Origin of the sequence: Geothrix fuzhouensis, from assembly GCF_024609325.1 — a bacterium.
Classification (GTDB): Bacteria; Acidobacteriota; Holophagae; order Holophagales; family Holophagaceae; genus Geothrix; species Geothrix fuzhouensis.
The window spans coordinates 1-57671 of the sequence record NZ_JANHMQ010000003.1; the positions used below are offsets into that span (position 1 = coordinate 1).

The following is a 57671-nucleotide window of genomic DNA, read 5'->3' on the forward strand; positions in this document are numbered from 1 at the left end:
GCCCCACAGGGAGCGAATCAGGCCTGGATGCGCTCCACCCTAAGCCTTACCGGCCGCCACCAACTCCGCCACCAACAGGTCCCCATCCAGCCGCTGGGGCAGTTCCTTGTGGTAGCCCCGGACCCAGCGCCTCCCGTTCACCAGCACGAACGGAATGGCCCGCTTCCCAGTCTCGGCCTCCAGCTTTTCCGCCGCCCCCGGTTCAGCCTCGAGATCCACTTTGTGATGGGCGACACCATGGTCGGTCAGCCAGGCCTCCAGGCGGCGGCAATCCGGGCACCAGGTGGCGCTGTAGACCGCCAGATCCAGGCCTTCGAGGGCAGCAATTCGGCTCATGAGATCCTCCTGGACCTGTCATTCTGGATCCTTTGATGCTTTGTTGGGGGGTTTCATGTCCAAGATGACCATCCAGGCCGGGCTCGTCGCAGCGCCGGCCCTCTTTCTGGCGCTCGCCCTGGGTTGCGGCAAGAACGTCACACCCGACTCCAGCCGCGTCATCGCCAATATCGGCGGCAGCAAGCTCACCGAGGCCGAGTTCCAGGACATCGTGAAGAGCCTGTCGCCGGATCCCAAGGAGGCCCAGGCCTTCCTCACCGACGCGGGCGCCCGGAACGACCGTGCCCAGCTCGCCCAGCGCATTGCCATGTCCAGGGCTGTCACCACCTATGCCGCGCAGACCGGGCTCGACAAGGACCCGTCCGTGAAGCGTCAGCTGGAGCAGCAGCAGGCCAACATCTACTTCCAGGCCCTCATGAAGAAGCGCATGGCGGGGCTCACCCCCACCGACGAGCAGCTCCAGACCTTCTACAAAGAGCGGGTCGAAGCCCTCAAGACCCAGGGTCATGCCCAGGGCATCCCCCCCTTCGAGACCGTCAAGGCCCAGCTGCCTGAGCTCTGGCGGCAGCAGCACATGCAGACCCTCAGCGACCAGATCCAGAACGAGGTCAAGCAGAAGGTCCCCGTCACCCTGGCTGACGACTACCGGCCGGCGGGAGCGGAATAGGCACCTTTTCGCGCGTTCACAGACCAAGGCCCCCGGTTGGGGGCCTTGGTGTTGGTGCCTGGAGACGGAATCCTCCGGGGCTGCGCTCGCGCACATCCCCTCCGCCGCACGCAGTCTATGGGCGCCTCCAGCCTCCAGACGCGATGCGTCTTCCGCCCTCCGAAACGCGCCCCGAGACTGCTGTGATTTCGATCCCGTCTCTCCACAAGAACACAGCCCCCATGCCGGGGGCTGTGTTCTTGTGGTGCCTGGAGACGGAATCGAACCGCCGACACATGGATTTTCAATCCATTGCTCTACCAACTGAGCTACCCAGGCAGGAAGGGTAAGGATATCAGGCGGTGACGCATTTTCAAGTGCCGGAAACGAGTGGATTGGTGCATCCTCAATGGTTTGAGTGCTGCTCCGTCAGAGAGGTTTGTCATGGCCCAGACCCCCAAGAATCGTGAAATCCAGGTTCAGAAACCCGCGCAGAGTCTCGCCCACTTCCAGACCAAGCTGAGCAAGGGCGAAGAAGAGGATGGCGGGCTGTTGAAATCCATCCTCATCGGGGTCGCGGCCCTGGTGCTCGTGGGCGTGGCCTACGGCGCCTGGGGTGCCTACCAGACCCAGGCCACGGAAAAGCACGAGGCGGCTCTTTCCGCCCTCCAGATGGAAGTGGAAGGCGACGGCGTGACGCCCGTGCCACCGGCCGACATGGAGAAGCGCATGCGCGAACGGCTGGGGCGCCTGGAGGCCCTGGTGGCCGAGGCACCCTCGTCCCGCAAGGCCGCCACCGCCGGGCTGCTGGCCAGCTGGCGCTTGGCCTTGGATGGCAAAGAGCAGGCTCCCGCCGAAGCCAAGGATGCTTGGGGCAAGATCCGTCTTGCCCAGCGGGCCTTGGCTCTGGGCCAGGCCCAGGCCGCCCGCGCGCAACTTGACGGCTTGCGGGCCAAGGCCACCCCCGGGGTGTCCTGGGCCGAGGCTTTTTGGGCCAGCCAGATGGACACCGACCGCCTGGCCGGGGATCGCGCCCAGGCCTTGAAGGACCTGGCTGAGTACAAGGCCCGTTTCAAGGGCCGCAGCGACACCAGCGCCTTCGAAGGCCTGATCCAGAGCATCTGAGCGACTTCAGGCAAGGAGTCATCCCATGCGGATGTACGACCTGATCTATACGAAAAAACTGGGCGGCGCCCTGTCGCCCGAGCAGATCGCCTTCTGGGTCAAGGGGGCCGCCGACGGCAGCGTTCCCGATGAGCAGAGCGCCTCCCTGCTGATGGCCATCTGCTGGCGCGGCATGACCACCGAGGAAACCCTCGCCCTCACGCTGGCCATGCGGGATTCCGGCAAGCGGATGGATCTCTCCGCCGTGCCGGGCATCAAGGTCGACAAGCACAGCACCGGCGGCGTGGGCGACAAGACGACCCTCATCCTCGGCCCCATCGTGGCGGCCTGTGGCGTGCCCTGCCCCATGTTCAGCGGCCGCGGCCTGGGCCACACCGGCGGCACCGTGGACAAGTTCGCCGCCATTCCGGGGCTCAAAGTCGAGCTCACGGACGCTGAGTTCATCCGCAGTCTCAAGGAGACCCGCTTCGCCAACTCGGCGCCCACCGGCGACATCGCTCCGGCGGACAAGAAGCTCTACGCGCTGCGCGACATCACGGCCACGGTCGAGAGCATCCCCCTCATCACCGCCAGCATCATGTCCAAGAAACTGGCCGGTGGCGCCGACGCCCTGGTGCTGGACGTGAAATGCGGGCCTTCGGCGTTCATGAAGACTCCGGAAGATGCCCGCACCCTGGCTCAGAGCATGGTGGACGTGGGCACAGCCCATGGCATGCAGATCCGGGCGCTCATCACCCGCATGGACGCCCCCCTGGGCTGGGCCATCGGCAACGCCCTGGAAGTCATGGAGTCCGTCGAGATCCTCCGCGGCGAGCATGGCGATTCCGAGCTGGCCCAGATGAGCTTCCGCCTCGCCGCGGAAATGCTGATCATGGGCGGCGCCGCGCAGACCCTCCCCGAGGCCGAGACCAAGGTGCAGAGCGCCATCCAGGACGGCTCGGCCCTGGAGACCCTGCGGCGCTTCACGGCCCTCAACGGCGGGGACGCCAAGGCCCTGGACGACTTCAGCCGCCTGCCCCAGGCCGGGCAGAAGGTCGACATCCTGGCCGATCAGCCCGGCTACGTCACCGCCATCGACGGCCGGGCCCTCGGCCTGCTGGCCATGGACCTGGGCGCCGGCCGCAAGGACCGAAACGATGTGCTCGACCTGGGCGTGGGGATCCGCGTGCACACGCGCGTCGGGCAAAGGATCGAGAAGGGGGACGTGGTGTTCACGGCCCACACCAAGGGCGGGTACCAGCTGAAGAAAGATGCCTACCTAGCCACCCTGGAGCTCAAGGCAGGCCGGCCCGGGCAGGAACCCTGGCTGTTGGATTCCATCGGCTGCTGAGTCTCAATAAGTCCAGAACATGCGCCCTTATTACCAAGGGTTCCCGATCTAGTCCAAAAAATTCCCTTTTTTTTGGACTTCAACTACAATGCGACCCGAGACCCTCGATCTTTTCTAAGCAGATGTCTCAGAGGTCATGAATGCGAGCCCAGGCGGGCTCGAAGAATGCGGCTTCTGAGGGAGGACCCGTACTCACCCTCGGGACCTGGTGTGCATGGCCCCGATTTCTTTCGGAGGTTGTATGCAGGGAACCATTTCTTCCATCGGCCGTCTGACGGCCCTCATCGCCCTGGGCGGGGTGATGCTATGTGCCCAGGATTCCACCACGGGGGCCATTTCTGGCACCGTGACCGGTCCGAATGGCGCCCTGATCGCCGGGGCGAAGGTCATCCTCGACGGCGGCCGCGGGCAGGTGGTGCGCGTGACCGATGCCAACGGATCCTTCAAGGCCTCGGCCCTCATCCCCGGCCAGTACCTCCTCACGGTGACAGCGGCTGGCTTCGAGACCGCGACCAAACTCACCGCAACCGCCTCCATCAACACCCTGACCCCCGTCCGACTTGTCATGACACGGGCGGCCGGGGCCGTCGTCGAAGTGGTGGCCGCCTCCCAGACCCTGGACACCACAACCCAGACCTCGGGCTCCACCTACAACGCCGAGACGATCTCCGCCCTTCCCCTGGGCCGGTCATTCTCCTCCGTGGTGAACCTCGCGCCTGGCGTGTCCAGCAGCGGCATCGATGCCAACAATCCCTCCGTGGGTGGCTCCTCCGGCTTGGAGAACCAGTACATCATCGACGGCGTCAACACCACCGGCGCCGGCTACGGGGCCAGCGGGTCGTATTCCATCGTCTACGGCTCCCTCGGCACTGGCATCAACACCGACTTCATCAGCGAGGTGCAGATCAAGAGCTTCGGCATGGACGCGGAGTTCGGCGGCGCCACCGGCGGTATGGTCAACGCCGTCACCAAGACGGGTGACAACTCGCTGCACGCCCAGGTGTTCGCCTACTTCGACATCGACAGTCTCCAGGCCAAGGACAAGGTTCCGCCCCGCATCGACCCGAGCCTGCGCATTCCCCTGTCTTTCGATAGCAGGAACCGGTACGAGATCGGGTTCACGGTCGCCGGCCCGATCATCAAGGACCGCCTTTTCTACTTCATCGGTTACAACCCGATCCGCACGTCAATCAAGCGGACGCAGGTGGATCCTGATCAGCCCTTCTACGGGCGCCAGGTCGAGCAGAAGACCGAGACGAACACTTACTACGGAAAGTTGAACTGGATGATCACCACCACCCAGTCCTTGGAGTTCAGCGTTTTCGGGGATCCCGGCAAGCTGCCCTTCGGCCCCAACCTTAACAACGCGCTATATGATCCTCCCGACTCCTGGGAAGAGGTGGAATTCGGCGGCCGCAATTGGACCTTGAAGTACAACGGCGTGTTCTTCAACGACTTCCTCGTGGAGGCCCGGGTTTCCCAGGCCAACAACAAGTTCCGGCGGAAGCTGGGGCCCACTACCCAGTCCCACTTCCAGGTTTTGGATGTCTACACCGGATTCGGCTATGCCCCAGGTCCCGGTTTTGTGGATGGCACCGATGACCGTAACCGCCAGTACGACCTGAAGCTGACCAAGACCTTTGGTCCGTTCGAATTGAAGGCTGGTTACTTCAAGGAGGACATTGAGCACAAGGGCGGCAACATCTACCAGGGCCCTCCCGGCTTCCTGGATCCTCACACAACCGCCACCGGCCAGCCGTATTCCAGCGGCGCGCAGGTCCGCCAGCGGTACTACATGCTCGATCCCAATCTCGTGGATGCCGACGGGCACACACCCCTGAGCAACATTGCCCCCTACTACCGCATTGTCCGTGCACGCACCTCACCGCCGCTCCTCACCACGAAGGCACCCTGGGAGGGCTACTTCATCCAGGGGAAATATTCCTGGAACAACCGCCTGTTCGTGAAGGCCGGGTTCCGCTGGGAAGAGGAGAATATGCAGGGCGCGCAGGAGACCTACAAGTTCAAGGCCGCCGATTCCATGGCCCCGCGCCTGTCCATCACCTGGGATCCGGAAGGCGATGGCCGGAACAAGATCTACGCCTTCTACGGCAAGTACTTCGAAAAGGTCCCACTGGATTTGGCGGTCCGTTCCCTCAGCCGGGAGATTGGTGTCAGCCGCTCCGATTTCTACACCATCAACAGCGCCTATAATTCCCTCTCCAATCCCATCGAGAATGGTGTCTCCATTCGGGACGTCCGGCCATCCGGCGCCTATGGCGTGGCCGGTTCCACCACCGATCTTCACTTCGTCGGCAGTGCGGGCTTCCTGACTCCGGTGTTGCCCAACACTAAACTGCCCTACACCACGGAATATGTGCTCGGATGGGACATGCGCCCAGCCGAGGGCCTTACGATCAGCAACCGGATCATCTACCGTTCCGTGGGCCGCGTCCTTGAGGACCTCGGCGTTGACGGCGGCAACAACCTGCCCTACTTCATCGGCAATCCTGGTGAGAATACGGACGTGATCACCGCCATGGCGGCCGCGATTGATCCCACCTTGGGGAACAGCGTGACCCCCACGGCCTCTTGGCCAAAACCAAAGCGGGATTACTGGGCCTTCGAATTCGAGGCCACGAAGAATGCCAAGAATTGGATGGCCTTCTTCAACCTCAGACTCTCCAGGCTTGAGGGGAACTACGAAGGCTTGTTCCGCAACGACAACGGCCAGAGTGATCCGAACATCACATCGCTCTTTGATTTCTCGCTGGAATACATGAAGAAGTATGAGGATCCGAACAACCCGGACTACCACCCCCGCGGGCTGACCGGTGAGGAGGCCTTTGCCTCCGGACCGCTCCCCAATGACCGCACCGTCGTGGCCAACGGCGGCGTGACCTACCAGTGGGACTTCGGGTTCTCGCTCACCACCCTGGTGAAGTTCCAGACGGGCACCCCCCTGAACAAGTTTTACGGCCTGATCGACTACGACAACAACGGCGAGCTTGCCGCCGGAGGCCGCGGATCCATGGGGCGCACCCCCAACACCCTGAACTTCGACCTGAGCGGCCAGTACGTCTGGAAGCTGGCCAACAAGCACCAGATCTCCCTCCGCGCCGACATCTTCAACCTGTGGAACGTCCACAAGCCGGTCACCTATGACCAGGACTTCGAGCAGGCCGTGGATGCCCCGAACGCCAACTTCATGAACGTGCTGACCTACCAGACGGCCCGCCGGGTACGGCTGGGCTTGAAGTACCAGTTCTGATCCGCAGTCGGTCACCCATAAGAGCGGGCCCTTCGGGGCCCGTGCTTATGTCCGTCGCAGTAGGTCAAAGTTTCCTTGTTAGGCCTGGTCCACCCATCCGCTGGGACTTACTTGGATAAAATCGCCCACAATAGATTACACTCCAGAAATCACCCGGCATCGTAAGCCGATACACGCTGTTCGAAATTCAAGTTGTGATGCCGTCTCGACCGATTCGGTTCCCATCTTTCCGCAAGAATTCACAAAAATTAACACCCCTCGCAATACAATGGCTCCATCATCAATCTCGGATCTTTCTCTTTCTACTGCCTTCTGTCACACCCTCTGCCCGGGCAAATCCCCGTGCTCCACGAGGGGTCACAGATGCTTTTTTCACCACGGGGCCGCACCTGTCCGGCTCTGGTTTCCTGGAGGATGCTATGCATCTCTTGAACAACCGCCTGGGCCGCATTACGGCCCTCATCGCCCTGGGCGGGGCTGCTCTGTATTCACAGGGCACGCAGACCGCGAACATCACCGGCACAGTCGTCGATGCCGCTGGCGCCCCCCTCGCCGGCGTGGTTGTGCGCCTCACTTCCCCCGCCCTGCAGGGCGTCCGCACCTACACCACGGATGCCACTGGCAAGTTCATCGCCCGCCTGCTGCCTCCCGGCTTCTACACCATCCAGTACACCAAGGATGGCCTGGAGACCCGCAAGATCACCGAGCAGCTCGGCATCGACCAGACCTACAGCCCCAGGGTCACCCTGGGTAAGGTCGGTGGCGCGGTCGTTGAAGTGGTCGCCGCGGCACCCGCCGTCGACAAGACCGACGTGAAGACCGCCAGCAACTACCGCAACGACACCGTCGACCTCCTGCCCACCGCCCGCTCCATGGAAGGCGTCGCCCTCCTCACCCCCGGCGTCACCGTCGGCGTGGGTGGCCGCGTGCAGATCCGCGGCGCCATGACCTCCGGCAACCTCTTCCTGCTGGACGGCCAGAACATCTCCGACAACGCCTACAACAACCGTGGCGTCCGCACCATTGATGATGCCATCGAAGAAACCCAGGTCGTCACGGGCGCCATGTCCGCCGAGTACGGCGATGTGGATGGCGGCGTCGTCAACTCCATCACCCGCTCCGGTGGCAACGAGTTCAGCGGCTCTCTGCGCTGGGAACTTAAGGATGCCGCCTGGAATGCCATGCAGCCCCTGCAGGACCGCACCAAGGTCAACAACGTCATGAACGAGGAGAAGACCCTCTACTTGAGCGGCCCCATCCTCAAGGACAAGCTCTGGTTCGCAGCCTCCTACTTCTTCACGGATCAGAACACCGCGGGCGCCATCGGCATCAACCAGTCGGACGTCTATAGACTCTGGCCCGCCGGCACCAATCTGAACGGGCCCGAAGGCCTGAACGCCGGTTACATGGCCCGGAACAAGGAAATCCGCCGCCAGGCCAAGCTGACCTGGGCCATCAATCAGGATCACACCCTGATCGCCTCGTTCATGAACGCGCGCATGGACCAGATCAACCGCAACTACTCCGCGGCTGAGCTGCGCTCGCTGGTCCCGCAGATCAACACCTCCGAGTTCGCCAACGTGACCTGGCGCGCCGCCTGGGCCACCAATTTCACCACTGAGTTCCGCGCCGGCAACAAGAAGCAGAACCTCTCCGCCGGCGGCCTCGCCAACGGCCAGAGCCCCTTCTACACCTACGGGGTCGGCGGCTACAGCAACAACGGCATCTTCAACAGCACGGATGGCGGCGACGAGCGCGACAACCAGACCCTGAACCTCAAGGCCAGCCTCTTCTGGGATGCCGCCGGCAGCCACCAGACGGATTTCGGCATCGACTACTACCAGGGCAAGCGCCAGGCCAAGAACGAGCAGACGCCCACCGGTTACATCTTCGGCGTCTATGGCCTGAACCTGGCCACCCGCGAGGCCTATGGTGCCGACGTGTGGGTCTACCAGAGTGGTTCCGGCTCCGCCAAGAACTACTCCTACGGCCTCTACGTCAACGACAAGTGGAGCCTCAACCAACACTGGAACTTCCAGCTGGGCGTGCGCTTCGACAAGTACGACGCCAAGAACGAAGGCGGCACCTCCACGGCCGGTGCCAACGGCATCTCCCCCCGCGTCGGCGTCAAGTACGACCTCTTCGGCGACAGCAAGCATATCTTTGGCCTGAGTGCCGCCCGCTACAACGCCAAGGTGCTGGAGGGCATCACCAACTCCGTCACCAGCCAGGGCAACCCCACCGAGATCGACTACGCCTACATCGGGCCTTTCCAGCCCATGAGCCTGACGGCCTTGCAGGACCTGTCCCTCTACGATATCGGCGGCGTTCCCACCTACTACAACGACCCCAAGCTGAACGTGAAGCTGAGCAACGACCTCAAGGCCCCCACGGTGGATGAGCTGCAGGCGAGCTATGCCTACTCCTTCAACTTCGGGAGCTTCGGCGACGGCTACGTGAAGCTGACCGGCGTCTACAAGAAGTGGGAAAACCTCATCGATTACAGCGTCGGCAACGTGGGCACAGTCACCGATCCCACGGGATCCGTGATCTACGTGCGCCAGTGGGACAACAACCCCAATGCCGAGCGCAAATATAAGGGCCTGGAACTCGAATCCCAGTTCAACCACAACCAGTGGAGCTTCCTCGGCAACATCAGCTGGAGCCAGCTGAAGGGCAACTACGAGGGTGAAGGCACCAGCAGCCCTGGTCGCGGTGAGGGCCTCAACAACTTCAATGTCCAGGACGGCGTGGCTCTCTACGATAACCAGTGGACGACCCCCAATGGCTACCTGGCCGGCCACCAGCCCATCCGCATGCGCATCACCGGCAACCGCACCATGACCAATGTCTTCGGCAAGACTTCCGTCGGCCTGGTCTACAGCTTCGATTCCGGCTCGCACTACAGCCAGACCCGGAGCATCACCCGGGCCCGACTGGGTGGCCCCACCATCTCAAGCCAGTTCGGAACCTCCGGCGTCCAGTACATGGACCAGACGCGCGGTGCCGGCGTCTTCAACGCCGCCTCCTACCTGGATCTGGCCATCACCCACGACTTCCCGCTCTTCAAGATTGTGAGCAAGGATGTAACGGCCTTCGCCAAGGTGATGATCACCAACGTCTTCAACCACCAGCAGCAGATCAGCTGGAACACCGCCTGGAACGCCGCGACGGGAACCTACGGCACGGCCACGGGGGGCGTCAATTCTCCCTGGGTCCGGAACGCCAACTACGGGACGTACCCTTCGTCCACGTACTACGGTGCCGCCCGCGGCATCGCAATTTCTGCCGGCTTCCGCTTCTAGGAACTGCCGCTCCAAAGAAAGAGGCCCGCAAGGGCCTCTTTCTTTATGTACTAAGAAATATCGATCGAAAGGACTACCCCTGTTTATGCCTCGCAACTTGAGGGCCTGTCTCAGCTCCAGAATCAAAATTGTTTGTAATGTTCTTGGAACCTGGCCTATGCTTTCGACACTCGTCCCCCCGATCTTTGGCTGTCCTCCGATGTCGCACCGCCACCGCCGCAGATTCTGCGGCGGGTTTGCTTTCCCCTTCCTGTACTCACATCTTGTCGATTTTACACTAGCACCCTGCGGCTCTGCCGCCTTCCCCCCAAAAGGAGTTTCTATGAATCGAATCTTGACCCGGCTCGGCTTCACGGCCGCAGCCATCGTCGCTGGGAGCGGCATCGTCGCGCACGCGCAGACGGCCACCACTGGTGCCGTCAGCGGCTCCGTGACGGATGCCAAGGGCGCCCCGGTCGCTGGTGCGACCGTCCGCCTGACCTCCACCCAGACGACGCGTCAGGCGGTCACCGGCGCCGATGGCAACTTCCGCCTCGGCCTCATGAACCCCGGTGCCTGGACGGTTGAAGTCACCAAGAGCGGCTTCCAGAAGATCACCCAGAACATCACCGTGCTGGTGAACCAGACCCAGCCCGTGAACTTCAAGCTGGCTGGCGAGGCCGCCACCGTGGTCGAGGTGCTCGGCACCACCGCCACCGTGGACACCACCACCACCCAGACGGGTCTCGTGACCTCCATGGACAACCTCTCGGCCATTCCCAAGGGCCGCGACATGAGCACCATCGCCATGCTGGCCCCCGGCGTGGTCACCGGCGGCATGCCCGGCACCAACGATCCCTCCATCGGTGGCGGTTCCGCCGCTGAGAACAGCTACGTCGTGGACGGCCTGTCCACCACCAACACGGCCCGCGGCTACCAGGGCGCCTCCCTCGTCACCGATTTCATCGATCAGGTGGAAATCCAGACCGGCGGCTTCAAGCCCGAGTTCAGCGCCCTCGGCGGCGTGATCAACGCCATCACCAAGTCCGGCACCAACGCCTTCAAGGGTTCGGCCTGGGCCACCTGGGACGCCATCGGCATCCAGGCCGTGCCCAAGAGGAACGAGTACTTCAAGCAGGATCCCCCGAACAGCCGCTACGACCTCGGCGCCGAAGTGAGCGGTCCCATCATCAAGGACAAGCTCTTCTTCTTCCTGGGCGTCGACGGTGCCAAGACCGAAACCAACGAGAGCAACAACCTGCCCAACCTCAGCGGCCTCCGCAATGGCAAGCAGACGATCGACAACGTCCAGGTCATCGGCAAGATCAACTGGTACCTCACCCAGGACCAGCAGATCACCTTCTCGGCCAACATCAACGACGGGAAAGACGACTTCCCGAACCAGTACCCCGGCACCCTGGGCAACGCGCAACTGGGCCGCAATCGCAAGGATACCGTCCAGAACTTCGTGCTGAACTACGACTGGAACATCAATCCCAGCCTGTTCCTCAGCGCCAAGGTCGGCACCACCGAGTACAAGACCACCATTGACCCCACGGATACCACGGATGTCCGCGTGACGGACTACCAGTGGGAGCAGAACGGCCCCGGCTTCAACAGCGGCGATCCCAATGCCCTCAGCGGCCTGCCCTTCGTCCGTGGCGGCGCGGGCTACTACGTGAGCGAGGACAAGACGAAGACCACCCAGGCCAAGGTTGACCTGAGCTGGTTCGTGGGCAACCACAACATGAAGTTCGGCCTGTCCCAGCTCGTGTCCAAGTATTCCGAGATCGCCGCCACCTCCGGCGGTGAGCGCGTGTCGATCAACTCTGGCGCGTCCTTCAGGGGACTGAACCGCCAGTTCCTCCACACCAACGCCACCGTGAAGGCCATCATCAACGCTGTCTACGCCCAGGACACCTGGGATGTGGGCGCCGGCGTCAAGCTCATGTATGGTTTCCGCTTCGAGACCCAGGACCAGCGGGATCTTCACGACCGGTCCTTCATGAAGTTCGACAAGTTCAGCGACTACGTGCAGCCCCGCCTGGGCTTCACCTGGGACGTGAACCAGGACGGCAAGACCAAGATCAGCGGCAACTACGCCACCTATTTCGAGCAGATCCCCCAGCGCATGGCCATCCGCGTCTACGCGAATGAGACCTACCTGCGCTACAACTACAGCGCCTCCAACTCCTCTTACAACAACACCACGGGCGCCTACACCTATGGCGCGACCCCGAGCAGCATCGTGGACTACGGCACGCCCTTCAGCTTCGATCCCATTGCCGAGGGCACCAAGCTCCCCAAGCGCTCCGAGTACATCCTGGGCGTGGACCACACCTTCGCCAGCGGCTGGACCGCGGGCGTGCACGCCAAGTACCGCGAGTTGAAGGACCCCATGGAAGACATGGTCTTCACCGACCAGTACGGCAACCCCTATGATGAGGGTCCGGCCATCGTGCTCGATGCCGCGGGGAACCCCCAGTACGGCGCGGGCGCCGCTGTCATCGGCAACCCCGGGGCCTTCCAGCAGTGGCGTCCCAACTCCAGGAGCATGACCAACGTCCTGCTGGGCCAGGGCATCACCACCAACAACTACGGCATCAACATCCTGGACTACTACAACCCAGCCACCGGCCTCTTCACCGTCCAGAACACCGGGTACGAGAAGGCCGGCAACAAGTACTCCAGCGTGGACTTCACCCTGGACAAGAAGACCGACCGCGAAACCTTCAGCTTCAGCTACACCTGGAGCCGCCTGGAAGGCAACTACGAGGGCGTGGTGTCCAGCTCCAATGGCCAGGCGGACGGCAACATCACCGCCAGCTTCGACTACTTCCCCTACGTGGGCTACGGCCTGCTGCCCAACGACCGCACCCACGTGGTCAAGCTCTTCGCCAGCCACCGCTTCGACTTCTTCGGCGGCGATCTGAACGTGGGCTTCAACTGGACCTACCAGAGCGGCACCCCCAACAGCCTGTGGGATGACGGCTCCACCACCAACGGCTACGCGCCCGGCTACGACACGGCTCACCAGTACTACGATGCCGCCGGGCATCCCGTTGTCGCCAACAGCGACACGGCGTTCAACACAGATTCCAACTGGTCCGGTGGATCGGTCGGCAGTGGTGACTTCAACGGCGCGGGCGGTTCACACAAGTTCCTGGACATCGGCTTCTACGGCGACGCCGTGGCCGCCAACGGGAAGCAGGGCGACGCCGGCCGTTCGCCCGCCCTCAACAACGTGGACATGCACCTCGACTGGGTTTACAAGATCGGCAAGCGCTACCGGCTGGTCCCCAGCGTGGACGTGTTCAACCTCTTCAACGCACGCTACGCCACCAACCAGTACCAGCAGGCCACGGACCAGGGCGCCAATCCCGACGTCCGCTACGGGGCTGCCAGTGCCTGGCAGGTCGGCCGCCGCTACCGGTTCGGCGTGAAGTTCCAGTTCTAATCGGAACCCACGACCGCAAAAAGAACGGGCCCGCAAGGGCCCGTTCTTTTGTGTCTGAAGAAGAATGAAGTAGGGGGCGTTCAGTCCTTCGGCATCCACTGGATGTCGGCCACACCGGCGGTGGCGTTCTCGGCGCGGGCGAGGGCGAAGAGCCAGTCGCTGAGGCGATTCAGATAGGCCAGGACGGCGGGGTTCAGCGGTTCCTCGTGGGTGAGGGCCACCACCTCGCGCTCGGCCCGGCGGCAGACCGTGCGGGCCAGGTGCGCGTGGGCGGAGGCGGACGTGCCGCCCGGTAGCACGAAGGCGGTCATGGGCGGCGCCAGCGCCGTGAGGCGGTCGATGTCCGCCTCCATGTCCGCCAGGGTCCAGGTGGGAGCGCTCATGCGGGCCCCCAGCAACTCTTGGCGGTTGGCGGGCGTGGCGAGGATGGCCCCCAGCACGAAGAGGTCGTGCTGGACGCGCTGCAGGGTCTCCTGCGTGGCGCAGGGAGCCGTGGCGTAGAGCAGCAGCAGGCCCATGACGCTGTTCAGCTCGTCCAGCGTGCCATAGGCCACCAGACGCAGGTGGGACTTGCTGACCCGGTCCCCGCCAAAGAGGCCCGAGGAACCGTCGTCACCGGTACGCGTGTAGAGCTTCATGATCGGACCTCGAAAAACAGGGACAGCATTAACAGGATTCTGAAGGATGAACAGGATTCAAAAACAAATGCCGAAAGCAAAATCAGAACTATTTTTCTTCTTTAATCCTGTTAATCCATCTTTTCATCCTGTTAATCCTGTCCACGCCTTCCGCCGGTGTGGGTCGGCGCCTACGCCCCGCCGCGGGCGCGGCTCCAGGCGACGGTGTCGGTGCGCCAGTCTGCCAGGGCGGCCAGGCCGGCGGCGTCCAGGATGCCGCGATGGCCGGCCTCCTCGGCCAGCACCTGGAACGAGCCCAGCACCTCGAACGGGATGTGCGCCGAGGCAAAGGCCTTTTCCGCTTGGGGCAGTCCGTAGCTGAAGAGGGCCAGCACCGCCGGCACCTCGGCACCCTCGGCCCGGAGCGCATCCGCGCACTTGAGGCTGGACATGCCCGTGGAGATCAAGTCCTCGATGAGCACCGCGCGGTGCCCCTTGGCCAGGGGACCCTCCACCTGGCGGCCCATGCCGTGGTTCTTGGGGGTGGGCCGCACGTAGGCCATGGGCAGGCCCAGGCGGTCGGCCACCATGGCCGCCCAGGGCACGCCCGCCGTGGCCGCCCCGGCGATGAGGGTGGGGGCGAAGGTGGCCGTCCGGGCCACCAGCGCTTCTACGATCAGGCCACGGGCCTCGGGGAAGCCCAGCAGCTGCCGGTTGTCGCAGTAGATGGGCGCCTTCAGGCCGCTGGCCCAGGTGAAGGGGTCCAGGGGCTGGAGGCGCACGGCGCCGGCGTCCAGCAGGCAGGCGGCGAGATCCCGGGGCGAGAGGGGCATCAGATCTCCAGGTCGGCCACGGGCTGCTTGGACATGTAGCGCTCGGCCCCGTCGGGGAAGAGCGTCACCACCCGGGAACCGGCGGGCAGGGTCTTCGCGAACTCGCGGGCGGCCCAGGCGTTGGCGCCCGCGGAGGCCCCCACCAGGCAGCCCTCGGTGGCAATGAGCTCCCGGGCCGTGGCCAGGCTGTCGGCATCGGCCACGTCCATGATGCGGTCCGCCAGGGAGAGGTCGAGGCTGGCGGGGATGAAGCCGTTGCCCACACCCTCCACCACCCATTCCTTCAGTGGGGCGCCGCAGTAGACAGACCCCACGGGCTGCACCACGACGGCCTTGAGGGCGGGGTTCTTCTCCTTCAGGTAGCGGGCGATGCCCGTGAAGGTGCCGCCGCTGCCCGCGCCCAGCACCACGGCATCTACGCGGCCTTCCATCTGCTGCCAGATCTCGGGGCCCGTGGTGGCGTAGTGGCTGTCGGGATTGCTGGGATTGTCGAACTGCTGGGGCACGAAGGCATGGGGGATGCTCGTCGCCAGCTCCTGGCACTTGGCGATGGCGCCCTTCATGCCCTGCTCCTTGGGGATGAGCACCAGCTCGGCCCCCAGGGCCTTCATGAGCATCATCTTCTCCCGGCTGTACTTCGTCGGCACGCAGAGGATGCAGCGGTAGCCCAGGGCCTTGGCGGCGATGGCGAGGCCCACGCCCGTGTTGCCGGCCGTGGGCTCGATGATGGTGCTCACGCCGGGCTTGATCTGGCCCAGGGCCTCGGCGACCTTGATCATGCCCACCCCGATGCGGTCCTTCACGCTGCCGCCGGGATTCAGGTACTCAAGCTTGGAGAAGAGCTGGAAGCCCGGCGCGAAGCGAGTCAAGCGCAGCAGGGGTGTGTTCCCCACCAGGTCCAGGACCGAATCGACGACAGGGGGCATGGGCTTCGTCATGTCATCAGCCTTTCACCACGATGCTCACCAGCTTGCCGCCGGGAGGCAGGACCACTTTCACGATCTCCTTGCCCGCCAGGTGGGGCTGGGCTTCGGCGCAGGCCAGGGCCGCCTCGCGGCGCTGTTCCTCGCCGGCGTGGACAGGCAGGGTGACACGGCCGCGGACCTTGCCGTTCACCTGCACCACCACCAGCACCTCGTCGGCCTCCAGGAAGGCGGGATCCGCTTCGGGCCACGCGGCCTGCATGCAGAGGCCCCGATCCTCAAGCTGGTTCCCGAGCTGGCTCCAAAGCTGCTCGGCCAGGTGGGGCGCCACGGGCGACATCATGCGCACAAAGGCGTCGAGCGCGTGCTGCAGCACCGCCCCGCGATGCGGCGCGTCCGCCGGCAGGTCGCCCAGCGCGTTGGAGAGCTCCATGAGGCCCGAGACCACGGTGTTGAACTGGTAGCGGCGCTCCAGGTCGTCCGTGAGCCGGGCGATGGTCTGGTTGAGCTTGATGAGGAGGGTCTTCTCCGCAGGCGTCAGCTGGTCCTTGGCGGGCAGCGCCTCGCCCGTGACCCCGTGATCTTCGACCATGCGGGTGACGCGCTTGAGGAAGCGGCTGGCGCCTTCGATGCCCTCGAAGCCCGTCCAGTCGATCTCCTTCTCGATGGGCGCGGCGAAGATCATGAAGAGTCGCAGCGCGTCGGCCCCGTATTTCGAGATCACCGCGTCGGGGTCCACGATGTTGCCCTTGGACTTGCTCATCTTCGAGCCGTCCTTCAGCACCATGCCCTGGCAGATGAGCTTCTGGAAAGGCTCGGGGCCGCTGGCTAGGCCCAGGTCGCGCAGCACCTTATAGAAGAAGCGCGCGTAGATGAGGTGCATGGTGGCGTGCTCGATGCCGCCCACATAAAGATCCACGGGCATCCAGGCGTCGCTTTCGGCCTTGGCGAAGGGCAGCTCGGTGTTCTTGGGATCCAGGTAGCGCAGCCAGTACCAACTGCTGTCCACGAAGGTGTCCATGGTGTCGGTCTCGCGCCGGGCGGGCTGGCCGCAGACGGGGCAGGCACAGTCCAGGAAGGATCTGGACGTGGTGAGGGGCGAGGGGCCCACGCCCGTGAAGGCCACATCCTCGGGCAGGCGCACGGGGAGGTGCTCGGGCTTCTCGGGGACGACCCCGCAGGCCTCGCAATGCACGGTGGGAATGGGCGTGCCCCAGTAGCGCTGGCGGCTGAGACCCCAGTCCTTGAGCTTGTAGGTCGTGGTCTTTTCGGCGCGGCCATTCAGTTTCGCCACCATGGCCGTGACGGCGTCTTCGCTCTTCAGGCCCGTGAATTCGCCGCTGTTCACCAGGGTGCCGAGATCCCACTCGCTTTCGGATTCAATCACCTTGGGGATGGGCAGACCGTACTTCAGGGCGAACTCATGGTCGCGCTCGTCGTGGGCGGGCACGCCCATGACCGCGCCCGTGCCGTAGTCCATGAGCACGTAGTTGGCGGCAAAGACCGGCACCTTCTCGCCCGTGAAGGGGTGGATCACGTGGAGCGCGGTGCGGTGGCCCAGCTTCACGTCGCTGGTGAGGCGCTCCTCACGGCTCACCGAGGCCACCTGGTCGCAGAAAGCCTTCAGCGCGGCATCCGTTTCCGCGGCCTTCTCGATGGCCGGATGCTCCGTGCTGAGGGCCATGAACGTGACGCCGAAGAGGGTGTCCAGGCGCGTGGTGAAGACCTCGATCTGGCCATCACCCTCAAGGTCGAAGGCCAGGCGCGCGCCCTCGGAGCGGCCGATCCAGTTGCGCTGCATGGTCTTCACGTTCTCGGGCCAGTCCAGGCCGTCGAGGCACTCCAGCAGCTCGTCGGCATACTTCGTGGTCTTGAAGAAATACTGCTCCAACGGCTTCTGGGTGACCGGGAAGCCCGTGCGCTCGTCCTTGCCGTCCACCACCTGCTCGTTGGCCAGCACCGTACCCAGCGCCTCGCACCAGTTCACGGTGCGCATGGCGCGGAACACGTCGCCCTGCTCCCACATCTTGAGGAAGAGCCACTGGTTCCAGCGGTAGTAGTCGTCCTGGAAGCTGGCAATCTCGCGGTCCCAGTCATAGCTGATGCCCATCTTCTGGATCTGGCCCTTCATCTCCTCGATGTTCTGGCGGGTCCAGATGGCGGGGTGGATGCCGTTCTTGATGGCGGCATTTTCGGCTGGCAGCCCAAAGCTGTCCCAGCCCAGCGGGTGCATCACCTCGTAGCCCTTCATGCGGCGGAAGCGGGCCGTGACATCGCCCAGGGTGTAGTTGCGCACATGCCCCATGTGGATGCGCCCGCTGGGGTAGGGCAGCATCACCAGCATGTAGAAGGTCTTCGACCCGGGCAGCAGCTCCGAGGCCCGCTTGGCGTGGAAGGCGCCGGACTCGAGCCAGCGGCGCTGGATCTCGGGTTCCTGGGTCAGGGGCTGGAAGGGCATGGCGAAACTCCGGTAGAACCCTTGATTCTACAAGGAAACCGCCTTGCCTCCAGCCTCCGCATGGCGCCAGAAGCACTCATACGGCTCACCCCATGGAATTCCCACCCTGGCCTGGAATCAGCGCAAGATATCTGCCCACGGAGGACCCATGGACCGGCTGGCCAAGGCGCTCGATCCCCACCTGGACGTCCTCCTGCCGGAGCTGGAGGCGATCTACAAGGACCTCCACAGCCACCCGGAGCTGTCCATGCAAGAAGTGCGCACCGCGAAGCTCGCGGCGGATCACCTGGCCCGGCACGGGTTCGAGGTGACGTCCGGCGTGGGCGGCACAGGCGTGGTGGGGCTCCTGCGCAACGGACCCGGACCCACGGTCATGCTGCGGGCGGACATGGACGCCCTGCCCGTCACGGAAGCCACCGGCCTGCCCTATGCGAGCACGACCCTGGCCACGAACGACGAGGGCGTGGAGGTGGGCGTGTCCCATGCCTGTGGCCACGACCTGCACGTGACCTGGCTCATGGGCGCGGCCCGGGTGTTGAGTGAGCACCGGGACCTCTGGAAGGGCACCCTCCTGGCCGTGTTCCAGCCGGGCGAGGAGGTCGCCCAGGGTGCCCAGGCCATGGTGGACGACGGTATGACCACGCGCTTCCCCCGCCCTGACGTCATCCTAGGCCAGCACGTGATGGTGGGGGCGGCGGGCACGGTGGGCACCCGCAGCGGCACCATCCTGTCGGCCGGGGACAGCCTCAAGATCCGGCTCTTCGGGCGCGGCTCCCACGGCTCCCAGCCCCAGACTTCCATCGATCCCGTGGTGATGGCGGCCTCGACCGTCCTGCGGCTCCAGACCATCGTCTCCCGCGAGGTCGACCCCCTGGACAGCGCCGTGCTGACCATCGGCTCGCTCCAGGCCGGCACCAAGGAGAACATCATCCCCGAGGACGCCACCCTCAAGCTGAACATCCGCACCTATGACGAGGGTGTGCGCGACCACGTCCTGGCCGCGGTGAAGCGGATCTGCCGCGCCGAGTGCGCGGCCTCGAACGCCCCGCGGGAGCCCGAGTTCACGCCCCTGAACAGCTACCCCATGACCGTGAACGACACGGAAGCCACGGCGCGGGTGGCGGAGGCTTTCCGGGCCCAGTTCGGCGAGGGGGCCTACGAAACGGCACCCGCCGCGGCCAGTGAGGACTTCAGCCTCTTCGGCCGCGCCTGGAAGACGCCCTACGTGTTCTGGATCGTGGGGGGAACCGAGCCTGATGTCTTCGCCAAGGCCAAGGCCGACGGACAGATAAACCGCCTCCCCAGCAACCACTCGTCGAGGTTCGCCCCCGTGCTGCATCCCACCCTGAAGACCGGCCTCCAAGCCATGCTGGCCGCGGCCGGGGCCTGGCTCTGCAACGAGGGGTCCACCGGCCATGCCTGAGCACGCGCTCTTCGAGTTCCTCGACCTAGCGGGCATCTTCGTCTTCGCCATCAGCGGCGCCGCGGCCGCCCGGGAGCGGGACCTGGACCTGTTCGGCATCGTGGCCCTGGCCTTCGTCACCGCCTGCGGCGGCGGCATCGTGCGCGACCTCTGCCTGGGCGCCCTGCCCCCCGTGGGCCTGGCGGACTGGCGCTACCTGGCCTGCGCCACCCTGGGCGCCCTGGCCACCCTCGGCGCCTACGGGTGGGTGCGGCGCCTGCGCTACCCGGTGCTCCTCTTCGACGCGGTGGGGATGGCCATGTTCGCCGTGGCCGGCACCCAGAAGGCGCTGGGACTGGGCCGCAACGCCGAGACCGCCGTCCTCCTGGGGATGATGACCGCCGTGGGCGGCGGCATTCTCCGCGACATGCTGCTCAGCCGGGTGGCGGTGGTACTGGAGCGGGAGATCTACGCCTCCGCGGCCCTGCTGGGGTCGCTGCTGGTGGTGGTGGGCGATCGCTTCCATTGGGGCCCGGCCGGGACCACCTGGCCCGGTCTCCTGGCCTGCTTCGGGCTGCGCTACCTGTCGCTGCGGTTCGGCTGGAACATGCCCCGATTCGGGCGGCGCGAGGCAGGCTCCGGGAGCTGAACAGCTACTGCTTCGCCGTGCGCCCCATGAGGTTCAGCGCCGAACCAGCCTTGAACCAGGCGATCTGGCCCGCGTTGAAGGTGTGGTTCAGGGTGATCCGGTCCTCGCGGCCATCCGCGTGCCTCGCCACCAGCGCGAGGGGCACGCCGGGTGCGAAGGCGGTCAACCCGAGGATGGAGAGGTGGTCGTCCTCCAGGAGCTTGTCGTAGTCCTTGGGGTCCGCGAAGGTGAGGGGCAGCATGCCCTGCTTCTTGAGGTTGGTCTCGTGGATGCGGGCGAAACTCTTCACGATGATGGCGCGGCCGCCCAGGTGCCGGGGCTCCATAGCGGCATGCTCGCGGCTGGAGCCTTCGCCGTAGTTCTCGTCGCCGATGACCACCCAGTCGATGCCCGCGGCCTTGTAGGCCCGGGCCACCTTGGGCACCTCCTCATAGTCGCCCGTGAGCTGGTTCTTCACGCGGTTGACGGCGCCGTTGAAGGCGTTGGTGGCGCCGATGAGGAGGTTGTTGCTGATGTTGTCCAGGTGCCCGCGGAACCGCAGCCAGGGCCCGGCGGCGGAGATGTGGTCGGTGGTGCACTTGCCCTGGGCCTTGATGAGCAAGTACAGATCCGTGAGGTCCGTGCCCTCCCAGGCCTTGAAGGGCTCCAGCTTCTGGAGGCGCTGGCTGGCGGGATCGATCTTCACGTCGATGCGATGGCGGTCCTGGGGCGGGGCCTGGTAGGTGGCCTGGCCAGGGTCGTAGCCCTTCTTCGGCAGGCTGTCGCCGCTGGGTGGCACCAGCTTGAAGGGCTTGCCGTCGGCCCCCATGAGCGAATCCGTCTCGGGGTTGAAGGTGAGGCGGCCCGCCAGCACGAAGGCCGTGACGATCTCCGGCGAGGCCACGAAGGCGCAGGTCTCGGGGTTGGCGTCGTTCCGCGCGGCGAAGTTGCGGTTGAAGCTCGTGATGATGGAGTTCCGGTCGCCCTTCTGGATGTCGTGGCGCTTCCACTGCCCGATGCAGGGGCCGCAGGCGTTGGCGAGCACCATGCCACCCACCGCGGTGAAGGTCGCCATCTGCCCATCGCGCTCGATGGTGGCGCGGATTTGCTCGCTGCCCGGCGTGATGGTGAAGGTGGACTTGGCCTTCACGCCGTGGTCCAGGGCCTGCCTCGCCACGCTGGCGGCCCGCTCCATGTCCTCGTAGCTGGAGTTGGTGCAGCTGCCGATGAGGCCCACCTTCAGCTCCTCCGGATAGCCCTTCTCCCTCACGGCCGCGGCGAACTTTGAGAGGGGCCAGGCCAGGTCCGGCGTGAAGGGACCGTTGATGTGGGGTTCCAGCGTGCTGAGGTCGATCTCCACCACCTGGTCGTACGCGCAGCCCTCATCGGCCTTCAGCTGCTCGGCGAAGCCTTCGGCCAGCGCCGCGATCTCGCCGCGGCCCGTGGCCCGCAGGTAGTCCGCCATGCGGTGGTTGAAGGGGAAGAGGCTCGTGGTGGCGCCGATCTCCGCACCCATGTTGCAGATGGTGCCCATGCCCGTGCAGGAGATGGCGTCCACGCCGGGGCCGAAGTACTCCGCGATGGCGCCGGTGCCGCCCTTCACCGTGAGGATGCCCGCCAGCTTGAGGATGACGTCCTTGGGGGAGGTCCAGCCCCGGAAGGCGCCGGTGAGCTTCACGCCGATGAGCTTCGGCGCCTTCAGCTCCCAGGGCAGGCCCGCCATGACATCCACGGCGTCCGCCCCGCCCACGCCGATGGCCACCATGCCCAGGCCGCCCGCGTTGGGCGTGTGCGAGTCCGTGCCGATCATGAGGCCGCCGGGGAAGGCGTAGGTCTCCAGCACCACCTGGTGGATGATGCCGCTGCCGGGCCGCCAGAAGCCGAGGCCGTACTTGTCACACACGGATGAAAGGAAGTCGTAGACCTCCTTGTTCTCGGTGTTGGCGCGGGCCAGGTCCGGGCTGGAGCCCACCTCGGCCTGGATGAGGTGGTCGCAGTGGACCGTGGAGGGCACGGCCACCTCGGGCAGGCCCGAGGTCATGAACTGGAGCAGGGCCATCTGGGCCGTGGCGTCCTGCATGGCCACGCGGTCCGGCCGCAGCTCCAGGTAGCTCTTCCCCCGCAGGAGCTCGGCCCGATCCGGGTGGTCCAGGTGGCCGTAGACGATCTTCTCGGCCAGGGAGAGGGGCCGGTTCAGGCGCGGGCGCACTACCTTTAGGTTGGCGGCCATGCGGTCGTAGACCGCTTTCACAAACGAGGGAGTGGATTCGATCTGCGCCATGGCGGAACCCTCCTGATTCCTGGGAGTGTAGTCCTGTTTTGCGGAGCCCTGGGTTTCCTGGGCCGCCTAGCCTGCTCGATTTTTTCCCATCAAAACCCCTGGCTTGTGAGACGTTTCGAGCGCAGGATCAAGGGAGGGATGTCCCGGTCAGGCGCGCGGGAACCTATGGCACACCCACCCTCATCCCAGCCCGGGAAATACCTGGGCTAGCTTCATGAATATCCATGTCAGGCCAGTCCGGGCGACGGTTCCTCCGTTTCCCTGAGAGAGATCGAGATGCCGTCACCCTTGCCAGATCGCATCGCCTTCCTGGGCGGTTACCTGCCGCGGCTCTGCGGCATCGCGACCTTCACCCATGATCTGTGTGAAGCCGTGGCTCAGGCGGCCCCCGAGTCCCAGTGCTTCGCCGGGGCGGTGAATGACCGCATCGAAGGCTACGAGTACCCCCCCCGGGTGCGCTTCGAGCTGGATGAAAAGGACCTGGATTCCTACCGGCGGGCGGCGGATTTCCTGAACTTCAACAATGCGGGCGTGCTCTGCATCCAGCATGAGTTCGGCATCTTCGGAGGCGGAGCCGGAAGCCACCTGCTGGCCCTGCTCAGGGAAGTCCGGATGCCGGTGGTGACCACCCTGCACACGATCCTTCGCGAGCCGAATGCCACGCAGCGGCGGGTGATGGAGGAACTGCTCCGTCGCAGTGACCGTCTGGTGGTCATGGCCGATAAGGGCGCCGAGATCCTGCGCGAGACGTATCAGGTGTCGGACGACAAGGTGGACATCATCCCCCACGGCATTCCCGACATGCCCTTCATCGACTCCAGCTTCTACAAGGCCCAGCTAGGCGTGGAGGGCCGCATGGTGCTCCTCACCTTCGGTCTGCTCGGCCCGGGCAAGGGCATCGAGTACGCCATCCAGGCGCTGCCGGAGATCGTAAAGCGGCATCCGAACGTGGTCTACCTCGTGCTTGGCGCCACCCACCCCCATCTGGTCGCCCGCGAAGGCGAAAGCTATCGTCTCGGCCTGGAGCGGCTGGCCGAGGATCTTGGCGTCAAGGAACACGTGATCTTCTACAACCGCTTCGTGTCCCTCGACGACCTCAAGGAATTCATCGGCGCCACGGACATCTACCTCACGCCCTATCTCAATGAGGCGCAGATCACTTCGGGCACCCTCGCCTATGTTTTCGGCGCCGGCAAGGCGGTGGTGTCCACGCCCTACTGGCACGCGCAGGAACTGCTTGCCGAAGGTCGCGGCATCCTCGTGCCGTTTCGGGATCCGCAGGCCATTGCCGAGGGCGTGTGCACCTTCCTGGATGACCCGGACCGCTTGAAGGCGACGCGGAATGAGGCCTACCAGATGGGGCGGTCGATGATCTGGCCCGCCGTGGCAGTGCGATTCATCGAATCCTTCCAGCGAGCCCGGACGGAACGGAGAGCCGCACCCCGTTCGGCCTTCGCCGGCTGGACGCTCGCCAGCCGCCCCTACGAGCTCCCCCCGCTCCGGCTCGATCATGTCGTGCGCATGAGCGACGGCACGGGCATCCTTCAGCACGCCACCTTCAACGTGCCGAATTTCAACGAAGGCTACTGCACGGATGACAACGCGCGGGCGTTCATCCTGTGCAACCTGCTGGATGAGCTCGGAGATCACCCTCCCTCAGAGAACATCGACCGCCTGGCCACGAGCTACCTCGCCTTCCTGGCCGCCGCCTTGAATCCCGGCATGGGCCGGTTCCGGAATTTCATGAGCCACGGGCGCCAATGGCTGGAGGAATCCGGCAGCGAGGATAGCCACGCGCGCGCCCTCTGGGCCGTTGGCGTGGGCGCGGGCCGTTCCCGCAATCCCGGCCATCAACGGCTGTCGACCCAGCTCTTCGAACGTGGCCTGGCCGTGGTGGAGGCCTTCTCGTCCCCGCGTGCCTGGTCGTTCACGCTGCTGGGACTCCAGGAGTTCCTGCGTCCCTTCCCGGAGCATCCGCAAGGAAGGGCCATGCGGGAAATCCTGACGGCCCGACTTGTCGGACTGTGGAAGGCCTATGCGACCGAGGACTGGCCCTGGTTCGAATGCAGCGCCACCTACGATAACGCCCGGCTCTGTCAGGCCCTGCTCATCAGCGGCGAGACCACGGGTGATGCCGAAGCCCAGGAGATCGCCCTCAAGGCCCTGAGCTGGCTCGCTTCCGTGCAGAAGACCCAGGCTGGGCATTTCCGCCCCATCGGCAGCAACGGTTTCTATGTGAAAGGAGGCGCCCACGCCTACTTCGATCAACAACCGGTCGAGGCGCAAGCCATGGTCTCAGCCTGCCTGGAAGCCTTCCGTGTCACTCAGGATGCCGCCTGGCTGCGGGAAGCGAAGCGGGCCTTCGAATGGTTCCTCGGCCGCAACGACCTCGGTGTGCCCCTGTACGATTCCAACAGCGGCGGCTGCAGCGACGGGCTGCATCCAGACCGGGTCAGCGAAAACCAGGGCGCGGAATCCACCTTGGCCTTCCACTTGGCCCTCGCCGAAATGAATGTCGCCGAACACGCCATCACCCCAGGACCGACCCACGCCTCATGACTACCATCCCGATCCGCCGCCACGATGTGACCCTCGTTCCCCAGAGCGACCGGGTCCTGATCCGTCCCTTCATCCCCTCCAGCGTGCACCGCATCACCACCATCCTCGGGCGGGTTCTCGCCCTGAGTGAAGAGGAGGCCCTGCACGATCTGGAATCGATGCTGGGAGAATTCGCCTCCCGGCACCTCGATATCGAATCGCCTTTGCTGGCGAATTACGAGCGGGTGCTTCCGCACATCTTCACGCACCGCCCTCTCACCCACGCGCGCAAACTGCTCATCGGTGCCATGTTCTCGGGGGAGTACGCGCTGGAATCCGCGGCTCTGTTCAACCCCTCGATCGTCCCCCATCCCGACCAGGAGGGCGTTGCTGCTGGTGGCCTGCGGTTCATCATGAGCCTGCGCGCCACCGGAGAGGGGCACATCTCCTCCATCGAGTTCCGGACAGGCCTCATCGACCCGGAAGGAGCAGTCCAGCTGGATCCCATCTCCCGTTTCGTCACGTTGCCGCTGCTCAATCCCAATCCCAGCTACAAGAAGCTGCCGTTCATCGTCAAGCTGCACGAAATGGGCTTCAACAACGGCAATGCGGCCTCGGTGATGGACTCCCTCGGGGACAGCTTCACGCGGAGCGATCTGAATCGTTGCGTCCTCCGCATCCGGCGCGAAACCCGACCCATCACCCAGGATCTCAACAACACGCTCCGCTGCATCCAGTGGCTCGCCGATTCCAACTACGAACTCCACTTCTCCCCGAAGCTCGCCATGAGCGAGCGGATCATCTTCCCGGTGTCGACGAACGAGAGCCACGGCATCGAGGATGCGCGCTTTGTCCGCCTCGTCGAGGACGATGGCTCGGCCATGTACTACGCCACCTACACGGCCTACAACGGGCACGCCATCCTGCCCCAGCTCATCGAAACCAAGGACTTCCTCCACTACCGCATCCTCACGCTCAACGGTTCCGCCGTGCAGAACAAAGGCATGGCGCTCTTCCCCCGGCGGATCGACGGCAACTACGTGATGCTGTCCCGCCAGGATGACGAGAACCTCTTCATCATGTTCTCGGACAACCCCCACCACTGGAGCGATTCGACCGTGCTCCTCCGGCCCGCCCAGATGTGGGAGTCCGTGAAGATCGGCAACTGCGGCTCGCCCATCGAGACCGAGGCCGGGTGGCTGGTGCTCACCCACGGTGTCGGCCCCATGCGCAGGTACTGCATCGGCGCCGCCCTGCTCGATCTGCATGACCCCACCAAAGTCATCGGGCGCTTGCGCGAACCCCTCCTGGAGCCTGAGGGCACGGGACGGGAAGGCTACGTGCCCAATGTCGTCTACAGCTGTGGATCCCTCCTCCATGGGCGCGACCTCATTCTGCCCTTCGCCATGAGCGACAAAGTCTCGACCATCGCCAGCGTCCCCCTGGATGATCTGCTCGCCGCCTTGCAGGCCTGAGCCCATCCACACCGGCCCGGCACTCCCACCATCCCGGACCTGAGGCAAGAAAGGGACTGGCCACGGCCACCCCTTTCCGTTCAACGGGGAAGGCTCCGCCCTGGAGAGGGGAGCCCTCGGCGCTTCCCATGGTGACAATCATTAACATTGACAATAATCAAGATAAATAAATTACGAAGGTTTTCGTTGACAGCTACGAAACCTGTCGTATCTTTTCGGCATTCCTATCGCGGAGTCCGAGCCCATGCAGCCTGCCCCTCGTCCCACCGATGCCGAACTCGCCATCCTCCGGGTGCTATGGGAGCGGGGACCGAGCACGGTCCGGCAGGTCTTTGAGGTGCTGTCGGCGGACCGCGAACTCGGCTACACGACCGCGCTGAAGATGCTCCAGATCATGCATGAGAAGGGCCTGGTACAGCGGGATGTCACGGACCGCACCCATGTGTTTTCGGCCACCCAGACCCAGGTTCAGACCCAGCGGAACCTGCTTGGTGACCTGCTGGACAAGGCATTCGGTGGCTCGTCCCTGAGCCTGGTGATGCAGGCCCTGGCCACGCGCAAGGCTAGCCGCGAAGACCTGGCGGAGATCCGGAGGATGCTCGATCAGGCGGAAGGAGGGAAGCGATGAATCAGCTGTTGTCGCTTGTCCAGGAACCCTGGGCCCAGGCTTTGGGTTGGAGCCTGCTGCATTTCCTCTGGCAGGGCGCCGCCCTGGCGCTGCTGGCCTGGCTGCTGCTGGCCCTCCTGCGGGGTGCCCCTGCCCAGGCGCGCTACGGAGCCGCCTGCGCCTTCCTCCTGCTGATGGCGGCGGCCCCGGTGGCCACGTTCCTGCTCATCCAGCGGCAGACCCCCGCCCTGGCCCAACCCCCGCGTGTGACTGTGGCAGCGGCCGGATCCGCGGTGGCCCCCACCCTCGTCGATGCCCCGCTCGCCCTGCGCGTCAAGACCGCCCTGGATCCCGCCCTGCCCTGGCTGCTCGGCACCTGGGCCCTGGGCGTGCTGCTGCTGTCCACCAGGTTCCTCGGCAGTTGGGTCCGCGTGCAGCGCCTGCGTCGCCACAGCGCCTCCCCCGTCCCCGCCGAATGGCACCTGGTGCTGTCGCGGCTCTGCCGGGAATTGAAGCTCTCCCGCACGGTGCGCCTGCTCCAATCCGCCGCCGTGGAAGTGCCCACGGCCCTGGGCTGGCTGCGCCCCATCATCCTGCTGCCGGCCTGCGCCCTCACGGGCCTGGCCCCCCTCCAGCTGGAGGCCGTGCTCGCCCATGAGCTGGCTCACATCCGGCGTGGCGACTTCCTGGTGAACCTGCTCCAGTCCCTGGTCGAAGTCGTGCTCTTCTACCACCCAGCCGTGTGGTGGCTCTCCGGCCGCATCCGCGCCGAGCGCGAGCTCTGCTGCGACGACGTGGCAGCGGGCCTCTGCGGTGATCCCTTGATCCTGGCCCGCGCCCTCACCGACCTCGAGGCCCTGCGCGAGCCGGCCTCCTCTACTCCCACCCATCTGGCCCTGGCCGCCAACGGAGGTTCCCTCATGCACCGCGTCCGCCACCTGCTGCAGCCCACCACCCCCACCACCAGCAGCGCTCGTACGGCCGCCCTGGCCCTGTTGACGGCCTCCCTCCTGGGCGCCGCGGGCGTGGCTTTTCAGGGCAAGGACAAGGAGCCCTCACCCAAGGCCGCCCAGACCACGCGCGTGAAGGTGATCGACGGCGACCGCCAGATGGATGTGCGCCTGGAGGGCGAGGTCAAGCTCGATCCCGCGGCGAAGGAGCCGGTGACGGTACCCGGCGCCGGCAGCTTCCGCGTCGAAGAGAAGAAGGCCGGGAAGGCCCGGACCTATACCGCCACCAAGGACAAGCGCACCTACACGGTGGACGGCCAGGAGCAGCCTCTCGACGCCGAGGGTGAGGCCTGGCTGCGGGAGACCGTTAAGGATGCAGCCAAGGCTCAAAAGGCCAAGGACAAGGCCCAGCGCATCGAGATCCGCACGCGGCGCATGGACGCGCAGACCCGCGAACTTGACGCCCACCTGAAGGATCTGGACGCGCACCTGAAGGATCTCGATCGCCTCCCGGAGCTGAGCCCCGAGGAGCGCGCCAAGGTCCGCGCCGACCTGGACAAGGCGAGGGCGGACCTCGAGAAGGCCCGCGCCGAGCGCCGGAAGGTGCGGATGGAGGTGATCCGGAAGAAGGGCGAGGCCGGGAAGGATGTGGAAATCCTCACCGAGGACGTGGGCCCCGACATGGTCGTAATCCGCAAGAGGGTGGACGGCAAGGATGTCATCGAGAAGCGCGCGAGGGTGGCGGGCAAGGGCCATGGCGGCACCGGGACTTCCGTCAACCCCGAGGATGAGGAGGACATGGTCGTGGAAGTCCCTGGGGACATCACCGTCCCCCCCATCCACATTCCCGAGATCCACATCGGTCACCCGGGCGTCGAAGCCGATCCCCAGGTGGAGATCCGCGCCCTCCAGTCCGCCATGAAGTCCATGCAGAAGCGCCTGGACCAGCTCCAGAAGCAGATGGCCGAAGCGCCGAGGGGCGTTGTCGTACCGCCGCCTCCTCCGGTGCCGCCAGCGCCGCCCGCTCCACCAGCGCCTCCAACACCACCGACAAATCCCGGACCTGACCGCCAATAGATCCCAGAACCTTTTTGACGCCCCCGGCCTAGTCCTTGTAGCGGGAGGGAGCCCGCCCTCAGTCGGCGTGTGACAAGGCCACCCCATCCCGGTGGAGGCGGAGAACCTGAGCTCGATCCCTCTTCCACTCCGCCAACCCCTGTTCCCGTGCCTTGTCATCGAAGAAGGCCGGTCGAAGTTCCTGGGTGCACCTCAACGTCACCCTTGATGCGGGCCCTTCCCTTTGAACCTTCGCCGTCCAGTTGAGGGTCCGAAACGGGGAATCGATGGTCAACCTGGGAAGCAGTGGTTCGACCACCCATGGAAGGTGATAGGTGGCCTGAAGCTCAAGCCTCCCCTGGAGGCGAACCAGGACAGGGAGTCGGCGGGCCACTCCCACCTTTTGAATGATCTGGGGTACGGGGGGCAGTCCCCAAGCGACAAGGGTCTCGCCGTTGGCTTCCGGCCGGAGCGCCCCCGGCTGTACGACCTTGGCGGTCACGGTGAAGGGCTGGGAAAGGTCTAGCGGGTCCCCGATTCGGTCGATCTCGAGCGTCGCGGCAGGAGAAAGATCCAACACAGCCGCCAGGCGCTGCTGGATGCCTTTGTCGCCCTCCTTGAGCATGCCATTCCTCAGTCCGAATAGATCGCCGGTCTCCACGACCCTCAGCTTGGCCGTGCACTTTCGGGCGGTATCGACCTCCCCCTCCAGGGAGATCCAACCAGCGGGAACCTCGACGGCGGAGGTCGGAATGCGCACCCAGACGGCGCCTCTTGAGGTGCAGATCATCACCCGTTGGTCCCGGAGGTAGGCAGGCAATAGGCCGAGTGGCGTGAGGCGGCTGGTCGGGTCCACCAGGAGAAATCGGCCTTGGGGTGTGCCTATCTCTGCCGGGAACCCGAGACTCTTCTCCAGCTTGATGGCGCCGATGGCATGGTCGAAAACATTGGGACTCGGCACCTCATCTTCTTCGATGAGCCCGTGGCCGATGAGGGCCAATACCGGATGAACCTCAAGGTCCAGACCCTTCGCCTCGCTCAGCAGACAGCAGGTGAGATCCTTGCAGTCACCGTAGCGGTGACGCACAACCTCGGGGCCCGGGTCGGGGAACCAGCCACGGTCCGGGCTGAGGTAGACCTGCTTGTAGGTGAGTTCCTTCGCCATCCAGCGAGAAATGGTCTTGAGGGCCTCCCGGATCTCCATGCCGCGGGTGTCCATTGGCTTCGATGGCTGGAACCGGGGCTGGTATTGCTGATCCACCCACTCGGCCAGCTTGTCCCAGTTCTCGGTGGAAGGGCCCTCGCGAAAATCCGGATCCAGGAACCGGATCGTCACGGATGGGAAGGTATTCCGGGGATGAGATGAGGCACCCTCATCCTTCGGGATGGCTGGGATGGCGTCCGCTTTCACGAATCGACCTGGCACCACCTGGGGGTTCTTGAGCCAGGGCTCTGCGTGGCGGACATCCAGCTGAATCGACACGTTCTTGAGGTCGGTGAACCATCCTCCAGAAGCGGCGGCTTCGAGTTCCCATCTGCGAACCGGGTGCCTCTGCATGATCCCAGCGACGGCAGTCGGACCCATCGGGTGTCGGAGGGACTCCAGCGATTCGAAAGCCAGGATGCTGCCCTTCATGGCTCTGGGCAACCGGAAGCCTGTGGCGACAGCCGTGGTGATCTCTCCACTGAGATCGCCGTCCAGTGTGACCACGGCGTCGGTATCCAGTTGGGTGAGATCCCCGTCCGGCCGCAGGTTCCACCCTTTCAGCCGCCGTACCTTGCTCTTGCCACCCCCCAACCCAAACAGGAAGTACGAAGCTTCTCCCAGGCCGCGATCATCCAGCACTTTGACAACCCGGTATCGATGGATCCGAATTTCTCCATCGCCGACATAAGCAAATTCGGTGCGATCGAGAAGAACCCACGCATCGGCCTCAGCGGGTTCGGGGTCCCCCGAAGCGGCCATGGTGGCACGGGCAACCCATGAAGGCAGGTCTCGAAGGTCATTCGCGAGAAGGCTGATCGACAGCGGAAGAAGGAAGAGGGCAAGCCGGTTCATCGAACCTGCTCCAGCCGGATCGTTTTCTCCAGCGATTCCTTGATCCAACCGCAGAAGGTCCGCAGATCATCGTACGCCTCTGCCTTCTCGAAGAACCCCGTCACGTCCAACCGCAGAACCACCCGCACGGAGCTCACACCACCCTGGGTTTCCAGTGCGGCGAGCCAATTCACCGAACCAAACCGGTTCTGGCGCAACAAGGGCGTGAGTGACGCGCAGCGGTACCCGGAAGGAATCTTGAAACGCGAGACCGCGAGCAGGGTGCTCCGGTAGGGAAGGAGGATGGGTTCGGAACGCAAGCCGGGAAACGCACTGGGCATCTCCAGCGGCTCAGGCAAGGCCGGAAATGGACGAACGTCTCGTTCCCCTGCTGAATCGAATTCGCAGCGGCCTTCCACGCTCCAGGACAGGTTGTGGTAGGGGTCCTGGGCATGCAGAACTTCCGCCTTCGCGAGCGCCAGGTACTTACTCGCATGCTCGAGATCCTCCCTCAGCAGGCGGTTCTGGCCCGGACCATCAAGAGGACGAAGCCGATTCCGAGCGAGGTAGTCGGGAAGCCCGGAGAATTCCGCGGTGGCCGAAAACGACTCCCCCTCATCGTCCAGGGATACCTGGTATTGGAACTGCTGTTGATTGGCCAACGCAGACTGGACTGGCACGGTATAAGGCGTGGCCTTCCAGGTCCCAGTATCGATCAAGACGGCGTTCGTCCCTTGATATTCGGGGAGGATGAGCCCTGGTGATGCGAAGCGCAAGGTCGGATCCAGCCAGAGAATGCCCTTGCCGGATTCCTCTACTCCAATCAGGTAGTGGGAGTACTGATTTGTATCCAGAACGTTGTAGTCGAACAGAAGGAGGTTCCGATCGGCCACGAGGCAGAGCAATGGTTTGATCCCTGATTCCCGGAGTAGGTAGTAATACATGGACTGCATGCCGTATCGGGTGGTCACGCCCAGTTCAGCGATCACATTCAGGTTCCAGGATTTCCGCATGTTCCAGTAATCCAGCCAATCGCTGTAAGAATGAATCCCCTTGTCAGCAGACATTTCCGCGAATGTGCTCTGGTCGATATTTCGGATGCGGGCGTTCAGGCGCATGAGGAGGGCGCTCGCACGGGCATGTGGTGTCGCGGGAAGATCCTTGAAGAGTGCCTCCTGGAGCGCGTGGTAGGCATCCCCCGTGTGCCACCCGCGCTCAAAGACCGGTCGCAGGTCTTGCGTGGCATGCTCGTTCCAGAACAGAATCGCGCGCGCTCGCGGATCCTGTTCCTTTGCGGCGCCCTTCGTGAGGCCACGCACAACCTGCCGATCGAACACCACGATTCTGGGCAGATCCAGGACCGTTTTCAGTCCGAAGGGAACGTTCTGCTCCGGCAGAAGATCCGAGAGGACAAACCGTCTGAGCCGCGCCTCATCGATCACCTCGGAGCGGACTCCCTTGCCGGGCATGACCATATAGGAACGGCGAACATCCTTTGCAATCTCGATCACCGCCTTTCGAACGGGGAACTTGCTCCCGAGATAGTGAATGTAGCGGGACGAACGGAAGCCCAGCTGAGGCTCTTCCCAACGCGCCTCGAACACGCAATCACCATTGATTCCAGGCGGGATGACCACGGTCCGTTTGGCTTCCCATCTGCTGGTCTCAATCTTCGACTTCACTTGGAAGTCCTTCAGGCTATCAAACCCGATGGATTTGCCGTCCGGATAACAGGTTCGACCTTCGATGCTTGGAGCGTCGCCCAGGAAAAGAAGCAGGCTGGCCGCCTCCCTCCCCTGGTCTGCCAGGATTCTCACCCTGTACGTCCTGATCAATTTCGATTTCTCGATGCCGTACTTATCTTCGAGCACGATTGCACCCGAAGTGCCAGGTGCGGCGTTCTCTTTCATGGCCCAGACCTCGGCCGGGATGGGTTCCCAAGCTGCCGCCCTGATCCCACGGGCAGGCATCACCACGGCGAGCAGCAACAGAAGGTGTCGGATCAATGAAGCCTCCTGCCAAGTCCTCCAGGGCTTGAACTCATTCGACGGCGATCGCCGAAGGATCTCCTGGGCCAACCTGGTTTTACGAAGTCTTGGGGGTTCCTCCCTCATGATCGCCGATGGCGACCCCGCGGGAAAGACTGCCGATTCACGCTGGACTCACAACTGCCGCAGAAAGGCCTCCACCCGCTCCCAGTCCCGGGTCACCGGGAAGGGTGGGAGGGCGGCGCGGACCTGGGCGGCGTAGCGCTTTCCCAGGCGATCCTCGCTGGGCAGCATGAGGCGTGGGTCCAGCACCGCCACCACGCCGCGGTCGCCGCGGGTGCGGATGAGGCGGCCGATGCCCTGCTTGAGCTTCAGCGTCATCTGGGGCACCTGGATGCCGATGAAGCCGAGACCGTCGCGCTGGGCATCCGCCTCGCGGATGCGGGCCTGGAGTACGGGATCGTCCGGGGGCGCGAAGGGCAGCGCCGAGACCACCACGAGGCTGAGGGCATCCCCGGGCAGGTCCACGCCCTGCCAGAAGCTGGCAAGGCCCAGCAGGGCGGCCTGGGGCGTGGCGCGGAAGCGATCCAGCAGCTGCGTGCGCGACAAACCATCGCCCTGCACAAAGAAGGTCATCTCCGGCAGGGCTTGCTCCAGGCGCGGCCGGAAGGCGGCCAGCATCTTGCGGCTGGTGAAGAGCAGCAGAGCCCGGCCCCGGCTGGCCCGCAGCATGCGTTCCATGGCCGAAAGCGAGGCTTCGATCCAAGCGGGATCGCCCACGCCACCGCCGCTGCCCGGGCGGCGTTCGGGCAGATCCGGCGGCACGAAGAGCAGACCCTGGGCTTCGAAATCGAAGGGGCTTTCCACGTGCTCGGAGGCCTCCACCTCGGCTTTCGAGAGGCCCAGCCGCAGGCCAAGGCCATTGAAGCCACGGCCATCGCGCAAGGTGGCGCTGGTGAGGATCACACTCTCGAAGCCGCGTCGCACATGCTGGTGGAAGAAGGGCCGCACGTCCACGGGGTTCGACTTGAAGTGGACGAGGTTCGGGCCTTCCCGGTTGAGCGTGGACACCCAGCCGTCGGGCTGGGCGAAGATCTGCTCCATGCGGGAGAAAGCCGTGCCTACGCGTTCGGCGAGGCGCATCCAGGCGGGGTTCTCAGGATCGGCGGCGCCGAGGCGGCGTGCCTCCATCCACAGGGGATGGCCCGCCTCCACCCAGGTGCCCACGGCGTCCGCCAGAGCCTTCATCTGCGGACCCGGCGCCAGCAAGGGCAGGACGCCGCCTTCCAACGGCACCCAGGACAGAATATCGGACCAGGCCCGCTCCCAGGGCTCCAGCAGGGCCGCGAGGCCCGCGCCCGAGCCCTTGGCGGCGTCGCGCAGATCCGTGAAGAGCAGGTTCATGGCGCGGCTGGACCAGGCTTCGGCGCAGCTTTCCGTGAGCTGCTCCTCCAGGTCGTGGGCCTCGTCGAGGATGAGCACCGGCGCGTCCGGCAGCACCTGGCCGAAGGCGGATTCGCGCAGCACCCGGTCCGCCAGCAGCAGCGCGTGGTTCACGATGATGAGGTCGGCCTCGGCCACTTCGGCCCGCAGCTTCGTGAGGAAGCAGTCCTCGTAGCGGGGGCACTGGCGGCCCGTGCAGCGCTCGGCGCGGGCGTTGATCTTGTCCCACAGAGGCGATTCGCCCTCCCCGAAGCGCCCCAGGCCTTCGCGGTCGCCATCCTGGGTTTCCCGGGTCCAGCGCTGGAGGGCCAGCCAGAGCTGCTGATCCGCGCGGGTGAACTCCAGGTGGGCGTCCGACGACACGGCTTCCCAGGCGGTCCGGCAGAGGTAGTTGGCGCGGCCCTTGGCCAGGACGGCCTTGACGGGGCGGCCCAGGATGCCCGCGGCCCGGGGAACATCCTCCTCCAGGAGCTGACGCTGGAGCTGCTTGGTGCGGGTGGCCACCAGGATGGGGTGGCGCCCTGCCGCCAGGGCCGGGACCAGGTAGCCCAGGCTCTTGCCGGTGCCCGTACCCGCCTCCACGGCCTGGATCACGGCCTCGGGCCGGGCGTCCGACTCGCCGCCACCGTCGCGCCATTTCTGGAAGCGCGCCGTGCCGTCCACCACCGTGTTGTGTACCAATTCCGCCATGCGCCGCTGGCCGGGTCGGTCCTCGGCGCCCGGGAAGCAGGCGAAGATCCGTCCCTCCGGCGGGGCGAAGTAGCGGTCCATGGGGTGCGCCATCTCCCCAGTCTGGGGCAAAGGCGGAAAAAGGGCGAATGACCGGACGGTCCCGACCGGGTGGGTCGCGAGGATCAGCGACACCCAAGCCCAGGATTCAAGGGGGACGCAGAGGCGGCGCAGCTGCCGGGCGGGTCCCCCTTGATTATTTGTGATAATCCTTGCCTCGCAGGATGGTGAACGCCCGGTACAGCTGTTCCAGGAGCATCACCCGGCTCAGCTCGTGGGGGAAGGTCAGGGGCGACAGGCTCAGCTGCTCGCGCACCTCGGCCTTGAGGGCCGGGTCGAAGCCATGGCTGCTGCCCAGGATGAAGGCCAGGCTCTCGCCCCGATCCATGTGCTCGCCCAGCCACTTCGCCAGCGCCGCGCTATCCCGGAGTTTTCCTTCCGGCGTGAGCAGGACAGGGCATGCCACGGCCTTCAGCTTCGGGCGCAGGCGCTCGGCCTCCTCTTTCAGCTGGCGGGCTGGGCTCCCTTTGCCTTCGGCCAATTCGGTCACCTCGATCCGGGCATAGGGGCGAAGCATGTCCAGGTAGTGGCGCTCCAGCCCCCGGCAGGGTTCCAGGCGCAGGCGGCCGAAGGCGATCAACCCGATGGGATACATGATCCCATTGTGATGAATTTCCCTTGGCAGCGCAGCGGGAAGACTGCAACATCCAATCATCCCGACCATCCCGTTCCGGAGGTTATCTCGTGCGACGTACCCTGATGCTGCCCCTCGCAAGCCTGCTCCTCGTGCCCGCATTCATGGGCTGCGGTGGTGACGAGATTCCGACCACCCCGCCTGCTGCCGCCACCGAGCCCGCCGATATCCTCTACCATCTGCAGTACCTCGCCGTCCGCAAGGACTTCAAGCACATCGCCCTCATCGCCCCCATCACGCCCGACGTGGTGTTCCCTTCGGCCCGGCAGATGCACATGGACGCCAAGGCGCTGGGCCTCACCCTCACCCCCGAGGAACTGAAGGGCCTGGGCGTCGAGCAGATAGCATCCAAGCTCGACGAGCTGCCGGGGGGCCCTGATCCCGTCAACTTCCCCGACTACACCGTGAAGGAAGCCCGGTTGGCCTACAACGCCGGCATCTACCGCCTGACCAAGGGCCTCACCGCCAAGTCCTGGGGCAAGATGCGACACATGGGCATCACCGACAACGCGGCCGCCCGGCAGTTCGGCTCCCAGACCGTCGTGAAGGACATGACGCTGGGCTTCGACGGCACCAAGATCCTTTCCGTCAGCTGCCTCAAGAAGCCGGATGGCAATTATGGCGTCTCCTTCATGCGCTACCTGGTGTCCGTCAAGAGCCTGAAGCAGTAGCAGCACCGCTTTCCCCCAGCGCAGCCCCGGGTAACCGGGGCTGCGCCATGCTTGGGCCGACCCTGCTGCAAGCCTTCCAGGATGTGGAGGAGAAGCTGAAGTGGCACTGGGAACCGGAGCCCTGGCCCTGGCGCTTCAGTGGGTGAGAAAGCTCAACGAGCTGCATGGCGGACACGCCACCCGTCACAACACAGCCCCGCCCGGCTTTTGCGGGTGGCTTTTCCTTCTGACGCCTGGGAAAATCCCCTATTGGGCTGGCGGGGCGTCCCTAGACACCGGCCCGAGGAGGATTCATGTCCAACAGGAATGTCGTCCATGTGGTCGGCACGGGCACCATCGGTGAACCGCTGATCGGTCTGCTGACGGAGTACAAGAAGGAACTGGGCATCGACGACGTGACGTTCCACAAGAACACCGTCAGTGAGCGCCCCAAGGTGAAGGCCCTGCTGCGCCGCGGCGCCAAGCTCGTGGTGGATCCCGACAAGCTGGAAGGCTTCAAGGCCTGGGGCATCGAGCCCGCCATGCTCCACGACCAGGCGCTCAACGAGGCCACGGTGGTCATCGACTGCAGCCCCAAGGGCCTGGACATGAAGGAGAAGCTCTACACGCACTACGAGCACAACACCAAGGGCTTCATCGCCCAGGGCAGCGAGTTCGGCTTCGGCACCATGTACGCGCGGGGCATCAACGATGACGTGCTCAAGAAGAGCGGCCAGTACGTGCAGGTCGTGAGCTGCAACACCCACAACCTCTCCTGCATCATCGACACCCTGGCCCTGGCCGAGGGCGAGGACAACCTGCTTGAAGGCAGCTTCGTTTGCATGCGCCGCGCCAACGACATCAGCCAGGTGAAGGACTTCTGCCCCGCGCCCCAGGTGGGCTCCCACAAGGACGGCAAGTTCGGCACCCACCACGCCCGCGACGCCTACCACCTGTTCCAGACCCGGGGCCTGGAGCTGAACCTCTTCAGCAGCGCCATCAAGCTCTCCACCCAGTACATGCACAGCCTCTGGTTCGACCTGCGCCTCAAGCGCCCCACCGACCTGGAGACCCTCAAGGCTCGCATCAAGGCCAACGACCGCATCGCCGTCACCGAGAAGAAGGACGCCAACACCGTGTTCTCCTTCGGCCGCGACCAGGGCCACTACGGCCGCATCCTCAACCAGACCGTGATCCCCATCAGCACCATGACCATGCCCAACGAGAACCGCGTGGTGGGCTTCTGCTTCACCCCCCAGGACGGCAACAGCCTGCTCTCCAGCGTGGCCGCCGCCCTGCGCTTCATCCACCCCGAGGACTTCGAGGAGCGCATCCAGGTGCTGAAGCCGTACTTCTTCGACGAAGTGTGAGGCAGGCTCGAATCGCTGCGCGATCTGAGAAAAGCGGGCCCGCGTTGCGGGCCCGTTTTGATGGAATGCTTTTCCCAACCCCACAGGGATGCCCATGCACATCACGGCCCACTACACCCTCACCGCCGACGAGGCCCTCCGGGGCGCGCGGAGCTTCAAGCGCATCTGGTACCAGGTATCCGTGGGCGCGGGCGTGGGGCTGGTGCTGCTGGGCGCCTACAGCCTCGCCACGGGGCCGCAGCGGGTGCCGGGCGTGTTCCTGATCCTGAACGGCCTGCTCTTCTCGCTGCTGCCGGAAGCCGTCCTGCGCCTGGCTCGGCGCCGGCGCGGCGTCGATGCCTACACCCCAGTGGAGGTGGTCTTCGACGACGAGGGGCTCACCCTCCGCACCGAAGCCAGCGAAGGCGGCCTGCCTTGGGCCGACTTCGCTAAGATCCAGCGCCAGAGCGGCTTCTGGATCTTCCGCACAGCCCCCTCCCGAGCCGTGCTCCTGCCCGAGCGGGCCCTGGATGCCGCCGCCGCCACGGAGCTGGAGGTCTTCCTCCGGGCCCGGAAGCTGATGCAGTGATGAACCTCGAAGGCCCCGCAGACCTCGTCGCCCAGGCCCTGCTGGGCATGGAGCTGACGTGCGGGGAGGTCGTCCTCCGCATCACGGAGGTCGAGGCCTACGGCGGCCCGGAGGACAGTGCGAGCCACGCACGGCACCAACGCACGACCCGCAACGCGCCCATGTGGGGGCCGCCGGGGCACGCCTACCTCTACTTCTGTTATGGCATGCACTGGATGCTGAACGTGGTGACGGGGCCCGGAGGTGAAGCGTCCGCCGTGCTCATCCGAGGCGCCGAGGTCGTGGCAGGGCTCGATACCGTGCTGCAACGACGGAAGACCGCGAAGCTCACACCCCAGCTCTGCGCGGGCCCCGGCAAGGTGGCCCAGGCCCTGGGCCTGGACCGGACGTTCACAGGCCACAATTTGATGACCCCAGGAGGGCTCGAGCTGCGGCCCGGGACGCCGCCCACGGGCATCCTCGCAGGCCCCCGCCTAGGCATCGCTTTCGCCACCCCGGAGGACCAGGCCCGCCCCTGGCGTTTCGCCGATGCCGGCAGCCGTGCCGTCCTGCAACGCAAGGCCCTCAGGCCCCTCTGAATCCGTCTATGCTTCCCCCGGGAGGTCGCCATGCCCTACGTGAACATCCGCATCACCCGTGAGGGCGCCACCGCCGAACAGAAGGCCCGGCTCATCCAAGGCGCCACCCAGCTCCTGGTGGACGTGTTGGGCAAGAATCCCCAGACCACCGTGGTGACCATCGACGAGGTGGACCTGGACAACTGGGGCATCGGTGGGGAGACCATCACCGCGCGGCGGAAGCAGGGGAAGTAACTCCCGTCCCTTGTGGATCCGGGGAGGAGTCCTCATACTCAGGATCCGCTTCAACTGAACCTTCGAGGGGGGGAAGAAGAAGCCGCTCGACGCATGGGGGTGACCGGTTTCGACAGGTCGTGATCCAGGTGTTCGGTGCAGGCGGGGGTTGGACGGCTGGCCCCCTTATCAAGCCGCCCAAATCAAACTGCCAACGATAACTTCGAACTGGCTCTCGCTGCCTAGGGCAACCTAGGCTCCGAGCGAGTCCTCGGGATCTCTGGGTACCGAGCTCGTTAAACCTCCGAAAGGGTGGCTTCGGCCTGCCGGACGGAGGTACCAGATAGGCCGCCGCGACGCCCCCTGACAGCGGCCGAGATAAGGGGGCACACGTCCCGAGCGGCTCGTCCGTTCCCCGCCGGGAGGTTTCAAGAGCGGACCAAGCCTGTGGAAGAGCCGCCATCCGGCATGTCTTGGACGTGGGTTCGAGTCCCACCACCTCCACCAAAGAAAAGCCCCCGCCCGCGGGGGTTTTTCTTTGGTGGAATTGCCGCTGCGGGCAGGTAGGCGCCCTCCGGGCAGGACTTGATGTCCTGCCCGGAGGATCAGCGCCGTGCCCAGCAGCGACACGCCAAGTGCCTCCCAATCGGGGCCTTATTTTGTGGTGGAAATAAGAAAGGCGGGAGTCGAAATCGCAGAAGGGCTGGCAGGCTGACTCGGGCCCATCCTGGGCGCCGGCCCCATTCGCCAGTCCTGGCGAATGGGGCCGAACCATCCCTTGAGGACTGCCGTCAGTGGACGGTCACCCAACTTGAAACGAGCTTGTAGGTGCCGGCGTCATAGAACAGCAATCCTCGGACCTGGACATCGCTGCCGTTGGTGATGGCTCCGAGGCCCTGCAGCTGAGTCCCCGCCTGCTGGTAGACCTGGATGGTGGTGGTCCCGGCGAAGGAGGCAAACGCCGAATCGGAAGGCAGGGTCAGGGTGAAGGTCGCCTGGGAGCCGCTGGCGGCGTAGGCCGACACCACGCCGTGGAGTCCCTGCTGTTCAAGGCGGACTTGGCTGGCGGTGAGGGTGCCGAGGCCGGAACCACCACTCATCATGCCGCCGCCCATCATGCTGCTGGTGCTGACCACTGCGAGCTTCTGGCCCTTGACGAGGCTGGTGGGGCCGAAGGCGGGGGTGAAGGGCAGGTTGGTGAGGTCGACGTCATCCGCATCGTAGCTGTAGGGAACGGAAGCAGGCAGGGCGACGGTGATGGTGCCGCCGATGGAGGACGCCATCATGCCGCCGCCCATGCCGCCATTGGCCACCAGAGTCAGCTGGGTCGGGGGATTCCCGGTGATGGAAGTGACGAGGCCACTCCCCATCATGCCGGTCGAGTCCGTGCCCATGTATTCCACGCGCTGCGCTAGGTAGGAACCATCAGCCTGAAGCGTCGCATCCACGGCCACCATCATGCCGGTGCTCAGCATGCCCATCCCGGTCAGGCCGGCACTGGGGAACTGGGTGGCGCTGGTCGTGGTGAAGGTCGTCGCCTGGACGCCCATCATGGACCCCATCGTGAACTGCGGCCCGGCCATGCTGGACACCAGACCCACCTGCTGCTGCATGCCCCCTTGCCAGGGATTCGCCCCGTTCGCCGCCACGGCAGAGGTCATGGCCGTCAGGGTGGGCGTGAAGGCGACGTTGCCGGAAGCATCGATGGAAACCGATGAGGCCATGTTCATGTCGAAGTTCAGGGCCATGGGCGAGGTTCCCACGGTCAGCGTCGGGCTGAAGGGAACCATCGCCGTGAAGGGCCCGGCCATCGTCTTCTGCGTATAGGTGTGAGTCGTTGGGTCCACGTAACCCATGGACACCCCTGAAAGGGTGATGGCGGCCTGAGTGTAGGAGCCCTGGGGCACGTTCAGGGCGGAGATCGGCTGCATCGTGCCCATGGTCTGCATCATCTCCACCGGCGCGGCCGTGGGCATCACGTTCACGGTGCTGCCATCGGTCTTCGTGAGTAGGATCGAGTTGACGGTGTTCCCGAAGGCCATGATCCAGTCAGCGGGCGCGTCGCCCAGGCCCACCTGCATGGCCGTGGAACCTGCGACTGGAGGTGCCACGGTCACGGCGGCACCCGGTTCAATGACCGTTGCGACGAGTTTGTAGGTTCCGGCGTCATAGAAGAGCAGGCCACGGGTCTGGATGTTGGTTCCATTCGAGACGGTCGTGAGTCCGCGAAGGTCGGTCCCCGCCTGCTGGTAGACCTGGATGGAGGCGGCGCCCGTGAGGGTGGTGAAGGCCGAATCGGTCGGCAGGGTCAGGGTAAAGGAGGCCTGGGAACCGCTGGAAGTGTAGGCCGACACGGAGCCGTGGAGGCCCTGCTGTTCAAGGCGCACCTGGCTGGCCGTCACGGTCCCAAGGCCGCCCATCATGCCACCCGCCATCATGCCGCTGCCGCTCACCACTTCCACCTTCTGGCCCTTCACCAGATGGGTGGCATCGAAGGTGGGCGCGAAGGAAAGCCCCGTGAGATCAACCCCATCCGAATCGATGTTGTAGGGGACCGAGGACGGCAGCGAGACGGTGATCGTCCCAGCGATGGAAGAGGCCATCATGCCGCTGCCCATGCCGCTGTTGGTGACCAGCGTGAGTTGGGTCGGGGGATTCCCGGTGATCGAGGAGACCAGGCCGCCGCCCATCATGCCCGTCGATCCTGTGCCCATGTACTCAACCCGCTGGGCCAGGTACGAGCCATCCGCCTGCATCATGGCATCCACCGCCACCATCATGCCGCTGCCCATCATCCCCATGCTGGTCATGCCCGAGCTGGGGAACTGAGTGCTGCTGTTGGTCGTGAAGGTGGAGGTCTGCATCCCCATCAGCGAACTCATGGTGAATTGGGAACTGGACTGGCTGGTGACGCTGCCCACCATGTGCTGCACGCCGCCCTGGAAGGGGTTGAGCGCGGTGCCGGACACGGACCCCATGGCGGCCGTCATGACCGGGCTGAAGGTGACGTTCCCGAGGCCATCAATGGACACCGAAGAGGCCATGTTCATGTCGAAGTTCAGGGCCATGGGCGAGGTCCCCACGGTCATGGAAGGACTGAACGGCACCGTGGCCGTGAATGGGCCCGCCATCGTCTTCTGGGTGTAGCTGTGCGAGACAGGATCCATGTAGCCCATGGACACGGATGCAACCGTGACCGTGGCCTGGGTGTAGGTCCCCTGGGGCACCTTCATGGCCGAGACCGGCTGCACAGTGGCCATCAACTGCATCATTTCCATCGGGGTGGACGTGGGCACCACATTCACCGAAGTCCCATTGGAATTCATGAGCGAGATCGAGTTCACGGTCATTCCGAAGGCCATGATCCAATCCGCCGGAGCATCACCCAGGCTCACCTGGATGGTTGTGGCCGTGGGCGTCGGGGCAGGAGAAGACGTCCCGGATGAGGCGGATGAGGAACTTCCGCCGCCACAACCCATCAAGCCGAAACCGCCGACCAGGAGAAGTGCTCCTGCGGCCAACCGGGTCCTGTTTCGAAGCAACATGTCTTCCTCCTGGGTCGAATGGGGAACGCATCTCTTGGATGCCGTGAAGGCCAGCCCTGGTACGTCAATCAAGGACAGTTCAAGAGGCGTGCCAACTGTATCTAAACGGGTTACGCCAATGGCTGGGGCAATCTGACCCGAACATTCCACCGCTTCGGGTCAGATTGTCCCGGTGCTGGAAGCCCACCTGGCCCCTTGGTCCCACCTTCAGCGGGTGGCAGCGCACCGAGGCGACTCATGGGCGATGAGCCCCGGTGTGATCCATCGCTCTTGCATACATCGCACCGCTCACCATTCCGAACGCGATCAGCCCCAGCTGAAGCGCGGTCATCCCAGCCCAGACGGTGACATCCCGATCACCGTGGAGAAATTCAAGACCAAACCGAAGGAAGGAATAGCCACCAAGATGGAGCCAGAACACCCTCGACCAAGGGCCATTCTTGGCGGTCAGAGTACGCATCAAGAGGATGACCAGACCCGCCAGTGCCAGGTCTCCAAGAGCTTCGTAAAGCTGGACGGGGTGAAGCGGGACGGTGCGCAATGCTGAAGGGTCGGTGAAGCCTTTGGCGACACTCCAGATCCAGGCCTCGCTATCGACCTGGTGGTTGGCCACAAAGCTTGGAAGGGTGACCCCGAATCTGGGCAGGGATATTCCCCAGGGCAAGCTGGTAGGGGTGCCCCAGGCATCCCCATTCAAGAAACAGCCAACCCGTCCAAGGGCCTGACCGATGAGCACCGCTGGACTGGCCACGGCGAAGTAGTGCCAGAAATCCACCCGCTCCTTTTTGAAGCGAATGAAGGCCGCCAGGACTCCGCCTGCGATGCCCCCCGTGATCGATAAACCCCCCTCCCAGAACCTGAAGAAGCTCAAAGGATCAGCAGGGATGGCCTTGAAGTCCCAAAACAGAAAATGAGAAATCCTGGCCCCAAGGATGGCCCCCACAAGAATCCATATGAGGTTGTCCAGGAAGAGTTGGGGACTGAGCCTTGCCTTCCTTAACCGGAGGCTGACCAGCCAAGAGCCCCCCAGGATGCTGAGCAGGAAATAGAATCCTTCGTAGAAATAGAAGACTTTGAAACCAAGGTTCAGATGGATGGGGAACATGCAGGTTGCCCTCGCAGCAGCTGGCAAGATCGACTTTGAACCCATTCGACCTGGGCACGGGAAGCCTGGAAGCAACGTGGAAATGCGGGTCAGGGTTGGATCTGGACGTAGCCCTGTTGTACGAGATCGATGAGGCGCCCCACGGCCCCCGTATTCACCTTCACGCCTGGCAAAAGATCCTCGTTGCCCCAGTTGTGGGCTTTCATGGAAACGGCGCACTCCTCGATCTGGACCCCCTGCTTCTGCAGCTCCAGCACAAGTCCCTTGTAGGGGTTGCCCGTATTGACTTGCCGGTAACCGTTGTACGCCTGGTCATTGAGGATCAGGTAGGCAGCATCTCCATGAAAAAGCCCGATGATGTCCCCTTCCGTATGGAGTTCCTTGAACCGCTTGGCCAACAAACCCATGTATTTCATGCCGACCGGCATGTCTCCGCTGAAGGCCAGGTGGTCCAGATTGAAGACCACGTGGGCCTTCTTCAAAGTGATCGGAACATCAATGTGGATCGCGTGAGGAGCCTTGGCATCCACCTTCTCCTCCGCTCGAAGAAATGCCCCTCCAGTCGACAAGACGACAAGAAGAGAGGAAGCGAGCAGCCTGGTTATGAATGCAGGGTGTCTCATGATGAGTCTCCTCAGGCAGGACGCACCGCAGGGTGGTACCCAAGGATGCTGTTCAGGCATTGGATGTTCTGAAAGATTCTTTTGTTCCAAAATGGTTATATTATTATAAATACCTATTTTGATTGCACCTCTGGATACCGAGGATCAGTGATGCATGGGCCCGGATCCGGAAGGCATCCCCTTCGGCATGGACCCGGGTGACATGGCCCCAGGACCCATGGTTCCATCCGGGAGCATCCCCTGGGTCCAGGCCTTCTCGTCGAAGCCTCGCATGGAGATGGGCTGGATCTGAGGCAGCAGGTCGGGTCCGAACCTAGCCCATTCACCGGCCTTGACCCGGACCGGCTCCGCATGGACAGCCTTGGGAAGGACTTCCACCACCCCCTCGAAGACGACCAGCGTGGACTTCCCTTCCTTGCCCACTTCGACCCCGTACCGGGTCCCGCGCACGGCCAGGAGGGCACCCGGAACTGCGACCTGCCGCTCCTGCCGGTTGCCAGCGACGAGGGCCTGGAAGAAGGCCTTGATCCGCCCCTTCTCGACGACGAGCAGAACGCCGGGTTCTCCGCCCGCGAGCTTGACCTGGGTGTTCGCATACACCTCGAATCGCGACATGCGTTCGGGGACGGCGATCACCGCCCGAGCCCACCAGCCCGTCGTCACCCCATCCCCGGACCGGGCTGAATCACCCTTGGCGACCTTGACCGCTTTACCCTTCTCACCTCCCGGCAAGCGGTAGACAGACCGCTTGGTCTCTTCGAACCGGTAGGTGAGCGTGTCGGGCACGGGTGCTGGAACCTGGAGCAGAGTGAACATCAGCGGGGCAAGCATGGGAATCATCATTCACCTCCCTCAAGATCTTCCATAGCGTCACCTTCAGTCCGCCTGAGCTTGCGGGAAAGGGTCTTGCGCTCGATGCCCAGGATCCGGGCGGCTTCGGTCTTATTGCCCTTGGTGTGAGTCAGCACCGAAAGGATGTAGGTCCGCTCCATCTCTTCCAGGGAGACGAAGGGCTCCTGGAAGCTCATGTGAGTGAACATCGCGGGGGACCCATGTGGCTCCACTGAGGTCACGGCCCCCAGGATCTTCCGGAGCACCACCGCATCTTCAAGCGCCCCGGTCTCGATGATCATCCGCCGGATCACATGCCCAAGTTCCCGGATATTCCCTGGCCACGGGTGCGCCGCCAGAAGGGCAAGCACGTCCTTCGTCGCAGGCCCCGACTCTGGCTGGCCGAGTTCGCGATGGAAGCGCTGCTGGAAATGGGTGACCAAGGTCGGGAGGTCGGAGATGCGGTCCTGCAAAGCCGGGATGGAAATTTCGTAACCGGCCAGGCGGTAGTAGAGATCCTGCCTGAACGTCCCCGAAGCGACCATGGCTTTCAGGTCCCGATGGGTTGCGGCGACCACCCGAACGTCCACAGACTCTGGCTTCTCCGCGCCGAGGGGCAGGACCAGCCCGTCCTCCAGGAACCGGAGGAGCTTGACCTGAAACGTCGGAGAGATCTCCCCGATCTCATCCAGGAAGACTGTGCCGCCATTCGCCTGAGCCAGGGCACCGCGCCGGTCTGTCTTGGCATCGGTATAGGCCCCTCGCCGATGGCCGAACAGTTCACTTTCGATCAGCGTGTCGGGGATGGCCCCGCAATGAACGGGAACAAAGGGCCCGTTCGGGTGGGGACCGAACCGGTGGAGCCCCTGGGCCACGAGCTCCTTGCCCGTTCCGGTTTCGCCATAGATCAGCACCGGCACTTTCATGGGGGCCACCCGCCCGATGGACTTGTAGACCTCCACAATGCTGGGATGGGAGCCGACGATCATGCTTCCAGGTCCGTCCTCAGCGCCGGGCAGGACGGAAGGCTGTTCCTTGAGTGCGGCCCGTACCCGCTCCAGCATGACCTCAAGGTCGAAGGGCTTCGCCAGGTAGTCGAACACACCGTCCTTCATCGCCTCCGCGGCCGATTCGATGCTGCCCTTGGCCGTCATCAGGATCAGGGGAGGCGGATCCGCTTGTTCCCGGACTTCCTTCAGCAGATCCAGGCCGTTCCCCCCGGGCATGTAGATATCACTGAGGATGAGATCCGGCCGGAACTTGCGGAGTGCCGCACGGGCGGCGGCGTAGCCGTCGGCCCGTTCCACCCGGTACCCACTCTTCTCCAAGGCCATGGCGACCATCTCTCGAATCGCCAGGTCGTCATCCACGACGAGAATGTGTTTCATGCCAGCCTCATTCGGCTTTTCGGGACAAGTTCAACGGAAGCCGAATCCGAAAAACACTACCACCCCCGGCTCTTTCATCAGCTTCCACGGTCCCACCGTGCCAGTTGACCACTTCTGCCACCAAAGCCAGCCCCAGGCCAAGGCCCGGCGCAAGACCCTGGGTGCTTCCACGGGCAAAACGCCCGAAGATCTTCTGCCGTTCCTGAGCGGGAATGCCTGGTCCCTGGTCTTCGACGTCCAGACACGCGGAATGCTCATCTGCCTTCAAGCGGATCAGAATCGGTGTTTCATCCGGGGAGAATTTGAGGGCGTTGGCCACCAGGTTTTCGATGACCCTTTCCAGAAGACCCTTGTCCCCCAGAACGTGCAGGTCGGGCTGGATCTCCGTGAAAATCTCGCGCCTGGTGCCAGCCCGCAGGAGAGCAGCCCGCTCGGTGCAGATGGACGATAGCTCCAACGGCCTGGCATCCCGCGCGAAGACTCTCAGGCGCAGCCGCTCCAGATCGAGCAGGGCATCCACCATCTCTGCGAGGCGGGAGGTCTCTGACACCACCATCTGGGCCACCCGGTTCCGTTCGGGGGCGGAGAGGTCGAACTGAGCCAAAAGCTGGGCCAACCCTTTCACGGAAGTCAGGGGTGTCTTAAGTTCGTGGGCCACCACGCGGCGGGCTTCCGCATCCTGTTTCCGGATCTCGGAGAGGCTCTCTTGAAGCCCTTCCAACTCGGCAATGCGTGTCTGGGCGTTGCCCATGGCCAGCTGGGTGCGGCGGGATCTGAGGAATCCCATCAAGGCCCCGACAAGAGCCAGCGCCATCAGGATCGTCACGGGGGCCCACTCCAGATGGAGGAATCGGAGCGATAGCACAGCAATCAGGAGCGGCGCCAGGATGACGCCAGGGGCCAGCAGGGGAATCGTGCGACCGGGGCGGGCCAGCATGAAGGTTCCCAGCCAGCCCAGGGCCAAGGCCAGCAAGGCATTGGCGAGTGGAGAGGCCAGGTGAAGCAGATCCTTCGACAGGATGGCCTCGGCTGAGATCGCCTCCACCATGACACCGGGCTCCGGTGACCCGCCCTGGGAGATGGGAGAGACAAACCGGTCACCCACGCCCGCGGCACTGGTGCCGATGAAGACGATTCGGCCCTGAAGGATCTCTGTTCCATGAGATTCAAGGACGGCTGCAGCGCTGATCTGCGGGATCGGCCGTGTCTGGAATCCGGGCCGAAGCATCAGGCCCACCGGGATGGGAAGCCTGGCATCCGCGAGCCGCGCTGCCGCCACGGGCATCGCGGGCAGCACCCTGTCGCCCAGTTGCTTCATGGAGGCGAACCTCCTGACCACGCCATCCCGATCCAGATCAAAGCTCACATGCCCCGTCGCCGTGGCGCCCAGGACGCGATTCGGTGACAGCCAATGGCCCGTCTCGTCCAGGCCCGTTGCGATCACGGAGGGCCCTTTCTTCAACGCCTGCGCCAGAAGGTCGTCTCCCTCTCGCGCCTCGGGGAACAAGAGATCCACCGCAATGCCCTTCGCTCCAGCGGAAAACACTTGATCCACCAATCGCGCAAGCTGAGCCCGGTCCCAGGGCCAACGGCCCGCCAACCGGATGGCCTCTTCATCAATGAGCACCACCGCGACTTTGGAAGCGGGCCTGGAGGGAAGGTTCCTGAGCATGGCATCGCGAACGAGCAGCTCGACCGGAGACAAGGCCCCCGATAATTGCAGCATGAGCACAAGGGCGGCAGCCAATGCGGGCCAGAGAGACCTCAGAGCACTACCTCCCATGGAACAGTTGTCGAGGTGGAATGGGGAGATTCACGGCCAGTACACGAAGCCAAGGCCCACGCTGGTTTTCGGGGATCCATCCGTGAGCCCGGCAATGAGGGATGCTTTCATCGCCAGCTTGGGGCTGAGCATCTTGAATACATCCAGCGAGAGGTCTCTCGGAGCCTGGGTACCCTCGTAAAGCGCCCCCCGGGCCTCGTATCCGAGGGAGAATTTCGCGGTACTCGTGTAGTAGGAGAGCCCAACGCCGGCGGTATAGATTCCGTCGCGGGTCGCCGGGGTGCTGGTTCCACTCGCAGACCCACTCTGGATCCACCCCCCGAGCAGATTCAGCTGGATCCGATCCCAGCGCTGGTGGATCGCCAGAAATCCTCCCACATCGGCTTTGCCCGTTCCCAGTCCCTTGTCGCTGTTCGCCGTGGGAAGCTTCAAGGCCAGTCCGCCATCCAGCGCATAGCCGGTGGCCGTCTCAGGGATGAAGCGATGCACGCCCCGGAGCAGGACGTCTCCCACGCCCGAAGCGGAGGCATCCACCCCGCCGCCCTGGGCGGTGAGGTGGAGCACGGGAACCGTCACATTCAGGTCGAAGGTGGAGGAGGCATAACCGACTGTGCCGTAGGCCAAGTTCAGCTTGCTCAAGGTGGACGTTCCGAAATCGCCTTGTTTGTGGCCGACGCCACCCTCCAGGTAAAGCGCGGGGTCCTGCGCTGAAAGACAAGTCGAGGCCAGCACCAGGGCGATCACGCCGCCCACGATCCAGACGGTCCGCCAAAGTGCCCGCTTGCGGGCCTTGACACTGGGTTCACAGCAGTCGTTCACGAGGTGCTCCTACACGGATGCGCTTGGCGTTCGTCCAGGACAGGTGAACGTTCAGGATTTGACACTGGGCTTGGGTTCCATGGCGGCCAGGGATTTGCCCATGGCCTCCAGTCGCTCGTTCGTGGTCTTCAGCAGGGCCGCATCCATCCGGCCGTCCCGCATCCGAGCCGCCATGGTCTTCATCATTCCGGCCATGGCGTCCATCATCCTGGACATCTCGGCCATCGTTTTCGGGTCCCTACCCTGGCTACGCTCCATGGTGCCAGCCATCTTCTCCATCATCTGGTGCATCTGGTTCATCGTGCCGACCATCCCGCGCATCATCTCGGCCTTCATCATCTGACCGCCCATCATCTGGGAGGCCATCTGGCCACTCATCGACGTGGGTTTCGTGCTCCCTCCCGTCATGCCGCCGCCGGACATCTGGGCCATGGCGAAACCCGTGCTGAGCAAGCTGAGGGCGAGGGTGAAGGCCGTGCGCGGTGTCCGGATCATGGGGTGCTCCCAGGGCAGATGGTGATGGATGGATTTGGAGAGGCGGGAGTCGAACGCCGTGAGTCGCGTTCGGCTGTCTACTCCGAGGTCGGTAGTTCAAGGACCGTGCCACCTGATTGCACAGGGGTTATCGACAGCAAGTGAGTCTTGCCGACTCGTTTCCATGATTGAGCGCGTCAGAATGACCCGGACCGAGTCCTTCGTCTATTGTACGAGCCGGTGCTACAGGCGCCCTGGTCATCGGATATGGATCTCGCCGAAGAGGTGGCCGCCCACCCTGACCCCCACGGGGGCTCTCGGAGAGGGGCACCCGAATCACCTTCGCTGATGGACCGCTCCATGCCGACCCTGATGCGGCCTCAGCTTGATTCGAAGGTGCGGATTTCGAGCAGCGCCTCACCCAGAGTCATCTCATGCTTTTCCAGCAGCTTGCCAACCAGGTGCTCGGTCAGGGGCATGAGCCCGGCCAGGATGGCCTTCGTTTCGCCATACAGGCGCTCGCTCTGCCCTTCCATGATGCTGCGGGTTTCCTCGTCCAGGTCAGGGGTGCCCTCGGATCGGTTCTGACTGAGCGCGCCAAAATTGAGGCGGGTCTTGCGGTACATGCCCATCTCACCCACGGCGTGGTGAAGCAGCTTCGTCACGCGGGTGATGTCGTTGTGGGCGCCGTTGGTGGTGCCCTCCTCGCCGAAGAACAGCTCCTCGTTGGCCATGCCGCCCAGGAGCACGTGCACCTCATGTTCGATGTCGCCCTTGGTCTTGAGCAGGTTGACCCCCTGCTTGTGGAAGACGAACCCCAGCGCGTTGGTGCGGGGGTTGGCCTTGAGCGAAATCTTGATGGTCTTCACCTCGGCCAGCATCTGCTCCCAGTTGTCGTGGGTCAGCTTGCGTTCGTGGTCGAGGTCCACCAGGAAGTGACCCCACTCATGGGTGGCGATGATGCGGCGGTCGCGCTGGCGTTCCAGGGTGGTTTCGATATTGACGTTGCCCACAAGCACCCGCTCGGCGGCCTGCATCAGGGTGTCTTCCCCGATCATGCTGCCCGCTTGCACCGCGGTGATGCCGGCTTGATTGACGATGGTCTCCAGGTCCGCGGGGCTGCGGCCCTCGGTCACGGCGACCAGGTGGCGAAGGTCCAGGTCCGGCAGCACCTTGTCGGCGCGTCGCCCCAGGTAGTGGGTGATGATCGCCAGGCGCTCTTCCTGGTTTGGCATGCGAAAGTCCACCTTCATCTGGAAGCGGCGCAGCATGGCTTCATCCATCGGCATGGTTTCGCTACTGAAGTTGCTGGCTACGATCCAGATGATCTCGGCTCCGTTTTTGCTTTGCACACCGTCCAGCACAGACAGGAAGGTGTTCGAGGTATCGTCGTCGAATTTGCGGCGCCCCCCGCGCTTCATGAAAAGATCCTGGGCCTCGTCCAGGAAGACGATGCAGCGCTTGCGCTTCGTCGCCTGCGCCAGGATGCGAGTCAGCGTGTTCGACCCCCCGGCGACGAGGCCGGTCTCCAGGTTGGCCGCGGAGTGGAACAGGATCGGCAGTCGAAGCTCCTTGGCCAGGTAGCTGGCCAGCTTGGTCTTCCCGGTACCTGCCGGACCACTGAACATCACATTGAAGGGCTTCACGATGCCGTACTCGGCATACTCCGCCCGGCGCTCGTATTGGTCCTTGATCTGGGCCACTTCGGCCTTGATGTCGTCCATGCCGACCAGGTCGTCGATGGAGCCATGCACCTGCGATGGCTCGATGAATTTGAGCGCCTTGAAGTGGCCCTTGAGCTGCAGGTAGACGAACCCCAGCATGCCCAGTACCAGCACCCCCGACAACAGGCCACTGGCGACGGTCAGCCAGGCGTATTTCTCGGACCGCGGACGGGCCCCGGAAAAGCGCACGTCCAGGCGCTCGATCAATCTGAGGTCGCCGGCGCTGAGCTCGCTGCGCGGGATGAAGACCAGCTTGCCACCCCAGGGCGCGGTGACGGCCTTGTCGGTGAAGATCTTGGTCTCCAGGTCGCTCGGGTAGTACGCGTAATACTTGCCGCGCGATTCGATCAGGACCATGCGCTCGGAGACATCCCACGTCAGTGGCTTATAGATCACATTGACCCGCTCGACCGGGTTGGTTTCCAGAAAGCTCAGCAGCGAGCTGGGGCCAACGACCACGGGCAGGTTGTCCTTGAGCGACCCCACCCCGCCGCCCGCCTGGCCCTCGGCGACCATGGCCTCGACCTGCCCGGCGAGCGCGGCCCGTTTCTGGGTCAGACTGGAAGAATACAAACCGGCGGCCGTGATCAGGACGACCAAGGCCAGCAGGATGAACATGACCACCGGTGGCTGGCCTTCCAACCAGACCAATAGCCGCCCCGCGGACCTTATGACCGCAGACCACAGGCCGGTCGCACCCCGTCCTGTGCCGCCGGGTTTGGGCGGATGGGACATGGCTGACCTAGAGCAACCGTCGTCCCTGAATGACCTGGACGATGATGGCAATGACGGCGAGCACCAGCAGCACGTGAATGAGCCCGCCCATGGTGTAGGCGGTCACGAGCCCCAGGACCCAGAGGACGACAAGGATGACGGCGATGGTCCACAACATGATGTGTTCCTTTCAGATGGGGCTCCCGTTCAGGAGGCCTCGACCACAGGGGTTGTCTACCTGCCTAGACCACAACAGGGCGCACCAAAGCGGTGGCCCTGGCAACAAAGCATCTTTCGGACCACTAAATAACACGTTCTTTTTCTTGTATTTATGAATACGATTCTAGAGCAAGCCCCGTTCGTCGATCATTCTGAAACAGCACCAGGTCAAGACGGATGGGCCCAAGCACCGGTCTGGCGCTTGTCGGAGGCATGGCCCGCCACCGGGAGCGGATCGAGGCCGTCTGAATTTGGCATTCCATGATTGTCCGTGCCAAGGGCGACGGGAAACCTGAAGCCGCCACCTTCTGGCCAAGTGGCTAGCCGGTCACTCCGCAGGAACGGGCCGAGCCGATCCCGCCTCCTCCCGCAACCGCGCCACGTCCTTGGTCGGCGCGCTGCCGAAGTACCGCCCGTATTCCCGGGCGAACTGCGAGGGGCTCTGGTAGCCGACACGGCGGCCGGCGGTTCCGGCGTCGAGGCGGGTGAGCAGCATGAGGCGCCGCGCCTCCTGGAGGCGGATGGCCTTCTGGTACTGCAGGGGGCTCATGGCGGTGACGGCCTTGAAGTGCTGGTGGAAGGAGGAGGGGCTCATGTGCACCAGCGTGGCCAGGCGCTCCACATCCAGCGGCTGGTCGAAGTGGGTGCGGACCCAGGACACGGCCTTGGCCACCCGGTGGAGCTGGCTCTCCTCCTGGCCGATCAGCGCCACCCGCGGGCCCAGCGGACTTCGCAGGAGCCGGATGAGGATCTCGTCAAGGACCAGGGGCGCCAGGAGCTCCGCCTCGTCCGGCCGGGAGGCCAACTCCAGGAGCCGGACCACCGCGTTGATCACCGGCGCGTCCAGCTGGTCCACGCAGATGGCGCGCCCCTCGCCCCGGCGGGGCAGGCCAAGGGGGTAGACTTTGGCCGTCAGGTCGGCGATCCGCGCCGGATCCAGGTCGATGCGGACGCCGAGGTAGGGCGCCTCCAGGCTGGCCTGGGTGACCTGGGCGGACACGGGCACATCCACGGAATAGACCAGCACCCGCGAGGCGTCGTACTCGTAGAGCTCCGGGCCCAGCAGTACCCGCTTCGCGCCCTGGGCCACCAGGCAGAGCGCCGGCCGCTGCACGGCATGGTGGAAGTCCTTGTGGGCGCGCGAGGCCCGGGAGACGTGGACGCCCGGAAGCCGCAGCTCGAAGGTGCCGTCATAGGGAGCGTGGGCCAGCAGCAGATCCGCGAGCCGGGCCAGGTCGGGCCGAAGGGGTTCCGGTTCGGGACCTGGGGGGAGGGGTGGCGTCGAGATGCGGGCCATGAGCCATTGTCTCCTTTCAGGCCAGTCCGGCGAGCCGGTTCACGGGCTGCTCCACGTTCAGGGCCGACCCGTGCCTACTCGGAGGCGGGCAGGACCTCATTCAGGGCCTGCAGGGCATTGAGGGTCCTCGGATAGCCGAGGTAGGGCAGCAGCTGCGTGATGACACTCAGCAGGGTGGCCCGGTCGTTGCCGACCTGGAGGTTGCCCCGGACGTGCCCCTTCACCTGGGCTTCACAGCCCCGCAGCGCGAGCAGCATCGAGAACGTGAGCAGCTCGCGCTGGCGCAGGTCCAGGCCCGTCCGGGTGTAGTAGTCCCCGAAGCAGTTGCCAGACAGGTGGTCCTGGATGTGCAGCTGGTCGGCCGGCGAGGCCTCGCGCATGCGGTCGATCGCCTCGCCGAAGATCGCCTTCTGGATCGCCAGTCCCCGCTCGACCCGGGTCGCGGGCGTGGTCGAGGACTGGCCCTCCAGCGGCAGCTTCACCCCGGCGTCCGTCAGGAGCTCGTTGGTGGCGTGGAGGAAGTCGAAGACAACGGCGATGCCGCAATAAGGCACCGCCTGGTAGACGAGCTCCTTCAACTCGACCGGCGTGACGCCCACGGTCAGGGCGGCCCGGAGCATGACCTTGTACTCTCCGAGCGCCTGGCTCGCGATCAGGGCCGCCAGGATGACCATCAGGCGGGTCCGGTCGTCCAGGTGAACCTGGGAATCCGCCTCGTCGAAAGCGAAGGTGTCGAACAGCTCGATGAACTCCGGATCGGTGACCTTCAGGGTGGACGTGTGGCCCGGGAACCAGCGGTCGTGGTTCCGGTGGGCGGTTTCAGACAGGACCATCGGCGCCTCTCTCTGGTTCGTGATTCCTCAAACTGGCGACGGAGTTAATGGACGTTTCCACGTGGCAGGCACGCCATCAAACCTCCGCTGGGTGGCTCTTGGGGATCTGCGGGAGGGATCGCTGCCTCGTCATGAACCTTCTCCGAGGCAGTGTTCCTGCAGGTGCCGCTGGTAGTCCTCGAGGGCACGCGGGATGTCCGGCGCCTTGAAGATGTCGAACACCCCGTAGTCCGGGAGAATGTCGAACCCCATGAATCTGTAGTTCGAGGTGATGTGGAGGAACAGGTCGGCCGTTCCCTTGCCGCCATACAGCACGCCGTTGGGGTTGTCGAAGGCTTCTCTTGGGGCATTCCAGGTGGCGGAGATCATGAAGGCCCGCCCTTGCATGAGGCCGCCGGTCCCGTACTGCCGGCTCGGATCCTGGCGCGTGCGGCCATCGCCTTCGAGCAGGGCCTTGGTGGTCAGGCCTGCGTTGAAGACCTCATCCACGTACTTTTTGTAGATCCACGGCGCGGAGAACCAGTTCACCGGCGTCTGGAGGATGACCAGGTCGGCGGCCACATGCTTGCCCACCTCTTCTTCCGGGTCATAGCCGCGCTCGATGAAGGTCTCGGCGACCTGATGTCCGCGCGCCAGGAAGAACGCCTTCGCCTGGTCCATGAAGGCGAGGTTCAGCTTGCCCTCGGACCATCCGGGATAGGCCAGGTGGGCATTGATGATGAGAACGTTCACGGGTCGGTCTCCCTCGTTTCCTGGTTTCCGGTCGATCAGCGGCCCACCAGCTTCTGCAGGTGCTCCGGGTACCGGGCGCCCTGCAGCTCGACTTTGGACGCGGCGGCCTCGATGGCCTTCAGATCATCGGTGGTGAGGTCGAGGGCGGCGCCCCCCAGGTTCTCCTCGAGTCGGTGCAGCTTCGTGGTGCCGGGAATCGGGACGATCCAGGGTTTCTGCGCCAGCAGCCAGGCGAGGGCCAGCTGGGCCGGAGTCACACCTTTCGCCGCGGCCAGGGCCTTCAGCACCTGCACCAGGGCGAGGTTCGCTTTGCGCGCCTCCGGGGTGAACCGCGGCACGATGTTCCGGAAGTCCGTGGGATCGAAGGTGGTGGTCTCGTCGATCTTGCCGGTGAGGAAGCCCTTGCCGAGGGGGCTGAAGGGCACGAAGCCGATGCCCAGTTCTTCGAGGGTGGGAATGATCTCTGCTTCCGGCTCCCGCCAGAACAGGGAGTACTCGCTCTGAAGGGCCGTCACGGGCTGCACGGCGTGGGCCCTGCGGATGGTGGCCGCGCCGGCCTCCGACAGGCCGAAGTGCCGGACCTTGCCTTCCCGGATGAGATCCTTGACCGTGCCGGCCACGTCCTCGATGGGCACCTCGGGATCAACCCGGTGCTGGTAGAAGAGGTCGATGGCGTCGACGCGCAGGCGCTTCAGCGAGGCTTCGGCCACGGCCCGGATGCGCTCGGGCCGGCTGTTCAGGCCGCCCGGGTTCTGGCCCGTGACCTGATCAATGGCGAAGCCAAACTTGGTGGCGATGGCCACCCGGCCCTTGAAGGGCGCCAGGGCCTCGCCCACCAGCTCCTCGTTCACCCAGGGGCCGTAGACCTCGGCCGTATCGAAAAAGGTGACGCCCTTCTCCACGGCGGCCCGGATGAGGGCGGTGCCTTCCTGTTTCTCGACGGCGGGGCCAAGCCCGAAGCTCAGGCCCATGCAGCCCAGGCCGAGGGCGGAGACATCCAGGCCGTTATTTCCAAGTATTCGTTTCTGCATGACGATCTCCTTTGTGGGTCGGGTTCAGTTCTTCGCCTTCAGCGAGGCCATGTCGATGACGAAGCGGTACTTCACGTCGCTCTTCAGCAGGCGCTCGTAGGCCCCATTGATGTCCTGCATGCGGATCACCTCCACGTCGGACGTGATGCCGTGCTCGCCGCAGAAGTCGAGCATCTCCTGGGTCTCCGGGATGCCGCCGATGAGGGAGCCCGCCACGGACTTGCGGCCGAGGACCATGGGCACGGTGTTGAGCATGGGTTCCAGACCGCCCAGGTAGCCCACCAGCACGAGGGTGCCGTTCGTGGCCAGGGTGGGGAGGTAGGGGTTCAGGTCGTGGACGTAGGGCACGGTGTCGACGATGAGGTCGAAGCGGCCCGCGACCGAGGCCATCTGGGCGGGGTCCGTGGACAGCACCACGCGGTCCGCGCCCAGGCGTCGGGCATCGACCTCCTTGCCCTGGGAGCGCGTGAAGAGGGTCACCTCGGCGCCCAGGGCCTTGGCCAGCTTCAGCCCCATGTGGCCCAGGCCGCCGAGGCCCACCACGGCCACCTGGCTGTCCTGCCCGACCTTCCAGTGGCGCAGGGGCGACCAGGTGGTGATCCCGGCGCAGAGGAGCGGCGCGGCGCCCTGGAGATCCAGGCTGTCCGGCACCTTCAGCACGAAGCGGTCGGAGACCACGATCTGGTCCGAGTAGCCGCCCTGGGTAGGCCGGCCGTCGTGGCGGTCCGTGCCGCCGTAGGTGCCGGTGAAGCCGTTCTGGCAGTACTGCTCCTCGCCGTGCTCGCAGGGCTGGCAGTGGCGGCAGGAGTCCACCAGGCAGCCCACACCCACGGCGTCGCCGGCCTTGAAGCGGGTCACGGCGGCGCCCACGGCGCGCACGCGGCCGATGATCTCGTGGCCGGGGACGATGGGGTACGTGGTCCAGCCCCAGTCGTTGCGGGCCGTGTGCAGGTCCGAGTGGCAGACGCCGCAGTAGAGGATATCGATCACCACATCGTCGGGCCGGGGGTCACGCCGCTCGAAGGGGAAGGGCGCCAGCGCCGAGGTGGGAGATTGGGCGGCGTA

Annotated in this window: 43 protein-coding genes, 1 tRNA gene and 1 other RNA gene (1 of these 45 running past the window's edge); 19 read left to right on the forward strand and 26 right to left on the reverse strand. The window is 64.6% G+C overall.

Annotation, left to right across the window (positions count from 1 at the left end):
• Positions 1 to 39 precede the first annotated feature (39 nt).
• Positions 40 to 336, reverse strand: a complete 297-nt coding sequence (locus tag NOV74_RS11470) for a glutaredoxin family protein (RefSeq protein WP_257312488.1) — start codon at positions 334 to 336, stop codon at positions 40 to 42.
• A 55-nt stretch (positions 337 to 391) separates the two neighbouring features.
• Here NOV74_RS11470 and NOV74_RS11475 point away from each other — a divergent pair, with 55 nt between their 5' ends.
• Complete coding sequence (locus NOV74_RS11475; protein ID WP_257312491.1) at positions 392 to 1003, forward strand: hypothetical protein; 612 nt, start codon at positions 392 to 394, stop codon at positions 1001 to 1003.
• 242 nt (positions 1004 to 1245) lie between these two features.
• On the opposite strand, the gene NOV74_RS11480 is transcribed toward NOV74_RS11475, so the two are convergent.
• Positions 1246 to 1321: transfer RNA gene (locus tag NOV74_RS11480), tRNA-Phe, on the reverse strand.
• Between the two features lie 105 nt (positions 1322 to 1426).
• On the opposite strand from NOV74_RS11480, the gene NOV74_RS11485 reads away from it, so the two are divergent.
• The 5 genes from NOV74_RS11485 (at position 1427) to NOV74_RS11505 (ending at position 13449) form a co-directional block, all read left to right on the forward strand.
• Positions 1427 to 2107: a hypothetical protein gene (locus NOV74_RS11485; protein ID WP_257312494.1), complete on the forward strand. Its 681-nt coding sequence runs from the start codon at positions 1427 to 1429 to the stop codon at positions 2105 to 2107.
• Between the two features lie 25 nt (positions 2108 to 2132).
• Positions 2133 to 3437: a thymidine phosphorylase gene (locus NOV74_RS11490; protein WP_257312496.1), complete on the forward strand. Its 1305-nt coding sequence runs from the start codon at positions 2133 to 2135 to the stop codon at positions 3435 to 3437.
• A 241-nt stretch (positions 3438 to 3678) separates the two neighbouring features.
• Complete coding sequence (locus NOV74_RS11495; RefSeq protein WP_257312499.1) at positions 3679 to 6708, forward strand: TonB-dependent receptor; 3030 nt, start codon at positions 3679 to 3681, stop codon at positions 6706 to 6708.
• 419 nt (positions 6709 to 7127) lie between these two features.
• Entirely contained in the window at positions 7128 to 10013 is a 2886-nt protein-coding gene (locus NOV74_RS11500; RefSeq protein WP_257312501.1) for a TonB-dependent receptor, read from the forward strand.
• Between the two features lie 322 nt (positions 10014 to 10335).
• Positions 10336 to 13449 carry a TonB-dependent receptor gene (locus tag NOV74_RS11505; protein ID WP_257312504.1) on the forward strand — a complete coding sequence of 1038 codons (3114 nt, stop codon included), beginning with the start codon at positions 10336 to 10338 and terminating at the stop codon, positions 13447 to 13449.
• An 80-nt stretch (positions 13450 to 13529) separates the two neighbouring features.
• Here NOV74_RS11505 and NOV74_RS11510 read toward each other — a convergent pair whose 3' ends face one another.
• From NOV74_RS11510 to leuS, 4 genes are all read right to left on the reverse strand, one after another.
• A complete protein-coding gene (locus NOV74_RS11510; RefSeq protein ID WP_257312507.1) occupies positions 13530 to 14087 on the reverse strand; it encodes a cob(I)yrinic acid a,c-diamide adenosyltransferase in 558 nt (185 codons plus the stop codon).
• 170 nt (positions 14088 to 14257) lie between these two features.
• Positions 14258 to 14899: an orotate phosphoribosyltransferase gene (pyrE, locus tag NOV74_RS11515; RefSeq protein ID WP_257312510.1), complete on the reverse strand. Its 642-nt coding sequence runs from the start codon at positions 14897 to 14899 to the stop codon at positions 14258 to 14260.
• Positions 14899 to 15837: a PLP-dependent cysteine synthase family protein gene (locus tag NOV74_RS11520; RefSeq protein WP_257312513.1), complete on the reverse strand. Its 939-nt coding sequence runs from the start codon at positions 15835 to 15837 to the stop codon at positions 14899 to 14901. Before NOV74_RS11520 ends, pyrE begins: the two co-directional genes overlap by 1 nt.
• A 4-nt stretch (positions 15838 to 15841) precedes the next feature.
• Complete coding sequence (leuS, locus tag NOV74_RS11525) at positions 15842 to 18280, reverse strand: leucine--tRNA ligase (protein WP_257312515.1); 2439 nt, start codon at positions 18278 to 18280, stop codon at positions 15842 to 15844.
• 148 nt (positions 18281 to 18428) lie between these two features.
• Here leuS and NOV74_RS11530 point away from each other — a divergent pair, with 148 nt between their 5' ends.
• Together NOV74_RS11530 and NOV74_RS11535 are read left to right on the forward strand one after the other, a co-directional pair.
• Positions 18429 to 19703: a M20 family metallopeptidase gene (locus NOV74_RS11530; RefSeq protein ID WP_257312517.1), complete on the forward strand. Its 1275-nt coding sequence runs from the start codon at positions 18429 to 18431 to the stop codon at positions 19701 to 19703.
• The gene (locus tag NOV74_RS11535) at positions 19696 to 20331 is read left to right on the forward strand and encodes a trimeric intracellular cation channel family protein (protein ID WP_257312519.1); all 636 of its coding nucleotides are present in this window, start codon (positions 19696 to 19698) and stop codon (positions 20329 to 20331) included. Before NOV74_RS11530 ends, NOV74_RS11535 begins: the two co-directional genes overlap by 8 nt.
• A 4-nt stretch (positions 20332 to 20335) precedes the next feature.
• Here NOV74_RS11535 and NOV74_RS11540 read toward each other — a convergent pair whose 3' ends face one another.
• The gene (locus tag NOV74_RS11540) at positions 20336 to 22591 is read right to left on the reverse strand and encodes an aconitate hydratase (protein ID WP_257312521.1); all 2256 of its coding nucleotides are present in this window, start codon (positions 22589 to 22591) and stop codon (positions 20336 to 20338) included.
• Between the two features lie 276 nt (positions 22592 to 22867).
• On the opposite strand from NOV74_RS11540, the gene NOV74_RS11545 reads away from it, so the two are divergent.
• The 4 genes from NOV74_RS11545 (at position 22868) to NOV74_RS11560 (ending at position 29238) form a co-directional block, all read left to right on the forward strand.
• Positions 22868 to 25150 (forward strand): glycosyltransferase family 4 protein, encoded by a 2283-nt coding sequence (locus tag NOV74_RS11545; RefSeq protein WP_257312524.1) that lies wholly within the window; start codon positions 22868 to 22870, stop codon positions 25148 to 25150.
• A complete protein-coding gene (locus NOV74_RS11550) occupies positions 25147 to 26604 on the forward strand; it encodes a glycoside hydrolase family 130 protein (protein ID WP_257312527.1) in 1458 nt (485 codons plus the stop codon). The genes NOV74_RS11545 and NOV74_RS11550 overlap by 4 nt, the downstream gene beginning before the upstream one ends.
• A gap of 244 nt (positions 26605 to 26848) precedes the next feature.
• Positions 26849 to 27232, forward strand: a complete 384-nt coding sequence (locus tag NOV74_RS11555) for a BlaI/MecI/CopY family transcriptional regulator (RefSeq protein ID WP_257312530.1) — start codon at positions 26849 to 26851, stop codon at positions 27230 to 27232.
• Positions 27229 to 29238: a M56 family metallopeptidase gene (locus tag NOV74_RS11560; RefSeq protein ID WP_257312533.1), complete on the forward strand. Its 2010-nt coding sequence runs from the start codon at positions 27229 to 27231 to the stop codon at positions 29236 to 29238. Before NOV74_RS11555 ends, NOV74_RS11560 begins: the two co-directional genes overlap by 4 nt.
• A gap of 58 nt (positions 29239 to 29296) precedes the next feature.
• Here the strand turns inward: NOV74_RS11560 and NOV74_RS11565 are convergent, their stop codons facing one another.
• The 4 genes from NOV74_RS11565 to NOV74_RS11580 all read right to left on the reverse strand — a co-directional run bounded on the left by NOV74_RS11565 (position 29297) and on the right by NOV74_RS11580 (position 36070).
• Entirely contained in the window at positions 29297 to 31063 is a 1767-nt protein-coding gene (locus NOV74_RS11565) for a hypothetical protein (RefSeq protein WP_257312535.1), read from the reverse strand.
• A 209-nt stretch (positions 31064 to 31272) separates the two neighbouring features.
• Positions 31273 to 33261 (reverse strand): hypothetical protein, encoded by a 1989-nt coding sequence (locus NOV74_RS11570; protein WP_257312538.1) that lies wholly within the window; start codon positions 33259 to 33261, stop codon positions 31273 to 31275.
• 156 nt (positions 33262 to 33417) lie between these two features.
• The gene (locus NOV74_RS11575; protein WP_257312542.1) at positions 33418 to 35469 is read right to left on the reverse strand and encodes an ATP-dependent DNA helicase; all 2052 of its coding nucleotides are present in this window, start codon (positions 35467 to 35469) and stop codon (positions 33418 to 33420) included.
• 142 nt (positions 35470 to 35611) lie between these two features.
• Complete coding sequence (locus tag NOV74_RS11580; RefSeq protein ID WP_257312544.1) at positions 35612 to 36070, reverse strand: 23S rRNA (pseudouridine(1915)-N(3))-methyltransferase RlmH; 459 nt, start codon at positions 36068 to 36070, stop codon at positions 35612 to 35614.
• 89 nt (positions 36071 to 36159) lie between these two features.
• Between NOV74_RS11580 and NOV74_RS11585 the strand changes: the two genes are divergently transcribed.
• From NOV74_RS11585 to ssrA, 6 genes are all read left to right on the forward strand, one after another.
• Complete coding sequence (locus NOV74_RS11585) at positions 36160 to 36780, forward strand: hypothetical protein (RefSeq protein WP_257312547.1); 621 nt, start codon at positions 36160 to 36162, stop codon at positions 36778 to 36780.
• Between the two features lie 293 nt (positions 36781 to 37073).
• Complete coding sequence (locus NOV74_RS11590) at positions 37074 to 38129, forward strand: hypothetical protein (protein WP_257312549.1); 1056 nt, start codon at positions 37074 to 37076, stop codon at positions 38127 to 38129.
• A gap of 94 nt (positions 38130 to 38223) precedes the next feature.
• Complete coding sequence (locus NOV74_RS11595) at positions 38224 to 38697, forward strand: YcxB family protein (protein ID WP_257312551.1); 474 nt, start codon at positions 38224 to 38226, stop codon at positions 38695 to 38697.
• Positions 38697 to 39275, forward strand: coding sequence for a DNA-3-methyladenine glycosylase (locus NOV74_RS11600; RefSeq protein WP_257312554.1), 579 nt, complete (start codon positions 38697 to 38699; stop codon positions 39273 to 39275). Before NOV74_RS11595 ends, NOV74_RS11600 begins: the two co-directional genes overlap by 1 nt.
• A gap of 30 nt (positions 39276 to 39305) precedes the next feature.
• On the forward strand, positions 39306 to 39509 hold the full coding sequence (locus NOV74_RS11605; RefSeq protein WP_257312557.1) for a tautomerase family protein: 204 nt from the start codon (positions 39306 to 39308) through the stop codon (positions 39507 to 39509).
• A 95-nt stretch (positions 39510 to 39604) separates the two neighbouring features.
• Positions 39605 to 39995, forward strand: a transfer-messenger RNA (tmRNA) gene (gene ssrA / locus NOV74_RS11610).
• Between the two features lie 284 nt (positions 39996 to 40279).
• Here the strand turns inward: ssrA and NOV74_RS11615 are convergent.
• On the reverse strand, positions 40280 to 42748 hold the full coding sequence (locus NOV74_RS11615; RefSeq protein WP_257312560.1) for a DUF5666 domain-containing protein: 2469 nt from the start codon (positions 42746 to 42748) through the stop codon (positions 40280 to 40282).
• On the opposite strand from NOV74_RS11615, the gene NOV74_RS11620 reads away from it, so the two are divergent.
• A complete protein-coding gene (locus tag NOV74_RS11620; RefSeq protein ID WP_257312563.1) occupies positions 42720 to 43169 on the forward strand; it encodes a hypothetical protein in 450 nt (149 codons plus the stop codon). The two genes, NOV74_RS11615 and NOV74_RS11620, sit on opposite strands and share 29 nt — an antisense overlap.
• 99 nt (positions 43170 to 43268) lie before the next feature.
• On the opposite strand, the gene lgt is transcribed toward NOV74_RS11620, so the two are convergent.
• From lgt to NOV74_RS11690, 14 genes are all read right to left on the reverse strand, one after another.
• Entirely contained in the window at positions 43269 to 44138 is an 870-nt protein-coding gene (gene lgt / locus NOV74_RS11625; RefSeq protein WP_257312565.1) for a prolipoprotein diacylglyceryl transferase, read from the reverse strand.
• 89 nt (positions 44139 to 44227) lie between these two features.
• Positions 44228 to 44668 carry a DsrE family protein gene (locus tag NOV74_RS11630; protein WP_257312568.1) on the reverse strand — a complete coding sequence of 147 codons (441 nt, stop codon included), beginning with the start codon at positions 44666 to 44668 and terminating at the stop codon, positions 44228 to 44230.
• Between the two features lie 237 nt (positions 44669 to 44905).
• Positions 44906 to 45601, reverse strand: coding sequence for a FecR family protein (locus tag NOV74_RS11635; RefSeq protein WP_257312570.1), 696 nt, complete (start codon positions 45599 to 45601; stop codon positions 44906 to 44908).
• On the reverse strand, positions 45601 to 46980 hold the full coding sequence (locus NOV74_RS11640; RefSeq protein WP_257312573.1) for a sigma-54-dependent transcriptional regulator: 1380 nt from the start codon (positions 46978 to 46980) through the stop codon (positions 45601 to 45603). The genes NOV74_RS11635 and NOV74_RS11640 overlap by 1 nt, the downstream gene beginning before the upstream one ends.
• 7 nt (positions 46981 to 46987) lie before the next feature.
• Positions 46988 to 48763: a CHASE2 domain-containing protein gene (locus NOV74_RS11645; protein ID WP_306672466.1), complete on the reverse strand. Its 1776-nt coding sequence runs from the start codon at positions 48761 to 48763 to the stop codon at positions 46988 to 46990.
• Positions 48764 to 48793: 30 nt separating this feature from the next.
• Positions 48794 to 49582 (reverse strand): hypothetical protein, encoded by a 789-nt coding sequence (locus NOV74_RS11650; RefSeq protein WP_257312580.1) that lies wholly within the window; start codon positions 49580 to 49582, stop codon positions 48794 to 48796.
• Positions 49583 to 49633: 51 nt separating this feature from the next.
• Positions 49634 to 50077, reverse strand: coding sequence for a hypothetical protein (locus NOV74_RS11655; RefSeq protein WP_257312583.1), 444 nt, complete (start codon positions 50075 to 50077; stop codon positions 49634 to 49636).
• Positions 50078 to 50436: 359 nt separating this feature from the next.
• A complete protein-coding gene (locus tag NOV74_RS11660; protein ID WP_371748443.1) occupies positions 50437 to 52515 on the reverse strand; it encodes an AAA family ATPase in 2079 nt (692 codons plus the stop codon).
• 7 nt (positions 52516 to 52522) lie between these two features.
• A complete protein-coding gene (locus NOV74_RS11665) occupies positions 52523 to 52672 on the reverse strand; it encodes a lmo0937 family membrane protein (protein WP_257312587.1) in 150 nt (49 codons plus the stop codon).
• 369 nt (positions 52673 to 53041) lie between these two features.
• Positions 53042 to 54010, reverse strand: coding sequence for an AraC family transcriptional regulator (locus NOV74_RS11670; RefSeq protein WP_257312589.1), 969 nt, complete (start codon positions 54008 to 54010; stop codon positions 53042 to 53044).
• Between the two features lie 74 nt (positions 54011 to 54084).
• On the reverse strand, positions 54085 to 54843 hold the full coding sequence (locus tag NOV74_RS11675) for a carboxymuconolactone decarboxylase family protein (protein ID WP_257312591.1): 759 nt from the start codon (positions 54841 to 54843) through the stop codon (positions 54085 to 54087).
• A 129-nt stretch (positions 54844 to 54972) separates the two neighbouring features.
• Positions 54973 to 55575 carry an NAD(P)H-dependent oxidoreductase gene (locus NOV74_RS11680; protein WP_257312594.1) on the reverse strand — a complete coding sequence of 201 codons (603 nt, stop codon included), beginning with the start codon at positions 55573 to 55575 and terminating at the stop codon, positions 54973 to 54975.
• A gap of 35 nt (positions 55576 to 55610) precedes the next feature.
• Positions 55611 to 56606, reverse strand: a complete 996-nt coding sequence (locus NOV74_RS11685) for an aldo/keto reductase (RefSeq protein WP_257312596.1) — start codon at positions 56604 to 56606, stop codon at positions 55611 to 55613.
• A gap of 24 nt (positions 56607 to 56630) precedes the next feature.
• Positions 56631 to 57671, reverse strand: the 3' portion of a protein-coding gene (locus NOV74_RS11690; RefSeq protein ID WP_257312599.1) for an NAD(P)-dependent alcohol dehydrogenase. It continues 21 nt past the right edge of the window; 1041 of the gene's 1062 nt are visible here — the last part of the coding sequence; its start codon lies off the right edge, out of view; its stop codon occupies positions 56631 to 56633.

What these genes read in the sequence shown, in the direction of transcription:
- NOV74_RS11470 (WP_257312488.1), bottom strand. Translation starts at nt 336, where the DNA reads ATGAGCCGAATTGCTGCCCTCGAAGGCCTGGATCTGGCGGTCTACAGC.
- NOV74_RS11475 (WP_257312491.1), top strand. Translation starts at nt 392, where the DNA reads ATGTCCAAGATGACCATCCAGGCCGGGCTCGTCGCAGCGCCGGCCCTC.
- NOV74_RS11485 (WP_257312494.1), top strand. Translation starts at nt 1,427, where the DNA reads ATGGCCCAGACCCCCAAGAATCGTGAAATCCAGGTTCAGAAACCCGCG.
- NOV74_RS11490 (WP_257312496.1), top strand. Translation starts at nt 2,133, where the DNA reads ATGCGGATGTACGACCTGATCTATACGAAAAAACTGGGCGGCGCCCTG.
- NOV74_RS11495 (WP_257312499.1), top strand. Translation starts at nt 3,679, where the DNA reads ATGCAGGGAACCATTTCTTCCATCGGCCGTCTGACGGCCCTCATCGCC.
- NOV74_RS11500 (WP_257312501.1), top strand. Translation starts at nt 7,128, where the DNA reads ATGCATCTCTTGAACAACCGCCTGGGCCGCATTACGGCCCTCATCGCC.
- NOV74_RS11505 (WP_257312504.1), top strand. Translation starts at nt 10,336, where the DNA reads ATGAATCGAATCTTGACCCGGCTCGGCTTCACGGCCGCAGCCATCGTC.
- NOV74_RS11510 (WP_257312507.1), bottom strand. Translation starts at nt 14,087, where the DNA reads ATGAAGCTCTACACGCGTACCGGTGACGACGGTTCCTCGGGCCTCTTT.
- pyrE (WP_257312510.1), bottom strand. Translation starts at nt 14,899, where the DNA reads ATGCCCCTCTCGCCCCGGGATCTCGCCGCCTGCCTGCTGGACGCCGGC.
- NOV74_RS11520 (WP_257312513.1), bottom strand. Translation starts at nt 15,837, where the DNA reads ATGACGAAGCCCATGCCCCCTGTCGTCGATTCGGTCCTGGACCTGGTG.
- leuS (WP_257312515.1), bottom strand. Translation starts at nt 18,280, where the DNA reads ATGCCCTTCCAGCCCCTGACCCAGGAACCCGAGATCCAGCGCCGCTGG.
- NOV74_RS11530 (WP_257312517.1), top strand. Translation starts at nt 18,429, where the DNA reads ATGGACCGGCTGGCCAAGGCGCTCGATCCCCACCTGGACGTCCTCCTG.
- NOV74_RS11535 (WP_257312519.1), top strand. Translation starts at nt 19,696, where the DNA reads ATGCCTGAGCACGCGCTCTTCGAGTTCCTCGACCTAGCGGGCATCTTC.
- NOV74_RS11540 (WP_257312521.1), bottom strand. Translation starts at nt 22,591, where the DNA reads ATGGCGCAGATCGAATCCACTCCCTCGTTTGTGAAAGCGGTCTACGAC.
- NOV74_RS11545 (WP_257312524.1), top strand. Translation starts at nt 22,868, where the DNA reads ATGCCGTCACCCTTGCCAGATCGCATCGCCTTCCTGGGCGGTTACCTG.
- NOV74_RS11550 (WP_257312527.1), top strand. Translation starts at nt 25,147, where the DNA reads ATGACTACCATCCCGATCCGCCGCCACGATGTGACCCTCGTTCCCCAG.
- NOV74_RS11555 (WP_257312530.1), top strand. Translation starts at nt 26,849, where the DNA reads ATGCAGCCTGCCCCTCGTCCCACCGATGCCGAACTCGCCATCCTCCGG.
- NOV74_RS11560 (WP_257312533.1), top strand. Translation starts at nt 27,229, where the DNA reads ATGAATCAGCTGTTGTCGCTTGTCCAGGAACCCTGGGCCCAGGCTTTG.
- NOV74_RS11575 (WP_257312542.1), bottom strand. Translation starts at nt 35,469, where the DNA reads ATGGCGCACCCCATGGACCGCTACTTCGCCCCGCCGGAGGGACGGATC.
- NOV74_RS11580 (WP_257312544.1), bottom strand. Translation starts at nt 36,070, where the DNA reads ATGTATCCCATCGGGTTGATCGCCTTCGGCCGCCTGCGCCTGGAACCC.
- NOV74_RS11590 (WP_257312549.1), top strand. Translation starts at nt 37,074, where the DNA reads ATGTCCAACAGGAATGTCGTCCATGTGGTCGGCACGGGCACCATCGGT.
- NOV74_RS11595 (WP_257312551.1), top strand. Translation starts at nt 38,224, where the DNA reads ATGCACATCACGGCCCACTACACCCTCACCGCCGACGAGGCCCTCCGG.
- NOV74_RS11600 (WP_257312554.1), top strand. Translation starts at nt 38,697, where the DNA reads ATGAACCTCGAAGGCCCCGCAGACCTCGTCGCCCAGGCCCTGCTGGGC.
- NOV74_RS11605 (WP_257312557.1), top strand. Translation starts at nt 39,306, where the DNA reads ATGCCCTACGTGAACATCCGCATCACCCGTGAGGGCGCCACCGCCGAA.
- NOV74_RS11620 (WP_257312563.1), top strand. Translation starts at nt 42,720, where the DNA reads ATGGCCGAGACCGGCTGCACAGTGGCCATCAACTGCATCATTTCCATC.
- NOV74_RS11615 (WP_257312560.1), bottom strand. Translation starts at nt 42,748, where the DNA reads ATGGCCACTGTGCAGCCGGTCTCGGCCATGAAGGTGCCCCAGGGGACC.
- lgt (WP_257312565.1), bottom strand. Translation starts at nt 44,138, where the DNA reads ATGTTCCCCATCCATCTGAACCTTGGTTTCAAAGTCTTCTATTTCTAC.
- NOV74_RS11635 (WP_257312570.1), bottom strand. Translation starts at nt 45,601, where the DNA reads ATGATTCCCATGCTTGCCCCGCTGATGTTCACTCTGCTCCAGGTTCCA.
- NOV74_RS11640 (WP_257312573.1), bottom strand. Translation starts at nt 46,980, where the DNA reads ATGAAACACATTCTCGTCGTGGATGACGACCTGGCGATTCGAGAGATG.
- NOV74_RS11645 (WP_306672466.1), bottom strand. Translation starts at nt 48,763, where the DNA reads ATGGGAGGTAGTGCTCTGAGGTCTCTCTGGCCCGCATTGGCTGCCGCC.
- NOV74_RS11655 (WP_257312583.1), bottom strand. Translation starts at nt 50,077, where the DNA reads ATGATCCGGACACCGCGCACGGCCTTCACCCTCGCCCTCAGCTTGCTC.
- NOV74_RS11660 (WP_371748443.1), bottom strand. Translation starts at nt 52,515, where the DNA reads ATGTCCCATCCGCCCAAACCCGGCGGCACAGGACGGGGTGCGACCGGC.
- NOV74_RS11665 (WP_257312587.1), bottom strand. Translation starts at nt 52,672, where the DNA reads ATGTTGTGGACCATCGCCGTCATCCTTGTCGTCCTCTGGGTCCTGGGG.
- NOV74_RS11670 (WP_257312589.1), bottom strand. Translation starts at nt 54,010, where the DNA reads ATGGCCCGCATCTCGACGCCACCCCTCCCCCCAGGTCCCGAACCGGAA.
- NOV74_RS11675 (WP_257312591.1), bottom strand. Translation starts at nt 54,843, where the DNA reads ATGGTCCTGTCTGAAACCGCCCACCGGAACCACGACCGCTGGTTCCCG.
- NOV74_RS11685 (WP_257312596.1), bottom strand. Translation starts at nt 56,606, where the DNA reads ATGCAGAAACGAATACTTGGAAATAACGGCCTGGATGTCTCCGCCCTC.